At 70.3% G+C, this 44,396-nt stretch carries 37 protein-coding genes and 1 tRNA gene (1 of these 38 only partly in view); 24 read left to right on the plus strand and 14 right to left on the minus strand.

Annotated elements, in window-relative coordinates:
* Together HW837_RS38480 and HW837_RS38485 are read right to left on the minus strand one after the other, a co-directional pair.
* On the minus strand, nucleotides 1-1,145 hold the 5' portion of the coding sequence (locus tag HW837_RS38480; protein ID WP_045557796.1) for an acyl-CoA dehydrogenase family protein. It extends 13 nt beyond the left edge of the window; only the first 1,145 of its 1,158 coding nucleotides appear in the window; the start codon lies at nucleotides 1,143-1,145; the stop codon falls past the left edge of the window.
* Nucleotides 1,146-1,574: 429 nt separating this feature from the next.
* Nucleotides 1,575-2,174 carry an SACE_7040 family transcriptional regulator gene (locus tag HW837_RS38485; RefSeq protein WP_193381052.1) on the minus strand — a complete coding sequence of 200 codons (600 nt, stop codon included), beginning with the start codon at nucleotides 2,172-2,174 and terminating at the stop codon, nucleotides 1,575-1,577.
* An 86-nt stretch (nucleotides 2,175-2,260) separates the two neighbouring features.
* On the opposite strand from HW837_RS38485, the gene HW837_RS38490 reads away from it, so the two are divergent.
* The 10 genes from HW837_RS38490 (at nucleotide 2,261) to HW837_RS38535 (ending at nucleotide 15,684) form a co-directional block, all read left to right on the plus strand.
* The gene (locus HW837_RS38490) at nucleotides 2,261-3,877 is read left to right on the plus strand and encodes a carboxyl transferase domain-containing protein (protein ID WP_045557699.1); all 1,617 of its coding nucleotides are present in this window, start codon (nucleotides 2,261-2,263) and stop codon (nucleotides 3,875-3,877) included.
* A gap of 19 nt (nucleotides 3,878-3,896) precedes the next feature.
* Nucleotides 3,897-5,834 carry an acetyl/propionyl/methylcrotonyl-CoA carboxylase subunit alpha gene (locus tag HW837_RS38495; RefSeq protein ID WP_093791026.1) on the plus strand — a complete coding sequence of 646 codons (1,938 nt, stop codon included), beginning with the start codon at nucleotides 3,897-3,899 and terminating at the stop codon, nucleotides 5,832-5,834.
* Nucleotides 5,831-6,796, plus strand: coding sequence for a hydroxymethylglutaryl-CoA lyase (locus tag HW837_RS38500; protein WP_045557700.1), 966 nt, complete (start codon nucleotides 5,831-5,833; stop codon nucleotides 6,794-6,796). The genes HW837_RS38495 and HW837_RS38500 overlap by 4 nt, the downstream gene beginning before the upstream one ends.
* Nucleotides 6,793-7,953 carry an acyl-CoA dehydrogenase family protein gene (locus tag HW837_RS38505; RefSeq protein ID WP_045557701.1) on the plus strand — a complete coding sequence of 387 codons (1,161 nt, stop codon included), beginning with the start codon at nucleotides 6,793-6,795 and terminating at the stop codon, nucleotides 7,951-7,953. The genes HW837_RS38500 and HW837_RS38505 overlap by 4 nt, the downstream gene beginning before the upstream one ends.
* A 366-nt stretch (nucleotides 7,954-8,319) precedes the next feature.
* Nucleotides 8,320-9,372 carry an ABC transporter substrate-binding protein gene (locus HW837_RS38510; RefSeq protein ID WP_045557702.1) on the plus strand — a complete coding sequence of 351 codons (1,053 nt, stop codon included), beginning with the start codon at nucleotides 8,320-8,322 and terminating at the stop codon, nucleotides 9,370-9,372.
* 218 nt (nucleotides 9,373-9,590) lie between these two features.
* On the plus strand, nucleotides 9,591-10,448 hold the full coding sequence (locus tag HW837_RS38515; RefSeq protein ID WP_193381051.1) for a siderophore-interacting protein: 858 nt from the start codon (nucleotides 9,591-9,593) through the stop codon (nucleotides 10,446-10,448).
* Between the two features lie 173 nt (nucleotides 10,449-10,621).
* A complete protein-coding gene (gene desA, locus HW837_RS38520; protein WP_045557704.1) occupies nucleotides 10,622-12,067 on the plus strand; it encodes a lysine decarboxylase DesA in 1,446 nt (481 codons plus the stop codon).
* A 25-nt stretch (nucleotides 12,068-12,092) separates the two neighbouring features.
* The gene (locus HW837_RS38525; RefSeq protein ID WP_234442513.1) at nucleotides 12,093-13,355 is read left to right on the plus strand and encodes a lysine N(6)-hydroxylase/L-ornithine N(5)-oxygenase family protein; all 1,263 of its coding nucleotides are present in this window, start codon (nucleotides 12,093-12,095) and stop codon (nucleotides 13,353-13,355) included.
* On the plus strand, nucleotides 13,352-13,915 hold the full coding sequence (locus HW837_RS38530) for a GNAT family N-acetyltransferase (protein ID WP_193381050.1): 564 nt from the start codon (nucleotides 13,352-13,354) through the stop codon (nucleotides 13,913-13,915). The genes HW837_RS38525 and HW837_RS38530 overlap by 4 nt, the downstream gene beginning before the upstream one ends.
* Nucleotides 13,912-15,684, plus strand: a complete 1,773-nt coding sequence (locus HW837_RS38535) for an IucA/IucC family protein (RefSeq protein ID WP_193381049.1) — start codon at nucleotides 13,912-13,914, stop codon at nucleotides 15,682-15,684. Before HW837_RS38530 ends, HW837_RS38535 begins: the two co-directional genes overlap by 4 nt.
* A 95-nt stretch (nucleotides 15,685-15,779) precedes the next feature.
* Here HW837_RS38535 and HW837_RS49160 read toward each other — a convergent pair whose 3' ends face one another.
* Both HW837_RS49160 and HW837_RS38545 read right to left on the minus strand, forming a co-directional pair.
* Nucleotides 15,780-17,534, minus strand: a complete 1,755-nt coding sequence (locus HW837_RS49160; RefSeq protein ID WP_052682861.1) for a CHAP domain-containing protein — start codon at nucleotides 17,532-17,534, stop codon at nucleotides 15,780-15,782.
* Between the two features lie 221 nt (nucleotides 17,535-17,755).
* Nucleotides 17,756-19,375 carry a beta-N-acetylhexosaminidase gene (locus HW837_RS38545; RefSeq protein ID WP_237310202.1) on the minus strand — a complete coding sequence of 540 codons (1,620 nt, stop codon included), beginning with the start codon at nucleotides 19,373-19,375 and terminating at the stop codon, nucleotides 17,756-17,758.
* 105 nt (nucleotides 19,376-19,480) lie between these two features.
* On the opposite strand from HW837_RS38545, the gene HW837_RS38550 reads away from it, so the two are divergent.
* Entirely contained in the window at nucleotides 19,481-20,356 is an 876-nt protein-coding gene (locus HW837_RS38550) for a DUF4429 domain-containing protein (protein ID WP_093791010.1), read from the plus strand.
* Nucleotides 20,357-20,411: 55 nt separating this feature from the next.
* On the opposite strand, the gene HW837_RS38555 is transcribed toward HW837_RS38550, so the two are convergent.
* Nucleotides 20,412-22,013, minus strand: a complete 1,602-nt coding sequence (locus tag HW837_RS38555; protein ID WP_193381046.1) for a purple acid phosphatase family protein — start codon at nucleotides 22,011-22,013, stop codon at nucleotides 20,412-20,414.
* 186 nt (nucleotides 22,014-22,199) lie between these two features.
* Between HW837_RS38555 and HW837_RS38560 the strand changes: the two genes are divergently transcribed.
* Together HW837_RS38560 and glmS are read left to right on the plus strand one after the other, a co-directional pair.
* Nucleotides 22,200-22,457, plus strand: a complete 258-nt coding sequence (locus tag HW837_RS38560) for a hypothetical protein (protein WP_045557710.1) — start codon at nucleotides 22,200-22,202, stop codon at nucleotides 22,455-22,457.
* A gap of 16 nt (nucleotides 22,458-22,473) precedes the next feature.
* Nucleotides 22,474-24,291: a glutamine--fructose-6-phosphate transaminase (isomerizing) gene (glmS, locus tag HW837_RS38565; protein WP_045557711.1), complete on the plus strand. Its 1,818-nt coding sequence runs from the start codon at nucleotides 22,474-22,476 to the stop codon at nucleotides 24,289-24,291.
* Between the two features lie 250 nt (nucleotides 24,292-24,541).
* Here glmS and HW837_RS38570 read toward each other — a convergent pair whose 3' ends face one another.
* Nucleotides 24,542-25,072, minus strand: coding sequence for a universal stress protein (locus HW837_RS38570; protein WP_045557712.1), 531 nt, complete (start codon nucleotides 25,070-25,072; stop codon nucleotides 24,542-24,544).
* Nucleotides 25,073-25,589: 517 nt separating this feature from the next.
* Here HW837_RS38570 and HW837_RS38575 point away from each other — a divergent pair.
* The 4 genes from HW837_RS38575 (at nucleotide 25,590) to HW837_RS38590 (ending at nucleotide 28,392) form a co-directional block, all read left to right on the plus strand.
* Nucleotides 25,590-25,877: a hypothetical protein gene (locus HW837_RS38575; protein ID WP_086784109.1), complete on the plus strand. Its 288-nt coding sequence runs from the start codon at nucleotides 25,590-25,592 to the stop codon at nucleotides 25,875-25,877.
* Between the two features lie 378 nt (nucleotides 25,878-26,255).
* A complete protein-coding gene (locus HW837_RS38580; RefSeq protein WP_045557714.1) occupies nucleotides 26,256-27,482 on the plus strand; it encodes a helix-turn-helix domain-containing protein in 1,227 nt (408 codons plus the stop codon).
* A 106-nt stretch (nucleotides 27,483-27,588) separates the two neighbouring features.
* A complete protein-coding gene (gene orn, locus HW837_RS38585) occupies nucleotides 27,589-28,191 on the plus strand; it encodes an oligoribonuclease (protein ID WP_045557715.1) in 603 nt (200 codons plus the stop codon).
* 128 nt (nucleotides 28,192-28,319) lie between these two features.
* Nucleotides 28,320-28,392, plus strand: a tRNA-His gene (locus HW837_RS38590).
* Between the two features lie 51 nt (nucleotides 28,393-28,443).
* On the opposite strand, the gene HW837_RS38595 is transcribed toward HW837_RS38590, so the two are convergent.
* The gene (locus tag HW837_RS38595) at nucleotides 28,444-28,746 is read right to left on the minus strand and encodes a hypothetical protein (RefSeq protein WP_143110753.1); all 303 of its coding nucleotides are present in this window, start codon (nucleotides 28,744-28,746) and stop codon (nucleotides 28,444-28,446) included.
* Nucleotides 28,747-28,851: 105 nt separating this feature from the next.
* Here HW837_RS38595 and HW837_RS38600 point away from each other — a divergent pair, with 105 nt between their 5' ends.
* Nucleotides 28,852-30,642, plus strand: a complete 1,791-nt coding sequence (locus tag HW837_RS38600; RefSeq protein WP_143110754.1) for a tetratricopeptide repeat-containing protein — start codon at nucleotides 28,852-28,854, stop codon at nucleotides 30,640-30,642.
* A gap of 95 nt (nucleotides 30,643-30,737) precedes the next feature.
* Here HW837_RS38600 and HW837_RS38605 read toward each other — a convergent pair whose 3' ends face one another.
* Nucleotides 30,738-31,223 (minus strand): hypothetical protein, encoded by a 486-nt coding sequence (locus HW837_RS38605; RefSeq protein ID WP_093791013.1) that lies wholly within the window; start codon nucleotides 31,221-31,223, stop codon nucleotides 30,738-30,740.
* Between the two features lie 140 nt (nucleotides 31,224-31,363).
* On the opposite strand from HW837_RS38605, the gene HW837_RS38610 reads away from it, so the two are divergent.
* A complete protein-coding gene (locus HW837_RS38610) occupies nucleotides 31,364-31,783 on the plus strand; it encodes a pyridoxamine 5'-phosphate oxidase family protein (protein ID WP_371271554.1) in 420 nt (139 codons plus the stop codon).
* Here HW837_RS38610 and HW837_RS38615 read toward each other — a convergent pair.
* Together HW837_RS38615 and HW837_RS38620 are read right to left on the minus strand one after the other, a co-directional pair.
* A complete protein-coding gene (locus HW837_RS38615; protein ID WP_093791015.1) occupies nucleotides 31,758-32,594 on the minus strand; it encodes a serine/threonine protein kinase in 837 nt (278 codons plus the stop codon). The genes HW837_RS38610 and HW837_RS38615 overlap by 26 nt on opposite strands.
* Before the next feature lie 167 nt (nucleotides 32,595-32,761).
* The gene (locus HW837_RS38620) at nucleotides 32,762-33,817 is read right to left on the minus strand and encodes a LacI family DNA-binding transcriptional regulator (RefSeq protein ID WP_045557800.1); all 1,056 of its coding nucleotides are present in this window, start codon (nucleotides 33,815-33,817) and stop codon (nucleotides 32,762-32,764) included.
* Between the two features lie 651 nt (nucleotides 33,818-34,468).
* Between HW837_RS38620 and HW837_RS38625 the strand changes: the two genes are divergently transcribed.
* The 4 genes from HW837_RS38625 to HW837_RS38640 all read left to right on the plus strand — a co-directional run bounded on the left by HW837_RS38625 (nucleotide 34,469) and on the right by HW837_RS38640 (nucleotide 39,293).
* The gene (locus HW837_RS38625) at nucleotides 34,469-35,791 is read left to right on the plus strand and encodes an ABC transporter substrate-binding protein (RefSeq protein WP_193381044.1); all 1,323 of its coding nucleotides are present in this window, start codon (nucleotides 34,469-34,471) and stop codon (nucleotides 35,789-35,791) included.
* The gene (locus HW837_RS38630; protein WP_045557722.1) at nucleotides 35,788-36,816 is read left to right on the plus strand and encodes a carbohydrate ABC transporter permease; all 1,029 of its coding nucleotides are present in this window, start codon (nucleotides 35,788-35,790) and stop codon (nucleotides 36,814-36,816) included. Before HW837_RS38625 ends, HW837_RS38630 begins: the two co-directional genes overlap by 4 nt.
* Nucleotides 36,813-37,721 (plus strand): carbohydrate ABC transporter permease, encoded by a 909-nt coding sequence (locus HW837_RS38635; RefSeq protein ID WP_079158260.1) that lies wholly within the window; start codon nucleotides 36,813-36,815, stop codon nucleotides 37,719-37,721. Before HW837_RS38630 ends, HW837_RS38635 begins: the two co-directional genes overlap by 4 nt.
* Before the next feature lie 129 nt (nucleotides 37,722-37,850).
* The gene (locus HW837_RS38640) at nucleotides 37,851-39,293 is read left to right on the plus strand and encodes a GH1 family beta-glucosidase (RefSeq protein ID WP_093791016.1); all 1,443 of its coding nucleotides are present in this window, start codon (nucleotides 37,851-37,853) and stop codon (nucleotides 39,291-39,293) included.
* 110 nt (nucleotides 39,294-39,403) lie between these two features.
* Here the strand turns inward: HW837_RS38640 and HW837_RS38645 are convergent, their stop codons facing one another.
* Nucleotides 39,404-39,889 (minus strand): GNAT family N-acetyltransferase, encoded by a 486-nt coding sequence (locus tag HW837_RS38645; protein WP_193381043.1) that lies wholly within the window; start codon nucleotides 39,887-39,889, stop codon nucleotides 39,404-39,406.
* 124 nt (nucleotides 39,890-40,013) lie between these two features.
* Between HW837_RS38645 and HW837_RS38650 the strand changes: the two genes are divergently transcribed.
* Nucleotides 40,014-40,493, plus strand: coding sequence for an NUDIX domain-containing protein (locus HW837_RS38650; RefSeq protein ID WP_193381042.1), 480 nt, complete (start codon nucleotides 40,014-40,016; stop codon nucleotides 40,491-40,493).
* A gap of 78 nt (nucleotides 40,494-40,571) precedes the next feature.
* Here HW837_RS38650 and HW837_RS38655 read toward each other — a convergent pair whose 3' ends face one another.
* From HW837_RS38655 to HW837_RS38665, 3 genes are all read right to left on the minus strand, one after another.
* The gene (locus HW837_RS38655; RefSeq protein ID WP_193381041.1) at nucleotides 40,572-42,590 is read right to left on the minus strand and encodes a beta-galactosidase; all 2,019 of its coding nucleotides are present in this window, start codon (nucleotides 42,588-42,590) and stop codon (nucleotides 40,572-40,574) included.
* Nucleotides 42,587-43,909 carry a glycoside hydrolase family 36 protein gene (locus HW837_RS38660; RefSeq protein WP_045557727.1) on the minus strand — a complete coding sequence of 441 codons (1,323 nt, stop codon included), beginning with the start codon at nucleotides 43,907-43,909 and terminating at the stop codon, nucleotides 42,587-42,589. Before HW837_RS38660 ends, HW837_RS38655 begins: the two co-directional genes overlap by 4 nt.
* A gap of 27 nt (nucleotides 43,910-43,936) precedes the next feature.
* A partial coding sequence (locus HW837_RS38665; RefSeq protein WP_193382434.1) for a carbohydrate ABC transporter permease occupies nucleotides 43,937-44,396 on the minus strand: 460 nt, incomplete at its 5' end.

The following is a 44,396-nucleotide window of genomic DNA, read 5'->3' on the forward strand; positions in this document are numbered from 1 at the left end:
TCCTTGGCGATGATCGTCTTCATGATCTCGCTGGTGCCGCCGTAGATGCGGTTGACGCGGTTGTCCGCGTACAGGCGGGCGATCGGGTACTCGTTCATGAAGCCGTAGCCGCCGTGCAGCTGGAGGCAGCGGTCGATGACGCGGTGGGCGACCTCGGTGGTGAACAGCTTGGCGGAGGCGGCCTCGGCGGCGGTCAGCTCGCCCGCGTCCAGGGCCTCGGTGGCGCGGTCCACGACGGCCTCGGCGGCGTCGACCTCGGCCTGGCAGGCGGCCAGTTCGAACTTGGTGTTCTGGAAGGCGGCGACGGGCTGGCCGAAGACGACGCGCTCCTGCACGTACTGCTTGGCGAACCGGATGGCGGCCTTGGCCTGCGCGTAGGCGCCGTAGGCGATGCCCCAGCGCTCGGAGGCGAGGTTGTGGCCGAGGTAGTAGAAGCCCTTGTTCTCCTCGCCGAGGAGGTCCTCGACGGGCACCTTGACGTCGACGAACGCCAGCTCGGCGGTGTCGGAGGTCTTCAGGCCGAGCTTGTCGAGCTTGCGGCCGACCGAGTAGCCCTCGGCCTTGGTGTCCACGACGAAGAGGGAGATGCCGTGGCGGCGGTCCTCCTTGGTCGAGGGGGCGGTGCGGGCGCAGACGATCATGCGGTCGGCGTGGACGCCGCCGGTGATGAAGGTCTTGGCGCCGTTGAGGACGTAGTGCGTGCCGTCCTCGGAGAGCTTGGCGGTGGTGCGCATGCCGGCGAGGTCGGAGCCGGTGCCCGGCTCGGTCATCGCGATGGCCCACATCTCCTCGCCGGAGCAGAACTTCGGCAGGAAGCGCTTCTTCTGCTCGTCGGTGGCGAGCAGCTTGACGTAGGGCAGGCCGAGCAGCACGTGCACGCCGGAGCCGCCGAAGGTGATGCCCGCGCGGGCGGTCTCCTCGTACAGGACGGCCTCGAACTTGTAGGAGTCGATGCCGGCGCCGCCGTACTCCTCGTCGACGCGGATGCCGAAGACACCCAGCTCGGCGAGCTTGTAGTAGAACTCGCGCGGCGCCTGGCCCGCGGCGAGCCACTCGTCGTAGACCGGCACGACCTCGGCCTCGATGAAGGCACGGAGGGTCTCCCGGAACGCCTCGTGATCCTCGTTGAACACCGTACGGCGCACCGCCGCCACCCTTCTTGCGCCTGGACCGGCGCCGCTCTCGCGTACCTGGTTGCTCGCCGTCGGGGTCCCTCAAGGGATGGTTGCGGTTCCATCGACCTGATGGTGCGGAACCACCGGCACGGCTAAGCGCTCGCTCAGGCAACCGTACCGGCGGGTAGCGAAGCCCGTCCAGACCCCTCCCCCCGTAACGCTCGTCACTCCTGCGCAGCAGCGGCCCCGACCTCGGCCGGACCGGCCGGTTCCCGGGCGCCGGGGCCGGCCGGTGGCCGCGGGTCCGCCGAGCTCCTCGATCAGCAACGGCCGGCCCCGCCCACCCCTCGACGGCGCCGGCCCGGAGCCCGTCCCCGCCCGATCGGCCGAGACGCGGCGGACGGCACCGCCTCCGCTCCCCGCCCCCGCGGACAGCCGCTCCACCCGGGCAGAAGGCGGTCAGTCGGCGGAGGCGGCCGCCCCGAAGGCCCCCCGCGCCATCCTGTGCAGGAGGGCTGCCGTGGCCGTCCGGCCCGGGAGGGGGCCGGGGCGGCCCAGGTGCGGGGTGGAGTTCAGCAGGCCGAAGACCGAGTGGACGGCGGAGCGGGCGGCGGGCTCCGTGAGGCCCGGGTGGACCTCGCGCAGCACCTGCACCCACAGCTCGACGTACTGACGCTGGAGCTGGCGCACCAGCTTGCGGTCGCTGTCGCGGAGGCGGTCCAGCTCACGGTCGTGCAGGGTGATCAGGGGGCGGTCGTCCAGGGCGAAGTCGATGTGCCCCTCGATGAGCGAGTCGAGGACCGCCTCGGCCGGACCCCCGTCGGCCTCCGCCAGCCGCCGCTTGGCGCCCGTCAGGAGCTGCCCGCTGATGCCGACCAGCAGCTCGGCGAGCATCGCGTCCTTGCCGGCGAAGTGCCGGTAGAGACCGGGGCCGCTGATCCCCACGGCGGCGCCTATCTCGTCGACACCGACGCCGTGGAAGCCGCGCTCGGCGAAGAGCCGCGCGGCCTCCTTGAGGATCTGCTCGCGACGGGTGGGGGCGTCGGTTCTGGTGGTCATGAGAGCAATTCTAGACAGGGAGGTTAGCGGTCGTTAACCTGGAGGAAATGCGTTAACGCTCATTAACAAGGTGAGGGGTTCGCAGGATGCACGAGGCACCGGAGCTTCACAGCGCGGCCGACCCCGCGTCGGAAGCCTGGCGGGCCAACGAGGAGGCCCACCGCGCGCTGGTGGACGAGCTGCGCGGCAAGCTCGCCGCCGCCCGGCTCGGCGGCGGCGAGAAGGCGCGCGCCCGGCACACCGCGCGCGGCAAGCTGCTGCCGCGCGACCGGGTCGACACCCTCCTCGACCCCGGCTCCCCCTTCCTGGAGCTGGCCCCGCTGGCGGCCGACGGGATGTACGAGGGGCAGGCCCCGGCGGCGGGGGTGATCGCCGGGATCGGCCGGGTCGGCGGGCGCGAGTGCGTCGTCGTCGCCAACGACGCCACCGTCAAGGGCGGCACCTACTACCCGATGACGGTGAAGAAGCACCTGCGCGCCCAGGAGGTGGCCCTGGAGAACCGGCTGCCCTGTCTCTACCTCGTCGACTCCGGCGGCGCCTTCCTGCCGATGCAGGACGAGGTCTTCCCCGACCGTGAGCACTTCGGCCGGATCTTCTACAACCAGGCGCGGATGTCGGGGGCCGGCATCCCGCAGATCGCCGCCGTGCTCGGCTCGTGCACGGCGGGCGGCGCGTACGTCCCCGCCATGAGCGACGAGGCCGTGATCGTCCGGGGGCAGGGCACCATCTTCCTGGGCGGCCCGCCGCTGGTGAAGGCCGCCACCGGTGAGGTCGTCACCGCCGAGGAACTGGGCGGCGGCGAGGTGCACTCCCGGATCTCGGGCGTCACCGACCACCTCGCCGAGAGCGACGCCCACGCCCTGCGCATCGTGCGGACCATCGTCTCCACCCTGCCCGCCCGGGGCCCGCTGCCCTGGTCGGTCGAGCCGGCCGTCGAGCCCAAGGTCGACCCGTACACGCTGTACGGCGCGGTGCCGGTCGACTCCCGCACCCCGTACGACGTGCGGGAGGTCATCGCGCGCGTGGTCGACGGCTCGCGGTTCGCCGAGTTCAAGGCGGAGTTCGGGCAGACCCTCGTCACCGGCTTCGCCCGGATCCACGGGCACCCGGTCGGGATCGTCGCCAACAACGGCATCCTGTTCTCCGAGTCCGCGCAGAAGGGCGCCCACTTCATCGAGCTGTGCGACCAGCGCGGCATCCCGCTGGTCTTCCTCCAGAACATCTCCGGCTTCATGGTCGGCCGGGACTACGAGGCCGGGGGCATCGCCAAGCACGGCGCCAAGATGGTGACGGCCGTGGCCTGCACCCGCGTCCCCAAGCTGACGGTCGTCGTCGGCGGCTCGTACGGCGCGGGCAACTACTCGATGTGCGGCCGGGCGTACTCGCCGCGCTTCCTGTGGATGTGGCCGAACGCCAAGATCTCGGTCATGGGCGGCGAGCAGGCCGCGTCCGTCCTCGCGACCGTGAAGCGGGACCAGCTGGAGGCACGCGGCGAGGAGTGGCCGGCGGCGGACGAGGAGTCCTTCAAGGATCCGATCCGCGCCCAGTACGAGCGCCAGGGCAACGCGTACTACGCCACCGCCCGGCTCTGGGACGACGGGGTCATCGACCCCCTCGACACCCGGCAGGTCCTGGGCCTGGCCCTGACCGCCTGTGCCAACGCGCCGCTGGGGGACCCCCAGTTCGGCGTCTTCCGGATGTGAGGGGGAGCTGACCATGAGCATGTTCGACACGGTTCTCGTGGCCAACCGGGGCGAGATCGCCGTCCGCGTCATCCGTACGCTGCGGTCGCTGGGCGTCCGCTCCGTCGCCGTGTACTCCGACGCGGACGCCGACGCCCGGCACGTCCGGGAGGCCGACACGGCGGTACGGATCGGCCCGGCGCCGGCGGCGGAGAGCTATCTGTCGGCGGAGCGGCTACTGGAGGCCGCCGCCCGCACCGGCGCCCGGGCCGTGCACCCCGGGTACGGCTTCCTCGCGGAGAACGCCGGCTTCGCGCGGGCGTGCGCCGACGCGGGCCTGGTCTTCATCGGCCCGCCCGCCGACGCCATCTCCCTGATGGGCGACAAGATCCGCGCCAAGGAGACGGTACGGGCGGCCGGGGTGCCGGTGGTGCCGGGCTCCAGCGGCAGCGGGCTGACGGACGGCCAACTGGCCGACGCCGCACGGGAGATCGGCATGCCGGTGCTGCTGAAGCCCAGCGCGGGCGGCGGCGGCAAGGGCATGCGGCTGGTCCGGGACGCGGCCGTGCTGGCCGACGAGATCGCCGCCGCCCGGCGCGAGGCCCGCGCCTCCTTCGGCGACGACACCCTCCTCGTGGAGCGGTGGATCGACCGCCCCCGGCACATCGAGATCCAGGTCCTCGCCGACGGCCACGGCCATGTGGTCCACCTCGGCGAGCGCGAGTGCTCCCTCCAGCGCCGCCACCAGAAGATCATCGAGGAGGCGCCGAGCGTCCTGCTCGACGAGGCGACCCGGGCGGCGATGGGCGAGGCGGCCGTCCAGGCGGCCCGCTCCTGCGGCTACTCCGGCGCGGGCACGGTCGAGTTCATCGTCCCCGGCGGCGACCCGTCCTCGTACTACTTCATGGAGATGAACACCCGCCTCCAGGTCGAGCACCCGGTGACCGAACTGGTCACCGGTGTCGACCTGGTGGAGTGGCAGCTGCGGGTCGCGGCGGGCGAGCGGCTGGCGTTCGGGCAGGAGGACGTGCGGCTGACGGGGCACGCGGTGGAGGCCCGCCTCTGCGCCGAGGACCCCGCGCGCGGCTTCCTCCCCTCCGGCGGCACGATCCTGCGGCTGCGCGAGCCCCAGGGCGACGGCGTCCGCACCGACTCCGGCCTCAGCGAGGGCACGGAGGTCGGCTCGCTGTACGACCCGATGCTCTCCAAGGTCATCGCGTACGGCCCCGACCGCGCCACCGCCCTGCGCCGGCTCCGGGCGGCCCTCGCGGAGACGGTCACCCTCGGCGTCCAGACGAACGCCGGGTTCCTGCGCCGGCTGCTGGCCCACCCGGCGGTGGTGGCGGGCGAGCTGGACACGGGGCTGGTGGAGCGCGAGGTGGACGGGCTGGTCGCCGGGGAGGTGCCGGAGGAGGTCTACGAGGCGGCCGCGGCCGTACGGCTGCACGGGCTGAAGCCCGACGGCGACGGCTGGACCGACCCCTTCTCCGTGCCGAGCGGCTGGCGCCTGGGCGGCACCCCCCTCACGCCCGCGTTCGACCTCCGGGCAACAGGACTCGAACCCGTCTCGCACCGCCTCAGGGGCACCCACACGGTCACCGACGGCCAGGTGTCCGTGGCCCTGGACGGTGTCCGTCACACCTTCCACCGCGCCGCCGACTGGCTGGGCCGTGACGGTGACGCCTGGCACGTGCGCGACCACGACCCCGTGGCGGCCTCGCTGAGCCGGTCCGCGCACGCCGGCGCCGACTCGCTCACCGCCCCCATGCCGGGCACCGTCACCGTGGTGAAGGTGGCCGTCGGGGACGAGGTGACCGCCGGGCAGAGCCTGCTGGTGGTGGAGGCGATGAAGATGGAGCACGTCGTCTCCGCGCCGCACGCCGGGACGGTCGCCGAGCTGGACGTCACCCCGGGCACGACCGTCGCCATGGACCAGGTGCTGGCCGTGATCGCACCCCACGAGGAGGTGGCGCAGTGAGCCTGCCCATGACGGTCCCCGAGCCCGGCCTCCCCACCCGCGTCCGCATCCACGAGGTCGGCGCCCGTGACGGCCTCCAGAACGAGAAGTCGACCGTGCCGACGCAGGTCAAGGCGGAGTTCGTCCGCCGCCTCGCCGACGCGGGCCTGACGACGATCGAGGCCACCAGCTTCGTCCACCCGAAGTGGGTGCCCCAACTGGCGGACGCGGAGGACCTGTTCCCGCTCGTGAGCGACCTGCCGGTGGCCCTCCCCGTCCTCGTCCCCAACGAGCGCGGCCTCGACCGCGCCCTCGCCCTCGGCGCCCGCCGGATCGCCGTCTTCGCCAGCGCCACGGAGTCCTTCGCCAAGGCCAACCTCAACCGCACGGTCGACGAGGCGCTGGCGATGTTCGCACCGGTCGTCGACCGGGCGAAGGCCGAGGGCGCGCACGTCCGCGGCTACCTCTCCATGTGCTTCGGCGACCCCTGGGAGGGCCCCGTCCCGATCCCGCAGGTCACCAAGGTGTGCCGTGCCCTTCTCGACATGGGCTGCGACGAACTCAGCCTCGGCGACACGATCGGCGTGGCGACCCCGGGGCACGTCCGGGCGCTGCTGACCGCACTCACCGAGGACGTCCCCGTCGAGAAGCTCGGCGTGCACTTCCACGACACGTACGGTCAGGCCCTCGCCAACACCTACGCGGCCCTCCAGCACGGCGTCACCACCGTGGACGCCTCCGCGGGCGGCCTCGGCGGCTGCCCGTACGCGAAGTCCGCCACCGGAAACCTCGCCACCGAAGACCTCGTGTGGATGCTGCGCGGACTCGGCATCGACACCGGCGTCGACCTCGGCCGTCTCGTCGCCACCAGCGCGTGGATGGCCGGCCACTTGGGCCGACCCAGCCCGTCCCGCACCGTACGCGCCCTGTCCCACGAGGACGACGAGGGCCACGAGGACCCAAGGAGCAGTGACCTCCCATGAACCACCGCCTCTCCCCCGAGCTGGAAGAACTCCGCCGTACGGTCGAGGAGTTCGCGCACGAGGTCGTCGCGCCCAAGATCGGCGACCTCTACGAGCGGCACGAGTTCCCGTACGAGATCGTGCGTGAGATGGGCCGCATGGGGCTGTTCGGACTGCCGTTCCCCGAGGAGTACGGCGGCATGGGCGGCGACTATCTGGCGCTGGGCATCGCGCTGGAGGAGCTGGCCCGGGTGGACTCGTCCGTGGCGATCACCCTGGAGGCCGGGGTCTCGCTGGGCGCGATGCCGATCCATCTCTTCGGCACCCCGGCGCAGAAGGAGGAGTGGCTGCCGCGGCTGTGCTCCGGCGAGATGCTGGGCGCGTTCGGCCTCACCGAGCCCGACGGCGGCTCGGACGCGGGCGCGACCCGGACGACGGCCCGCCTCGACGAGTCGACGAACGAGTGGGTCATCAACGGCAGCAAGTGCTTCATCACCAACTCGGGAACCGACATCACGGGGTTGGTCACCGTCACGGCGGTCACCGGCCGCACCCCGGAGGGCAAGCCGCTGATCTCCTCGATCATCGTCCCGTCCGGCACGCCGGGCTTCACGGTGGCCGCCCCGTACTCCAAGGTCGGCTGGAACGCCTCCGACACCCGCGAGCTGTCCTTCGCGGACGTCCGGGTCCCGGCGGAGAACCTCCTCGGCGAACAGGGCCGGGGTTACGCCCAGTTCCTGCGCATCCTCGACGAGGGCCGGATCGCGATCTCGGCGCTGGCCACGGGCCTCGCGCAGGGGTGTGTGGACGAGTCGGTGAAGTACGCCAAGGAGCGGCACGCCTTCGGCCGGCCGATCGGCGCCAACCAGGCGATCCAGTTCAAGATCGCCGACATGGAGATGAAGGCCCACACGGCCCGGCTCTCCTGGCGCGACGCCGCCTACCGCCTCGTCGCCGGCGAACCCTTCAAGAAGGAGGCGGCGCTGGCGAAGCTGTACTCCTCCACCGTCGCCGTCGACAACGCCCGCGACGCCACCCAGATCCACGGCGGCTACGGCTTCATGAACGAGTACCCGGTCGCCCGTATGTGGCGCGACTCCAAGATCCTGGAGATCGGCGAGGGCACGAGCGAGGTGCAACGCATGCTGATCGCGCGGGAGTTGGGGCTGGTCGGCTGATCGCCGTCGATCGACAGCTCACGTTCGAATGATGGCCGGATCCAGGCGATGACAGCTCGGCTCCGGCACCCTCCCACCCGGCTCGCCGCCCGCGAGCCGGGTGCCGCTTTGCCCCATATGAGGGTCTCGCGAGACCACTTGGAGCCCCCTGCGCATTGGTGACGCGGCCCACTGATTTAGATCTCAACTACGCCCCTGGCGGCCAACTGGCCTTCGATTCACAGGGAAGTCAAAGATTAGGGCAGAGGTGGAGGTGGGCATTCCACTACCCGGGACCACTCGCTGGACAATCGGTGAGGTTAGGCTAACCTACCTTCGAACTCACCCTCGGGCGGCACTCCGCCCCGTTCGAAAGTAGCCATACACATGTCCAACGCCAGAGCCGCTCACCTCACCCGCCGTGGCATCCTCGCCGCCGGTGGCGCACTCGGCCTCGGTGCCGTGCTCGCCGCCTGCGGGGACGAGAACTCGACGGGCGGCAGCACTGGTTCCGACAAGGAGACGGCTGCCGCCAAGTCCGGCCCCTGGTCGTTCAAGGACGACCGCGGCGTGACCGCCAAGACCGACAAGGCCCCCTCGAACATCGTCGCCTTCGTGGGTGTCGCCGCCGCGCTCCACGACTACGGCGTCGGCGTCAAGGGCGTCTTCGGCCCCACCAAGACGGCCGACGGCAAGGCCGACGTCCAGGCCGGCGACCTCGACGTCAGCAAGGTCACCGTCCTCGGCAACGTCTGGGACGAGTTCAACGTCGAGAAGTACGCCGCCCTCGCCCCCGACGTCCTCATCACCACGATGTTCGACGACGCCGGCACCCTCTGGTACGTCCCCGAGGCCTCCAAGGACAAGATCGCCAAGCTCGCGCCGAGCGTCGGCATCTCCGTCTACGACCGTCAGCTGACCGAGCCGCTGCAGCGCGTGCTGGAGCTGGCCAAGTCCCTCGGCGCGGACACGGAGTCCGAGAAGGTCACCGCCGCCAAGAAGCGGTTCGAGGACGCGGCCGCCCGGCTGCGCGCGGCCACCAAGGCCAAGCCCGACATCAAGGTGCTCGCCGGCTCCGCCAGCCAGGACATCTTCTACGTGTCCGGCTCGAACCTCTCCATCGACCTGGAGTACTTCAAGGCCCTCGGCGTGAACTTCGTCGAGCCGAGCGCCGCCGCGCTGAAGGCCAGCGGCGGCTGGTTCGAGAACCTCAGCTGGGAGAACGTCGACAAGTACGACGCGGACGTCATCATCATGGACAACCGCACCTCCGCGATCCAGCCGGACGCGATCGAGGAGGCGACGTGGAAGAAGCTGCCCGCGGTGAAGGCCGGCCAGGTCATCGGGCGCAACCCCGAGCCGATCCTGTCCTACGACAAGTGCGCGCCGCTCCTGGAGGAGCTGGCCGAGGCGATCGAGAAGGCGAAGAAGGTCAGCTAGGGCTGAAGCCGTGGGTCGACTGCGGCTCCGGTGGGGCTTCTCGCGCAGTTCCCCGCGCCCCTAAAGGCAACGGCCCCTGCGGGCCGTTGAAAAAGCACGGGGCGCAGCCCCTGCTTTTTCAGGGGCGCGGGGAACTGCGCGACCAGCCCCCACCGGACCCGCACCCGCCCACGAACCCGCAACCCCACACGCTCCCGCCCCCTATCCAGGAGCCCCCCATGACGACGGCCGTAGCCGCCCCCTTCCGTTTCTTCTCTCTTCAGGTCGTGCGGACGGAGCGGCTCGGCCCGTCGTACGTGCGCGTCACGTTCGCGGGGGACGACCTCAGGCTCTTCCTCTCCGACGGCCGGGACCAGTCGCTGTCGCTGTTCCTGCCGCACCCCGGGCAGGAAGTCCCGACCGTGCCCTACGAGTTGGGCGACGGCTGGTGGCAGGCGTGGCGGGAACTGCCGGACGACGTACGGGCGGTGATGCGCTCGTACACCCTGCGGGGGCTGCGCCGCGACCCGCACGGCGACACCGTCGAGATCGACATCGACTTCGTGCTGCACGGGGTGGAGCCCGGGGCCGCCGTGCCCGCCGGGCCCGCCTCGCGGTGGGCGTCCCAGGCCGCTCCCGGCGACCGGGTGGTGCTGCTCGGGCCCGCGATCGCCGACAACCGGGCGATCCGGTTCCGGCCGCCGACGGACACCGGCCCGGTGCTGATCTGGGCCGACGACACGGCACTGCCGGCCGCCTCCGCGATCCTCCAGTCGCTGCCGGCCGGCACCCCGGCCCGGGTCTGGCTGGAGGTCCACCACCCCGGGGACATCCAGGACCTGGCGACCGAGGCCGACGCCGAGATCACCTGGCTGGTGCGGACCGAGGGGGCGCCGACCGCACTCGACACCATCCGCGCCGCCCACCTCCCGCCCGGTGAGCCGACGTCCGCCTGGATCGCCGGTGAGTCCGGCCGCGTGAAGGAGCTGCGCCGTCATCTCGTGCGGGAGCGCGGGATCGACAAGCGGCACGTCACCTTCGTCGGGTACTGGCGTGAGGGCCTGACGGAGGAGCAGTTGCGGGAGCGCGGCGAGTAGTCGGGCGTCGACAGGCACCGAAACCGGAGTCAGTGAAGTGACCACAGTCACGGACGGGTCAGGGTTTCCCAGAAGTTAGTTAGGTTAGGCTTACCTAAGTTGGACGACGTGATGTCACCCCCCCCACTCACCTCTCCGTCCCACCCGGACCGCCCCGCTCGGAGGACCTCCCCATGCGCTCGCACCTGCTCAATGACACGACCGCGGAGCGGTACCGCCGCACCGTGACCGAAGGCGTGGAGCGGGTGGCGGCCAAACTCGCCACCACCGAACGACCGTTCACCGGTGTCACCGTCGACGCCCTCGCCCCCCGCATCGAGGAGATCGACCTCGACCGGCCGCTGCACGACACGGCCGCCGTCCTCGACGAGCTGGAGGACGTCTATCTGCGGGACGCGGTCTACTTCCACCACCCGCGCTACCTCGCCCACCTCAACTGCCCGGTCGTCATCCCGGCCGTGCTCGGCGAGGCCGTCCTCTCCGCCGTCAACTCCTCCCTGGACACCTGGGACCAGTCGGCCGGCGGCACCCTGATCGAGCGCAAACTGATCGACTGGACCAACGAGCGCATCGGGTTCGGTCCCGCCGCCGACGGCGTGTTCACCTCCGGCGGCTCGCAGTCCAACCTCCAGGCCCTGCTCCTCGCCCGGGAGGAGGCCAAGACCGACAGCACCGCCAAACTGCGGATCTTCGCCTCCGAGGTCAGCCACTTCAGCGTGAAGAAGTCGGCGAAACTGCTGGGCCTGGACCAGGACGCCGTCGTCTCCATCCCGGTCGACGGCGACAAGCGCATGCAGACCATGGCGCTCGCCCGTGAGCTGGAGCGCTGCAAGAGCGACGGTCTGGTCCCCATGGCCGTCGTCGCCACCTCCGGCACCACCGACTTCGGTTCCATAGACCCGCTGCCCGAGATAGCCGAGCTGTGCGCCCAGTACGACACCTGGATGCACGTCGACGCGGCCTACGGCTGCGGTCTGCTCGTCTCCCGCAAGCGCCGCGACCTGCTGAACGGCATCGAGCGCGCCGACTCCGTGACCGTGGACTACCACAAGTCCTTCTTCCAGCCGGTGAGTTCGTCCGCCGTGCTCGTCCGGGACGCGGCCACGCTGCGCCACGCGACCTACCACGCGGAGTACCTCAACCCGCGACGCATGGTCACCGAGCGCATCCCCAACCAGGTCGACAAGTCCCTCCAGACCACCCGCCGCTTCGACGCGCTCAAACTGTGGATGACCCTGCGCACCATGGGCGCCGACGGCATCGGTCAGCTCTTCGACGAGGTCTGCGACCTGGCGGAGGAGGGCTGGAAACTGCTCGCCGCCGACCCGCGCTACGACGTCGTCGTGGAGCCCCAGCTCTCCACGCTGGTCTACCGCTACATCCCCGAGGCCGTCACCGACCCGGCGGAGATCGACCGCGCCAACCTCTACGCCCGTAAGGCCCTGTTCGCCTCCGGCGACGCCGTGGTCGCCGGCACCAAGGTCGGCGGTCGCCACTACCTGAAGTTCACCCTGCTCAACCCCGAGACCACGGCCGAGGACATCGCCGTCGTGCTCGACCTGATCGCCGGCCATGCCGAGCAGTACCTGGGAGAATCCCTTGACCGCGTCGCTTCCTGAACCCGCTGAGTACGCGGAATCCGCCGTGAAAACCCACGACTTCATCGGCATCGGACTGGGCCCCTTCAACCTCGGCCTCGCCTGCCTCACCGAGCCCATCGCCGAACTCGACGGGATCTTCCTGGACTCGAAGCCGCACTTCGAGTGGCACTCGGGGATGTTCCTCGACGGCGCCCACCTCCAGACCCCGTTCATGTCGGACCTGGTGACCCTCGCCGACCCGACCTCCCCGTACTCCTTCCTGAACTACCTGAAGGACTCGGGACGGCTGTACTCGTTCTACATCCGCGAGAACTTCTACCCGCTGCGGGTCGAGTACGACGACTACTGCCGCTGGGCCGCGGGCCGACTGAGCAACGTCCGGTTCAACACCACGGTCACCGAGGTGACGTACGAGGACGACGTCTACGCCGTACGCACGGCCGACGGCGACGTCCTGCGCGCCCGGCGCCTCGTCCTCGGCACCGGCACCGTCCCGTACATCCCCGAGGCCTGCCAGGACCTGGGCGGCGACTTCTTCCACAACGCGCAGTACATGCACCGCAAGGAGGAGCTGCGGTCGAAGAAGTCGATCACGATCGTCGGCAGCGGCCAGAGCGCCGCGGAGATCTACCACGAACTCCTCTCCGAGATCGACGTCCACGGCTACCAGCTCAACTGGGTCACCCGCTCCCCGCGGTTCTTCCCCCTCGAATACACCAAGCTGACGCTGGAGATGACGTCCCCGGACTACATCGACTACTTCCGCGCGCTGCCCGAGGAGACCCGCTACCGGCTGGAGAAGCAGCAGAAGGGCCTCTTCAAGGGCATCAACGGGGATCTGATCGACTCGATCTTCGACCTGCTCTACCAGAAGGACGTCACCGCCGGCGGCCGTCCGGTCCCGACCCGTCTGCTCACCAACTCCTCGCTCAACAGCGCCACCTACGAGGACGGGCGGTACACGCTCGGTCTGCGCCAGGACGAGCAGGGCAAGGACTTCGAGATCGAGACCGAGGGCCTGATCCTGGCCACCGGCTACCACTACCGGCCGCCGGCCTTCCTCTCCTCGATCAGCGACCGGCTGGTCTTCGACGGCCACGGCCGCTTCGACGTGGCCCGCAACTACTCCATCGACACCACCGGCCGCGGCGTCTTCCTGCAGAACGCGGGCGTCCACACCCACAGCATCACCTCGCCCGACCTGGGCATGGGCGCGTACCGCAACGCGTACATCATCCGCGAGCTGCTCGGCACCGAGTACTACCCGGTGGAGAAGACGATCGCCTTCCAGGAGTTCGCCGTATGAGCGGCCCGAACGGTACGGACTTCACCTTCCGCCCCCTGGACCCGCTGACCGACGCCGAGCTGCTGCACGGCTGGGTCACGCACCCCAAGGCGGCGTACTGGATGATGCAGGACGCCCGGCTGGAGGACGTCGAGCGGGCGTACATGGAGATCGCGGCCGACCCGCACCACCACGCCCTGCTGGGGCTGCGCGACGGCGAACCCGTCTTCCTCATGGAGAAGTACGACCCGGCCCACCGCGAACTCGTCGGCCTGTACGAGCCCGAGCCGGGTGACGTCGGCATGCACTTCCTGGTGCCGCCGACCGACACCCCCGTGCACGGCTACACCCGGTCCGTGATCACCGCCGTGATGGCCCACCTCTTCGAGGACCCGGCCACCCACCGGGTCGTCGTCGAGCCGGACGTGGCCAACAAGGCCGTCCACGCCCTCAACGAAGTCGTCGGTTTCGTCCCCCACGCCGAGATCGACAAGCCGGAGAAGCGCGCGCTGCTGAGCTTCTGCACCCGCGAGCAGTTCTTTCGCAGCCAGAGCCTGGCTGCCCGAGGAGTAGCCGTATGACCCTGTCCGATGCCGTCGCGCATCTGTCCCCCCACCACTGGGCACGGGCCAACCGCCTGCTCATCCGCAAGGCCCTCGCCGAGTTCGCCCACGAGCGGCTCATCACGCCGGAGGCCACCGCCGACGGCCGCTTCGAGGTCCGCGGCGACGACGGTGCGACCCGCTACGGGTTCACCGCCGTCCGCCGCGCCCTCGACCACTGGCAGGTCGACGCCGACTCGATCACCCGTCAACGAGACGGCGTCGACCTCCCTCTGGCCGCCCTGGACTTCTTCATCGAGCTGAAGGGGTCCCTCGGCCTGAGCGACGAGATCCTCCCGGTCTACCTGGAGGAGATCTCCTCCACCCTGTCCGGCACCTGCTACAAGCTCACCAAGCCGCAGACGACCGTCGCAGAGCTGGTGGACGCCGGCTTCCAGGCCATCGAGACGGGGATGACCGAGGGCCACCCCTGCTTCGTCGCCAACAACGGCCGCCTCGGCTTCGGCGTCCACGAGTACCGGGCGTACGCCCCCGAGACGGCGAGCCCCGTCCGCCTGGTCTGGCTGGCCGCGCACCGCTCCCGGGCCGCGTTCACGGCGGGCGTCGGCATCGAGTACGAGGCCTTCCTGCGGGACGAGCTGGGCGCGGAGACGGTCGCCCGCTTCAACTCCGTACTCACCTCACAGGAGTTGGACCCGGCCGACTACCTCTTCATCCCGGTCCACCCCTGGCAGTGGTGGAACAAGCTCTCCGTCACCTTCGCCGCCGAGGTCGCCCAGCGGCACCTTGTCTGCCTCGGCGAGGGCGACGACGAGTACCTGGCCCAGCAGTCGATCCGGACGTTCTTCAACAGCTCCGCCCCCGAGAAGCACTACGTCAAGACGGCCCTGTCCGTCCTCAACATGGGCTTCATGCGCGGTCTGTCGGCGGCGTACATGGAGGCTACCCCGGCCATCAACGACTGGCTGGCCGGCCTCATCGACAACGACCCGGTGCTGAAGTCCACGGGCCTGTCGATCATCCGCGAGCGCGCGGCCGTCGGCTACCGGCACCTGGAGTACGAGGCCGCCACCGACAAGTTCTCCCCGTACCGCAAGATGCTGGCCGCGCTGTGGCGCGAGAGCCCGGTGCCGTCCCTCCAGGAGGGCGAGTCCCTGGCGACGATGGCCTCCCTGGTCCACGTCGACCACGAGGGCAACGGCTTCGCGGCGGCCCTGATCGAGCGCTCGGGCCTGACGCCGACCGAGTGGCTGCGCCGCTACCTGAAGGCGTACCTCACCCCGCTCCTGCACAGCTTCTACGCCTACGACCTGGTCTTCATGCCGCACGGCGAGAACGTGATCCTGGTGCTGAAGGACGGCGTGGTCGAGCGGGCGATCTACAAGGACATCGCCGAGGAGATCGCGGTCATGGACCCGGACGCGGTCCTCCCCCCGACGGTCGAACGCCTTCGTGTCGACGTCCCCGAGGACAAGAAGCTCCTGTCGATCTTCACGGACGTCTTCGACTGCTTCTTCCGCTTCCTGGCCGCGAACCTCGCCGAGGAAGGCGTCCTGGACGAGGAGGACTTCTGGCGCACGGTCGCCGAGTCCGTCCGCGACTACCAGCACGCGATGCCCGAACTCGCCGACAAGTTCGCCCAGTACGACATGTTCGCCCCCGAGTTCGCCCTCTCCTGCCTCAACCGCCTCCAGCTCCGCAACAACAAGCAGATGGTCGACCTCGCGGACCCGGCGGGCGCGCTCCAGCTGGTGGGCAACCTGAAGAACCCCATCGCGGGCCTGTAGCCCCCGGCCCCCTGAACAGACGGGCACCTCGGAGTACGGTCCTCCGAGGTGCCCGTCGTGTTCCGTCACTCGTCGTACGGGCCCGGCCCTCGCCGTCAGTACCAGTGAGGGTCCCTGTTGGGGTCGAACTGCTGGACCCTCCTGGCGAGATTGGACCCGTCGGCGGTGACGCCGTACCGGCTGCGGACGTACCGCATCGCGGCGGCGATGCACGCCACCGGGTCGTAGATGTTCACCGAGGTACCGGGGGCGTGACGCTCGGCAAATGTCTGCGGGATGCACTGCACGATGCCACGGGAGCACTGGAAGTGCGTGAGCGCGCCGTTCCGCCGCACGATCCGCCCATCGGCGTGGTAGCCGTCCCCGTAGTCCTTGACCTTGCTGAAGCCGGCAGGTGTTATCGCGTTGGAGTCCCACAGATTGCAGGCGTTGGCGTTGCCCGACGACTCACGCGCGATGGCCGTCAGGAAGCCCTTCACCCAGTAGCGGCTCGGCTGGACTCCCGCCGCCGTGGCGGCCTGCTCGATCCACTCCTCGGGCGTCCCCTCGCCCGTGAACCGGTGGAACGTCACCTGTTTCGGGTCGATCTGCCCCTGGGCCCCTATCCCGTCACCGCCCGTCGGCCCGCCCGACGGGAACCCGTCACGGACCCGGAACAGTCCGGCGCGCTGCCCGAGTTCCGTCAGCGACTGCATGCCCGGGGTCCCGGTGGCGTCGGCGCCGGAGTAGTGCAGCACCGTCCGGCGGAACTCGTCGTAGAGGGCCTGCGTGGCGTCCTCGAAGATCCCGCGTTCGTCGATCGCCTGCGTGTGCATGACCTTCTCCAGCCCGTCCTGCACCAGAGTCACATCGGCCTTCGGACTGGCCGCCCCGCCCGGCTGCGCCCGTTCCTCCTCGGCGCTGTGCGTCGAGGCCCAGACCACCTGGTTCAGGCTGACCCAGGGCTGTTCCGCGGCCGGGGAGGAGCCCGCCCGGACGTTGAACAGGTCCGACCGCCTGCCCAGTTCGACCAGTTCCGCGGGCCGGGGAACGCCGTGGCCGTCCGCCTCGTGATGCCCCAGCTTCTCCGCGCGGAACCGCTCGAAGAGTTCCTGGGTCTCCGCCTCGAACACGGCGTGCGGGTCGTCCGGGGCGACGCCCATGACCTTCTCCAGCGCGTCCTGGACGAGAGCGACATCGTCCGCCGTCGTGCCGTGGCCGTTGCCCTCGATCTGGTCCTCGGCCGTGGGGTGCGTGGCCGCCCAGGTGATCTGGTTCGCGGACACCCAGGGCAGCGCCTCCTCGGCCTCCGCCGCGAGCAGGCCGTCGGACTCACGGGAGACGGCAGTGGCCATGTACGTGAATCCGGGCTTGTTCTTCAGCCCCGGATCGGCCGTGACCACTCCCTCCTCGAACTGCGGCAGCCCGTATCCATAGAGATAGGCGTCCCGGCGGGCGCGCTTTTTCAAATACACCCCATTGCCCTCGGCCGAACCGTTGGCGTTGGTGTTCCCCTCGATGGTGTACGTGTAGTCCGCGTCGTACTTGTGGACGAGTCCGACGTGCGACCCTCCCGAAGGGCCGAAGAACACCATCGCCCCGACCGCGGGATAGTACGAGAATCTGCCGCGGCTCTTGTACCAGTTGACCGCCGCGAGGCACGAGGCGGTCACCGGAGCCAGGCCCTTCACACCGGCCTGCTGGAAGGCCCAGGACTGGAAGGTCTGGCACCAGGCCATGTTCTGCGACCATTCCAGGCCGGGAACCGCGGGGGAAAACTTCTGACGGTTGTTGTAATGCCCGTTCGAGAAACCTTCGCGGTATCCCACTTCGGTCTTCTCGATGGCGATGAGAGTGTCCGTCTGACCCATCGCGCCCCATCTCCTTTTCCGGGGTGCGCGGGCCCAGGGAACGGTGCGGCACGAAGGTGTGCGAAGAAGACGAGGAACGCGAGGAACGCGAGGAAACGTCGCGGCAATTCCGCGTTCGGCCACCGGTCACTGGGCTCGCGCGGCCATTTCGTTCATGCTAGCTCCGGGGCCATCACGCCGCATCTCACCCGTTCGGCGCATGGGACACGCGCCCCCGAGCCCTAACGCGCGGGCCACGGCACCTGGGGTGCCCGGAAGTACCCGATCCCGAGCGCCTCCCACCGCGGCCCCTGCGCGGCGAGCCGCCCCCGGTACCCCTCCCAGTCGAGCGCGGACGCGGGCGCCCACCCCAACTCGGCGACCCCCGGCAGCCTGGGGAACACCATGAGGTCCATGTCGGCCGGCGTCACGATCGTCTCGGTCCACAGCGGCGCCTCGACCCCCCGGATCGCGGCACCGGGCACCCCCGCCAGATAGGCCCCCGGATCCCAGTCGTACGCCCGGCGCACATCCACGTATCCCGCCCAGTCGAGCCCGAGCGGCGTGTCCTTGTCGTACTTCATGTCGAGGTAGATCCGGTCGGCGGGCGAGAGCACGATCCCCGTCCCGTTCCGCGCGGCGGCGGCCACCCGCTCCCGCTCCTCCGCGTCCGTGCTGTCCAGCCCCCAGTACTGCGCGAGGGCGCCCCGCGCCGGCGTCGCCCCGGTCAGCTGGTGCCAGCCGACCACGGTCTTGCCGTACCGCTCGACGACCGGCTGCACCCGGTCCATGAACTTCACGTAGTCGTCATGGCTGGTGGAGTGCGCCTCGTCGCCGCCGATGTGCAGATACCGCCCGGGCGTGAGCGCGGCCAGTTCCCGTACGACGTCGTCCACGAAGTCGTACGTCACGTCCTTGTCGACGCACAGGGAGCTGAAGCCGACCTCGGTGCCGGTGTAGAGCGGCGGGGCGACCCCGTCGCAGTTCAGCTCGGCGTAGGAGGCGAGTGCCGCGTTGGTGTGGCCCGGCATGTCGATCTCGGGGACGACCTCCAGGTGGCGTGCGGCCGCGTACCGGACGATCTCCCGGTAGTCGGCCTTGCTGTAGTGGCCGCCGGGGCCGCCGCCGACCTGCGTGGAGCCGCCGTGGGAGGCGAGGCGCGGCCAGGAGTCGATCGCGATGCGCCAGCCCTGGTCGTCGGAGAGGTGCAGATGCAGCTTGTTGAACTTGTAGAGCGCCAACTGGTCGACGTAGCGCTTGACCTGGTCGACGGTGAAGAAGTGGCGGGAGACGTCCAGCATCGCGCCGCGCCAGCCGTAGCGCGGGGTGTCCCTGATGGTGCCGCCCGCGATCAGCCAGGGGCCCGGCTGGGCGGATTCCTTCTCGACGGCGGCGGGCAGCAGTTGGCGCAGGGTCTGGACGGCGTGGAAGAGCCCGGCGGGCGCGCGGGCGGTGAGGGTGACACCGGAACGGCCGCTCTCCAGCCGGTAGCCCTCCTGGCCGAGATCCGTCTCCCCGGGGGCCAACCGCAGGCGGATTCCGGCCTCCTGACGCTCCGTCACGGGCAGCGGGAACCCCGTCGAGGGCCGCAGGATCCCGGCGAGGTACTCCCCCACCCGTCGGGCCTCGGGCCCGCCGGCCACGACGACGCGTGTGCCGCTCGTCAGCCGGTACGGTGCTCCGCCGGCCCGGACCGAGGCGGGGGCCGGGATCACCTGCCCGAGCGGGACGGTGGCGGCGTGGGCGGGGGCGTCGGCAGGGGTGTTGTCGGACACGGGTGCGGCTCCCACGGCGAAGATCCCGGCCGCCACAACCAGCAGCAGCGAACCGAGAAGGCGGGTCGATCCGTGGTGCGGTCTCACGAGGAGCTCCCTCCACTCATCGAACGGTGCGCTCCCCACCATCGCCCCTCCACCCCCTTCAGGTCTAGACCATCTCTCCCTTCGGCCGGTGGAACAATCCCCCTCATGGCGGAAATCCTCCAGCGGGACGGCACGTGGACCTTCGACGGCGACACACTGCGGCTGACCCCCGGCCGCGACAAGAGCGTGAGCCTGCTCCGCAAGACCTTGGGTGAACTCTCCGTCCCGCTGGGCGCGTTGGCGGGCATCTCCTTCGAGCAGGGCAGGAGGTCGGGACGGCTGCGGCTGCGCCTGCGCGACGGCTCCGACCCCCTCCTCCAGGCGACCGGCGGCCGGCTCACCGACGCCGACGATCCGTACCAGCTGAGCGTCGACGCCGACCGGTTCGGCGTCGCCGAGTACGTCGTGGACGAGATCCGGGGCGCGCTGCTGCTGGACGAGGTGCCGACCGACGCGGTCGACGCCTATCTCCTCGCCGGCCCGGCCGTCCCGCTCTCCGTCTCCGCCGGGGACGGCACCGTGAGCTTCGACGGCGACCGCGTACGGCTGGAGTGGAACTGGAAGACGGAGGACGCGAAGGCCGCGGCCGGGGCGCGGACGCTGGCCCTGACGGACATAGCGGGCGTCGAGTGGCAGCCCTCGGTCGGCCTGGAGAACGGCTACCTCCGCTTCACCGTACGGAACGCGCCGACCAAGGCCCCGCCCAAGTACGACCCCAACTCCGTCGAGCTGTGGGGCTTCAAGAAGGACCCGCTGATGGCCCTGGTCGCGGCGGCCGTACAGGCCCGGCTCCCGCACCCCGCGGCCCCGGCGCCGAAACAGCTCATACCGTCCGCCTCGCCCCAGGACCGGCCCGCCCCCGAGGAGGACCACGACGCCCTGCTGCGCCGTCTGCGCGAGCTGGGCGACCTCCACCGGTCCGGGGTGCTCACGGACGAGGAGTTCACCCTGGCCAAGCAGGCGGTCCTCAAGCGCCTGTGACAGGCGTTCGAGGACCGCCACGAGGTCACCCGGGGTAAGTGACGGCGACCGGCGGTCACTTGGCCCGGCGTGCCACCGTGAAGTGGTCGATCCGCGCGCCCGTCTCGGCGATGCCGCTCACGGTGAGCGTGGTGTGGTGCCCCTTCGGCGCGGGCTTCACGTCCACCCGGAGGAAGGAGTAGTCGAGGTAGCGCACCCGCGACCAGGCGACCGTCTCGTTCTGCTTGCCCTCCTTCACGTTGACGAAGGAGGCCACCGACTCGACCTCGTCCTCGTGCCCCTCGTACGACTGCGCGGCACTGAACGCGTACAGACTGCGGCCGGCCGCGCCCGCCGTGACGTACACCACGCCCTCGGTCTCCGGGTAGACCGTGCCGCCGATCGGCAGCTTCTTGGCGACCGCGCCGCCCTTGATGACGTCGGTGCGCTCGTACTGGTGGTTGTGCCCGTTGATGACCAGGTCCACCGAGTACTTCTCGAACAGCGGCACCCACTCCTGTCGCACGCCGCCTTCCGAGGCGTGCGCCGTGGATGTGCAGTACGCGCAGTGGTGGAAGAAGACGACGACGAAGTCGATGTCGCGGGAGGCCCGGAACTTCTTCAGCTGCGCCTGGAGCCACGTCGTCTGGGTGCCGCCGGAGATGCCGAGGTTGGCCGGGATCTCGAAGGAGATGTCGTTGGCGTCGAGGGAGATGACGGCCGTGTTGCCGTAGACGAAGGAGTAGACGCCCGGCAGGTTCTTCCGGTCGGGGCCGTTGTCGGGGAGGTTCCAGCGGGCCTCCTCGCCTCCGTAGCCGTTGGGCGAGTACCAGGCCTCCATGTCGTGGTTGCCGTACGCGGGCATCCACGGCACGGACTTGGCGACGGACTCGGTCTGGGCCAGGAACTGGTCCCACACCCGGGAGTCGAAGCCGGTGTCGGCGGTCTTGCCCTGTCCCGCCGGGTCGGCGTAGGCGATGTCGCCGGCGTGCAGGTGGAAGGCCGGGTTCTGGCCGAGCAGCAGGCTGTTGTTGGCGAGGCCGTGGTAGCCGACGCCCTCGTCGCCGAAGGCGGTGAAGGTGAAGGGCTCCTTGTCGGCGGGGGCGGGGGCGGTGGTGAAGGTGCCGAGGGTGCCCAGCAGGTGCGGTTCGGCCGGGTCGAAGCCGGTGTGGCCGACGCCGTAGTAGTAGGTGCGGCCGGGCTTGAGGTGGGTGAGCTTCGCGTGCACGTAGTACTGCGTGTGGTCGCCGCTCGCGCCGACGCCGGCCGGGGTGAAGAGGGTGCGGACCTCGGCGTCGATGCGACGGGAGAGGTCCTGGGGGTGGGCGCCGATCCGGATGAACGGCTTCCGGACGGCGACCGGGACCTGCCACGAGACGGTGACCTCGGTGCGGGGGTCGTTGCCGAAGGCGAGATGGCGGCCGAAGGGGGCGACGAGAGAGCCGTCGACGCGCTCGGTGCCGGTACCGGCCAGGGTCGGGACGGAGGTGGTCCGGAGGGCGGCCGGGCCGGTCGGGGCGGCGGCCCGGGCCGTGGCCGGGACGAACACGCCACCGGTGACGGCGCCGAGGGTGACCGCGCCGCCTCTGATCATCGAGCGTCGGGAGAACGTGGAGCGCAGGTACTCGTGCTGCTCGGCCATGCTCATGCGCTCGGCCAGCCGCTCGGGTACGCCCATGCGAGGAATGTCCATGGCGTCCGAAAGTCGTCGCCTCAGGCGACGGGCTGCCGGACGCCGGGTGGACAGCGCACGAACAGGTCCTCATGACAGATCCAATGTTCTCCCAAAGAGATTCAACACACCCCTGCCCGATTTCGGGCAGATTTCTTGCACATCACTCTGTGGTGCCCCAGGATCTACCGAGTGCACGACGAACTCGTTGATCACCTGACGCGATCCTCGCCCCTCAACCGGGGCGAGGCGCTGCGTGTGATCCAGGACGTGCTCGCCTACTTCGACGAGACGACTGAGGACTTCGTCCGTCGCCGCCACCGCGAGCTCCAGGCCCAGGGCCTGGTCAACGCGACGATCTTCGAACAGATCGAGGCGGACCTGAAATACCGGGCGGTCGCACCACCGGAGCTCACGCTCAGGCAGCTGCGCCGCATCGTCTACGGCTGAAACGGGATACGTATATATGTGCGGGATTGTCGGTTACATCGGCAAGCGCGATGTGGCGCCGCTGCTCCTGGAGGGCCTGCAGCGCCTGGAGTACCGGGGCTACGACTCGGCGGGCATCGTCGTCACCTCGCCCAAGACGGCCGGCCTGAAGATGGTCAAGGCCAAGGGCCGGGTCCGTGACCTGGAGGCCAAGGTCCCCGCGCGCTTCAAGGGCACCACCGGCATCGCCCACACCCGCTGGGCCACCCACGGCGCCCCGTCCGACGTGAACGCCCACCCGCACATGTCGGGCGACAACAAGGTCGCCGTCGTCCACAACGGCATCATCGACAACGCCTCCGACCTGCGCAGGAAGCTGGAGGCGGACGGCGTCGAGTTCCTCTCCGAGACCGACACCGAGGTCCTCACCCACCTCATCGCGCGCTCCCAGGCCACCACCCTGGAGGAGAAGGTCCGCCAGGCGCTGCGGATCGTCGAGGGCACCTACGGCATCGCCGTCATGCACGCCGACTTCAACGACCGTATCGTCGTCGCCCGCAACGGCTCCCCCGTCGTGCTCGGCATCGGCGAGAAGGAGATGTTCGTCGCCTCGGACATAGCCGCTCTGGTCGCCCACACCCGCCAGATCGTCACCCTCGACGACGGCGAGATGGCCACTCTCAAGGCCGACGACTTCCGCACCTACACCACGGAGGGCACCCGCACCACGGCCGAGCCCACCACCGTGGAGTGGGAGGCCGCCTCGTACGACATGGGCGGCCACGACACCTACATGCACAAGGAGATCCACGAGCAGGCCGACGCCGTGGACCGCGTGCTGCGCGGCCGTATCGACGACCGCTTCTCCACCGTCCACCTCGGCGGCCTCAACCTGGACGCCCGCGAGGCGCGCCAGATCCGCCGCGTGAAGATCCTCGGCTGCGGCACCTCGTACCACGCGGGCATGATCGGCGCCCAGATGATCGAGGAGCTGGCCCGCATCCCCGCGGACGCCGAGCCGGCGTCGGAGTTCCGCTACCGCAACGCGGTCGTCGACCCCGACACCCTCTACATCGCCGTCTCCCAGTCCGGCGAGACCTACGACGTGCTGGCGGCCGTCCAGGAGCTGAAGCGCAAGGGCGCCCGGGTCCTGGGTGTGGTGAACGTGGTCGGTTCGGCGATCGCCCGCGAGGCGGACGGCGGCATCTACGTGCACGCGGGCCCCGAGGTCTGCGTCGTCTCCACGAAGTGCTTCACCAACACCACCGTCGCCTTCGCCCTGTTGGCGCTGCACCTGGGCCGCACCCGTGACCTCTCCGTCCGCGACGGCAAGCGGATCATCGAGGGCCTGCGCAAGCTCCCCGGTCAGATCTCCGAGATGCTGGAGCAGGAGGAGGAGATCAAGAAGCTGGCCGAGAGTTACGCCGAGGCCCGCTCGATGCTCTTCATCGGCCGCGTCCGGGGCTACCCGGTGGCCCGCGAGGCCTCCCTGAAGCTCAAGGAGGTCTCCTACATCCACGCCGAGGCCTACCCCGCCTCCGAGCTCAAGCACGGCCCGCTGGCCCTCATCGAGCCCGCCCTGCCGACGGTCGCGATCGTCCCGAACGACGACCTGCTGGAGAAGAACCGCGCCGCCCTGGAGGAGATCAAGGCCCGCAGCGGCAAGATCCTCGCCGTCGCCCACCAGGAGCAGGAGAAGGCCGACCAGACGATCGTCGTCCCGAAGAACGAGGACGAGCTGGACCCGATCCTCATGGGCATCCCCCTCCAACTCCTCGCCTACCACACGGCGTTGGCCCTGGGCCGGGACATCGACAAGCCCCGGAACCTGGCGAAGTCGGTGACGGTGGAGTAGAGCGCCTCCCTCAGGAGAACGAAGACGGACCCCCACGTGATGCCACCCATCACAAGGGGGTCCGTTCGATGACGCCGGGGTCGCCCAATACATCCCGGCGCCGCTGCCAACTACCGTGGCCGTCACACCACTCGGTCCGGCATCACGCGGGTTATGCCCTTCACAAGGACACAAACACCCCTACGCGCCAGTAGACTTGGGCGTTTCCCGAACGTCGTTCCGAACGTCGTTCCGAAGGTCGTTCCGAACGTCAGGGAATCACGATGACCGGCCGCTGCGCCCGCTTGGCGAGCCGGCCCGCGACGGACCCGAAGATCCGCCCGACGATCCCGTGCGTCGACCCGACGACGATCGCGTCGGCCTCGTACTCCCGCCCCACCTCTTCGAGTTCGTGGCAGATGTCGCCACCGCGCTCGACGAGGATCCAGGGCACCTCGACGAGATAGTCGGCGCAGGCCAGCTCCAGCCCGAGCACCTCGGTGCGGTGATCGGGGACGTCGACGAAGACGGGCGGCTCGCAGCCGGCCCACACGGTCGTGGGCAGCCGGTTGGCGACGTGCACGATGATCAGGCCCGAACCGGAGCGGCGGGCCATGCCGATGGCGTACGCGAGGGCACGCTCACTGGACGTCGAACCGTCGAAACCGACGACGACGCCGTGCTTGAAGGCGGGATCGCAGGAGGGGCGCGCCTCTTCCGCCGCCAGGGGCTCTGCCGCCGCGTGATCGGCGACGGGCCGCCGCTCGCGGTCCGCGGAGTCGAAGAATTCGTGACCGGCCATGGGTGTCTCGGCGTTCGGATCCTCGTGGATGGGACGACGTGGATGGGACGTCGGTGCGCGGCGGAGCCGTGTCCGGGAAACATCTTCCCAACCCCATACCCCCAAGGGTACGTCCGCACGCCTCCTCCGCCCAGATCCCGCACCGGCTGCGCGGGGTTCCAGGGAGCATGCACGAGCACGGCCCCGTAACGCAATGGTTGCTGCCACGTACAGCCGGTTTACGCGGGTAGGTGAACGCCGACCCCAAGCCGCGCGACAACCCGATCGAGCGGCACAGTGACCGACGGGTCGAACACGCGTTGAACCCCCGTAAGCCGATCCCGAGGGAGCCAGGAGGGAGCCCGCAGTGCCCGCCCACCGCACAGCGCACCGGACCGCGTCGCGCCCCGCGCCCCAGCCCGTCCCCGCCCCCGCGGCGGCCCCCGCCTCCGAAGCCGGGTCCGCCGCCCCGCCCCCGGCCACCACCCCGGCGCCGGCCCCGGCCGCGCCTCCCACGCCCGCCGACACCGCCACCGACGTGGTGCGCTGGGCGGCGTTCAGCTGCGTCCTCGTCCCGGTCGTCCTCGTCTGGTACGGCACCTCGCTCGCCGGCGCGACGGGCGCGGCCCTCGGCCTCGCCGCGGTCACCGGCGTCTGCCGCGTCCTGCTGCGCCAGTCCGAGCGCGGTGCGGCCCGCGCGGCCCGCGCCGGCGCCACCCGTTCGATGGCCGAAGATCGCGCCTCCTCGCGCGGCCGACGCGGACGCCCGGCCTCCGGGGCGCACGGGGGCGGACGGAACTCCGGCGCGAGTACGCCGGTCGACTGACCGGTTTCCGCGCACACCCCCGTATCTTTTCAGCCAACTTCGGCCACCTGCGCATCCCTTGGTCGAACACCCCTCCACCCCCCGTTCGACCTGCACTGAAAGGGGTCCAGGGCCCGCGCGCACCCTACGTGGACCGGCCACGGGGACGAGGCGCACTTCCCTGCACGGCCTACGAGTGCAACGCTTCGTGATCGAATGCTTTACGCCAAGTTGCCATGTCGACAATGTGCCGGTTGGCGATCTGGTCACGCCGGCACCACGGGACACAGTAGATTCGATCATGACTGTCTTACGGCGGGGGACTCGTGCAGGACCAAGGGGAAACGTGCAGGAGCGACACAACCGAGGAGCCGCGACCACCGAGGGGGGCTTAGCAGTATGAGCCACGACTCCACCGCCGCGCCGGAAGCCGCGGCCCGGAAACTGTCCGGGCGACGCCGCAAGGAGATCGTCGCGGTGCTGCTGTTCAGCGGCGGCCCCATCTTCGAGAGTTCCATACCACTGTCGGTGTTCGGGATCGACCGCCAGGACGCCGGCGTACCGCGCTACCGCCTGCTGGTGTGCGCGGGCGAGGAAGGCCCGCTGCGGACCACGGGGGGCCTGGAACTCACCGCACCGAACGGCCTGGAGGCGATCTCGCGGGCGGGCACGGTGGTCGTGCCCGCATGGCGTTCGATCACCTCACCGCCACCGGAGGAAGCGCTCGACGCACTGCGCCGAGCGCACGAAGAGGGTGCCCGCATCGTCGGCCTGTGCACCGGCGCATTCGTGCTGGCCGCCGCCGGCCTGCTGGACGGCAGGCCCGCGACGACGCACTGGATGTACGCGCCGACACTGGCCAAGCGCTATCCGTCCGTCCACGTCGATCCACGCGAGCTGTTCGTGGACGACGGGGACGTACTCACCTCGGCCGGTACCGCGGCCGGAATCGATCTCTGTCTGCACATCGTGCGGACGGACCACGGGAACGAGGCGGCAGGGGCCCTGGCCCGCCGTCTGGTGGTCCCACCACGCCGATCGGGCGGCCAGGAGCGCTACCTCGATCGATCTTTACCCGAGGAGATCGGCGCCGACCCGCTGGCCGAGGTCGTCGCCTGGGCACTGGAGCACCTCCACGAGCAGTTCGACGTGGAGACGCTCGCGGCGCGCGCGTACATGAGCCGTCGTACGTTCGACCGCCGGTTCCGCTCGCTCACCGGGAGCGCTCCCCTGCAGTGGCTGATCACTCAGCGCGTACTGCAGGCGCAGCGGCTGCTGGAGACGTCGGACTACTCGGTGGACGAGGTCGCGGGGCGGTGCGGCTTCCGTTCGCCGGTGGCGCTGCGCGGGCACTTCCGGCGGCAGCTGGGTTCGTCGCCGGCGGCGTACCGGGCCGCGTACCGGGCCCGGCGGCCGCAGGGCGAGAAGGCCGGCGACCACCACGACGGCCCGCACGGCGTCCCGGGGCCGCCCCCGATGGCGCCGGAGCACGCGCCGGTGCCGCTCCAGGCCCGGCGCACGGCCGCGGCGAGCGCCCTGGCGCCGTCGGCGTCCCTCTCCACGGAGGGCGCCAAGCCGGAGCTGTATGCGACGGGCCGCCTGCCGGGCCAGCGCAGCGCGCCGTAGCCCGCACGGCTGTATGACGTACGGCCCGGTCCCGCACCGATCACCCTGTGATCACCCTGGTGCAGGACCGGGCCGTACGGCTGTCACGGGCCGTAAGGTGAGACACATGAACGATCGCATGGTGTGGATCGACTGCGAGATGACCGGCCTCTCGCTGTCGGACGACGCGCTCATCGAGGTGGCCGCCCTCGTCACCGACTCCGAGCTGAACGTGCTCGGCGACGGAGTCGACATCGTCGTCCGCCCGCCGGACTCGGCGCTGGAGACGATGCCGGAGGTGGTGCGCGAGATGCACACCGCGTCCGGCCTGCTGGACGCCCTGGCCGGCGGCACGACGCTCGACGACGCCGAGGAGCAGGTCCTCACGTACGTACGGGAGCACGTGAAGGAACCGCGCAAGGCCCCGCTGTGCGGCAACTCGGTGGGCACGGACCGGGGATTCCTCCTGCGGGACATGCCGACGCTGGAGGAGTACCTCCACTACCGCATCGTGGACGTCTCCTCGATCAAGGAGCTGGCCCGCCGCTGGTACCCGCGGGCGTACTTCAACAGCCCCGAGAAGAACGGCAACCACCGGGCCCTCGCGGACATCCGCGAGTCCATCGCCGAGCTCCGCTACTACCGCGAGGCGATCTTCGTCCCGCAGCCCGGCCCCGACTCGGACACGGCCCGCACGATCGCCGCGAAGCACGTCCTGCCCGGGCGGTAGCCCCGCCGCCGGGGCCCCACGGGGCCCCGACCGCCCCCCACCCGAAACGTGTGCGCGGGCACCCCTGAACACCCTGTACACTTTTTCTCGGCCGGTCGGTGAAACCTTCGGATGAACCGCCGGTCATGGTGGGTGTAGCTCAGCTGGTAGAGCACCTGGTTGTGGTCCAGGATGCCGCGGGTTCGAGTCCCGTCACTCACCCTGAAGAATCGGCCCCGGTTCGCGCAAGCGGATCGGGGCCGATTCGTTCCATCAGGTCTGTCGGCGATGGCCTCGCCAGGCCGCGAAAAGGCCCGTGCCCACGGACGTGACAGCCGCGAAGGCCTCGGGACCGGCCAGCAGGAACACCGCGGCGACCACCGCGAGCAGGCCCACGAGGGCAATGAGATCAAGGGTGCGCTCGACGAGAGCCGTGTGAGCCGTCTCAGGCGCTCCATGCACCGTCGGACGCTTCGTGCGATGTGTTTTCTTCGGCATGCGACCAGTGAAGCCGGGCACGGTGGGAATGCTCAGATAGTCGAACGGTCCCGCAGCACACCGGATGTGGCGGATCACGGCCGGACGTTCCCGAACGCCGTCGGACGGCCGGAAGTTCACTCGCTCCACGACACCGAACCGCTGCCCGAGGACGCATGCCGGACGGAATCGGAGGGGGACCACGTGGACGTCCAGCAAGGGCTCGCCGAACTGGCCGCGGACTTGAGGGCACTGCAGATCCAGCACGGCAACCCGGCCCTGCGCGAGATCGAACGGCATGCCCCGGCCGAGCGCCCCCTGCCCCCGTCGACCGTCAGCGAGGTACTCAACGGCAAACGTCTCCCCCGACTCGACCTGCTCCTCTCGCTCGTCCAGACACTGCTCGGCTTCACCGACGGCGGCCACCACCGCCCGGTTCCCTCGCGCGACCCCCGGATCGAGAGTTGGCGCGATCGTTGGAGCGCTCTGCAACTCCTTCAGAGGTCGGCCAAGCAGACCGTGGCGGCGACCGAGGCGTCTCAGCCGCAACCGCGCACGCAGGCGTCGCCGCCCTCGCCGGGCCCCGACGACACGGCCCGGGTGTCCCCGTTCGACGAGCCGCCGGCTGTGCGCATCTTCGTGGCGATGCCCGGCAGCTCGATGGGCGAAGAAGCCCGATGGACGAACATCCCGGAGATCCGACGACGACTGCTGGACCCCGTGGCCACGCGCGTCGGCAGAGCGTTGGGGTGTGAGACGGATCTGGTCATCGAGAAGGAGAAGACGTTCATGGGAACCATTCACCGCTCGATGTTCCGGGAGGCCATGGAGGCCGATGTCTACATTGCCGACCTGAGCGGCGCCAACCCCAATGTGTACTTGGAGCTCGGGGTGCGCTGGGCGCTGCGGGACGCGGTGACCGTGCTGATCGCCCAGGACGTACGGGAGGTTCGGTTCAACGCCGCGGCAAGTCGAGTGATCGGCTACGGCCCCATGCCGGAGGAACTCGAGGAGGCCCAGCGGCAGATCGCCGAGGCAGTGGTCGGCGGAGTGCGCCGGCGTGAGCATGTGGACAGCCCCGTACGCGAAGGATCCGCCTACGTGACGGTGCCGCGTGCCCACTACGAAGGCTTGGCCACGGAGATCGCGGGCCTGCGGGCACAGCAGGGCGAGGATCTCATCGACGCGGCCCTCGCCCTGAGCCGGGACGACCAGAGCCGGAGCATCGAGTTGCTGCACGAGGCGGTCGCCCGCAATCCGTCCAGCCTGCGCGGGCACCACGAGCTGGGTGTCGCGCTGCGCCGGGAGAACCGCCATGCCGAGGCGGAGGCGATGCTGCGGATCTGTGTGCGGCTGCGGCCCGACCACGCCCCCAGCTGGCGTGAGCTGGGCACTACGCGCAGCAAACGAGGTGCGCTCCAGGAGGCAGCGGACGCGTTCGCCCGCGCGGTCGAACTCGACGACTCCGACGGGGAGACCTGGGCCACCCTGGGTGGTTTGCACCGGCGGCTGGCTCGCCGGGACCCTCCCGAGCGGTTCGACGCCGACGAACTGGAGCGGGCCCTCGGCTGCTATCGACGAGCGGTCGCGCTGAGTGGCAACGACACCTATCCGCGGCTCAACGAGGCCAGGGTGGAACTGCTGCTCCACGGGGTCCACGGAACCGACCCCTCGCCTGTCCTGGACAGATTCCGCCGACTGGAGCACCTGGCACGGTTCGCCGCGGAGGACACGGCGGGAGCGGACCCCTGGCCCGTCTTCGACCTCGCGGACACCCTGCTGCTGACGGGCCGCGAGGAGGAGGGCCTCATCGAGCTGCGGAAGGCGATCGGCCTGGTACGGCCGCACGAGACCGAGTCCGTGCTCTCGTCCGTCGTGGCGCCGCTGCAAGACTTCCTGATCTACGGCCAGTTGTTGACCGCGCCCGCCAGAAGCGCCGTGGACGCGGCGGTCGCCGAGTGCCTACGTCATCTGCCGCCCCACACCCCGAGCTGACAACCGACCACCGCAGGCACCCCCACATGTCACAGATCAGCCCTACCGCCGGCCCGACCGTCACCCCGTACGGTCGGGCCTTCCGGGCATGGCCATCAGCAGGAGTCGTAGCGCCAGACCCCGGCCTCGCGCACCCACGGCTCCTGCTTCTGGTCGAACTTGGGGATGCCGACGCCGTACGAGACGCGCGCCTCGTCGCCGGAGATCTCGTCGACCTCGAACCGCTTCACGTCCTTCGGCTCGGAGTCGCCGATGGCCTGCTCGGTCTGTTCGGCCCGTTCGGTCAGTACGGCCATGCCGGCGGGCGTGATCTGCTTCCGGCAGCGTGCGGACAGCATGCTGTGGGCGCTGTCGGGGTCGTTAGCGAAGTACGCGGCGTTGTAGGCGCGGACCGCCGCTTCGAGGCCGGCGGTGTCGGCGGCAGAGATCGCCGGCCGGCTGGGCGCGGCGCTCGGCTGCCTCGCAGCGGCGGACGGCTTGCCGTCAGCGTCGCCGGGCTTGTCGGCGGGCTCGTCGTCGGACGTGCACGCGGTGAGCGCGACGACCGCCGCGACGAGTAAGGCGGTGACACGGGTGCGCATGGTTCCCCCTGAGAGCTGTGAGTCGAGAGAGCATCGTGGCACGCGCCCCTTCGCCACACGCCGAGACCTAGGTCGAAGGTCGCTGGGCGGGAACCGTTCGGTGTCGGAGGATGAGAGCCGTGGACTCTCCTGACTTCGACGTGGACGACTTCCTGCGGCGGCCCCTCACCGCTCGCCTCGCGACCAACGGCCCCACGGTGCGCCCTGTCTGGTTCCTCTGGGAGGACGGGGCCTTCTGGGTGCTGACGGGGCCGTGGGCCCGCTTGTTCGACCGGGTGAAGGAGGACCCCCGCCTCGCCCTCGTGGTGGACGAGTGCGACATCGCGACGGGTCGGGTCCAGCAGGTGATCGCGCGGGGGCGCGCTGAACTGGTGCCCTTCGACGTGCCGAGGGGACGCCGCAAACTGACCCGCTATCTGGGAGCCGACGAGGCCACCTGGGACACCCGCTTCGTGCACTACCTGCACGACGACCCGGCCGAACGAGGCACGATGTGGCTCCGCCTGACCCCCACCTCCCTCACGGCGACGGACCTCAGCTACTCAGCCAGGCTGCCCTGAACTCCCTTACCCCGGCGAAGCGTTCACCGGGATGGGGGTGCGTGGCCCGCTCCAGGACGGCGAGTTGAGCGGCCGTACCACGCCAGGCACGCTCCTCGTCCCCCGCGTCGAGCAGCAGCCGTGCGGTGCGTCCCAGCGCGTGGACCGTGGTGCGGTTGTCGATCGTCGCGCCGCGCTCGAACTCTTCCGGGGCCATGAAACGAGTCGACCCCGGCAGCCGCTCGGCATCCAGCACGAAGGGGCCCGGCCGGTACTCGTCCAGGTCGATCAGCCGCATCTCCGCCGCCGCGAAGTCGTACAGCAGGGCGCCGTCGTAGAAATCCACGGCGACGTACCCGGCGTCCTCGACGGCGAGGTGAGCGTCGAGGACGCGGGCGAAGGCCGCCTCGACCCGGTCGACGGGGAGCGAACGGAAGCGGGCCATAGGACTGCCGGGGTTCGTACGGTCTCCCCTGCCGCGCTCCGCCGGGTCGTACAGCACCTCGCCGTCCAGCCAGGGCATGACCACCGCCGCCCCGTCCCGCGACGCGATCCGATGCGACTGCGGGACGATCACCGGATGCCGCACGGCCCGGTGAAAATCCGATGCCCGCTCCAGCGACCGCAGCCCCCTCCCGTCGAGGGCCGTCTTCACGAACCACCGCTCATCGCGGTCCGGCAGATGAACGCCATAGGCCATGCACCCCGAGTCCTGCTTCCCGAACACCCGGAAGACGTCGCCGGTGCGGGCCAGGTACTCCCCTATGGGGCCTTCGACACCGTCGACGCCCAGCAGCGGGTGCTCACCCGCGCTTTCCCCCACTACCGCCAAGCCTCTCCATGAACGCCAGGCTGCCGGCAGCACGCCCCGGCCGCACCGGGGCGGTCTCGCACGGTGTCGCCGACGATCACCGGCGGCGGTCCCGGTCGACGGGAGGGTTCGCAGGTACTCATCACGCCACCGCCTTCGCCACCGTGCCGATCACATGCCGGCGTGCTTCAGGAAGAAGCCCGTGCCACCAGTTCCGTCGGCAGCATTACCTGGCGTCGTTCCAAGCCCCTCGACACCGCCGGGCGGCGGTCCGCGATCTCGTCGAGGAGGAGGTCGATCATGGCTCGGCCCATTTCCTCTATGGGCTGGCGGACGCTGGTCAGAGGGGGATCCATGTGGCGGGCGATCGCCGAGTCGTCGTAGCCGACGAGGGCGACGTCGTCGGGTATGCGGCGGCCCGCCTCGCGCAGCACCTGGCGGGCGCCCGCCGCCATCACGTCGGACTCGACGAAGACCGCGTCGAGGTCGGGGCAGCAGGACAGCAGTTCCCTCATCGCCCGGCGGCCGCCCTCCTCCGTGAAGTCGCCGGGGACGATCAGGCGCTCGTCGACCTCGCGGCCGGCGTCGACGAGGGCCTCGCGGTAGCCGACGACCCGGCGCTGGGCACCGTAGACGTCCAGCCGGCCGGTGATCGTAGCGATGCGGGCGCGGCCCCGTTCGATCAGGTGCTCGACCGCTGAACGGCCGCCGCCGTAGTTGTCGGAGTCGACGGAGGGAAGCGTCTCGTGCTCCGAGCGGGGGCCGCTGATCACCGCCGGGATCTCCAGTTGTGACAGCAGATCCGGGAGCGGGTCGTCGGCGTGGACCGAGACCAGGAGGACCCCGTCGACACGGTGCGCGGCCAGGTACTGGGCCAGCCGGCGGCGCTCCCGGTCGCTGCCCGCGAAAATCAGCAGGAGCTGCATCTCCGTGTCGGACAGCTGGGCGCCCACACCCTTGAGGATGTCGGAGAAGTACGGTTCCGCGAAGAAGCGGGTCTCGGGCTCCGGCACGACCATCGCGATCGCGTCCGTGCGGTTCGCCGCGAGCGCGCGGGCCGCCGTGTTCGGGACATAGCCGAGCTCCGCGACGGCCGCCTCGACCGCCGCGCGGGTCGCGTCACTGACCCGGGGCGAACCGTTGATCACCCGGGACACCGTCCCCCGGCCGACACCGGCCCGTGCGGCGACCTCTTCCAACGTCGGCCGCCCACCGCTCCGGCCCCGTGCTCCGTGGCCTGCCACCATGGTCGCCTCCCGTTCACACCGCGCTGGCGTGGAATCTAACAGTCCTGATCCTCGTACGACGTCCGGGAAGTGCCCACCCGGGTTTCGGTGCCGTCGGTGGCGCCGGCCCGCACCCGTCCCGGCGCTCCGATGTCATCCCGTCCGGGACGACTGATTACACGAGTCAAACAGTGGCCCGCGTACGGCCGACACCCGCCCGTGCGCCACCGCCACCTGTCCTGAGCACCACCGACCACCTGTCCGTGCACCACCGACCACCTGTCCGTGCACCGCCGGCATCCGGCCCGAGCACCACCGACGCCCAGGAGCGAGCACCGTCGGCGCCCGACACCGGCCCGTCGCCGCCGCCCCGCGCCGCCGACCTCCGCCACCCCGCAGGGCCGCGCACCCGACCGTTTTCGGGCATGGCCGACCATCGACCCCGGGATTAGTTAACAGCCCGATAACCGAAGACATCTCTCCGCGCTCGCTCCCTTGACACCCCCGCACGAACCGACGACTCTTCAACACATCACTCGTGGGAGCGCTCCCACAGTACCTGGCACTTACACAACCCGCACGTTCCCCACCCGAGCCGCAGCATCAACACACGGGCCCAGCAACGCCATTGGCCGGGGGGTCGGCACGTCAGGGCATCAGGAGGACGCAATGCGAGCACGTACCCGAACCGCCCGCAAGACGGTGGTCCTGGCAGCCGTCGCCGCCCTGGGCGCGGGGCTGCTGGCCGGCTGTGCCGAGGACTCGGACGGCGGCTCGTCGAACAAGGGCGACGGCAACACCGAGGGCAAGACCACGCTGACGGTCGGCACCTTCGGAGTCTTCGGCTACAAGCAGGCCGGCCTGTACGACGAGTACATGAAGCAGAACCCGGACATCGTCATCAAGGAGAACGTCACCACCAAGACCTCGGTCTACTGGCCCAAGACGCTCACCCGGCTGCAGGCCGGCTCCGGCACCGACGACATCCAGGCGATCGAGATCGGCAACGTCACCGAGGCCGTGCAGACGCAGGGCGACAAGTTCGTCGACCTGGGCAAGGAGGTCGACAAGTCGCAGTGGCTGGACTGGAAGAACCAGCAGGCCACGACCAAGGACGGCAAGCTCATCGGGCTCGGCACCGACATCGGTCCGATGGCGATCTGCTACCGCAAGGACCTGTTCGAGAAGGCCGGCCTCGAGACCGACCGCACCAAGCTCGCCGAGCAGTGGAAGGGCGACTGGAGCAAGTACGTCGACCTCGGCAAGGAGTACATGAAGAAGGCGCCGAAGGGCACCAAGTACGTGGACTCGGCGTCCTCCGTCTACAACGCCGCCCTCGGTGGCGCGACCGAGCGCTACTACGACAAGGACGGCAACGCCATCTGGGAGAAGTCCACGGGTGTGAAGGACTCCTGGGACGCGGCCATGTCCGTGGCGACCAGCGACATGTCGGCGAAGCTGAAGCAGTTCGAGGCGCCCTGGGACCAGGGGTACGCCAAGGGCAGCTTCGCCACGGTGGCCTGCCCGGCGTGGATGATCGGCTACATCCAGGAGAAGTCCGGTGACGCCGGCAAGGGCAAGTGGGACGTGGCGGCGGCGCCGACCGCGGCCAACTGGGGCGGCGCGTTCATCGGTGTGCCTACGGCGAGCAAGCACCAGAAGGAGGCCATCGCGCTGGCGAAGTGGCTGACCGCTCCCGAGCAGCAGGCCAAGGTCTTCGCCAAGCAGGCCAGCTTCCCGTCGACCCCGTCGGCGTACCCGACCCTCAAGCCGAGCCCCGACACCACCTCGTACTTCTCCGACGCGCCGCTGACGCAGATCTTCTCCGACTCGGCGAAGACGATCCCGGTGCAGCACTTCGGCACCAAGGACCAGCCGATCGGCACCGCGATCGCCGACATCGGCATCGTGCAGGTCGAGCAGAAGGGCAAGAGCCCTGAGGAGGGCTGGGAGGCCGCCAGCAAGGAGATCAAGGACGTGCTCGGCCAGTGACCAGCTCCAAAGAGGCACTCGCGCATTCCGCGGCGAGCGCCGAGACCGCGCCCGGCGATGAGCCGGGCGCGGTCCGGGGCGCTCAGGGTCGCGGTACGCCGCCGGCCGGCACCGACTCGTGGCGCAGCCGGCTGTACCGCTGGGACATGAAGGCGTCCCCGTACGTCTTCATCTCCCCCTTCTTCCTGATCTTCGGGGCGTTCTCGCTCGTCCCGCTGCTGTACACGGGCTGGTACTCGCTGCACAACGTGCAGCTGTCCGACCTGGACAACCAGACCTGGGTGGGCCTGGACAACTACCAGAACCTGCTGTCCTCGGACTTCTTCTGGAACTCCCTCTGGGTCACCTTCTCCATCGGCGTGATCGCGACCGTGCCGCAGCTGCTGGTGGCGATCGGCATCGCGCACCTGCTCAACTACCGGCTGCGCGGCTCGACGGTGTGGCGGGTCATCATGCTCACCCCGTACGCCACGTCGGTGGCGGCCGCGACGCTGGTGTTCGTGCTGCTGTTCTCCTGGGACGGCGGCATGGTGAACTGGCTGCTGGACTTCATCGGGATCGACCCCGTCAACTGGCGTGAGTCCAACTGGGGTTCGAAGTTCGCGGTCTCCACGATCGTGATCTGGCGGTGGACGGGCTACAACGCGCTGATCTACCTCGCGGCGATGCAGGCGATCCCCGGCGATCTGTACGAGTCGGCGTCCCTCGACGGCGCGAACCGCTGGCAGCAGTTCATCCATGTGACGATCCCGCAGCTGCGGCCGACGATCCTGTTCACGGCGGTCGTCTCCACGATCGGCGCGACCCAACTGTTCGGTGAGCCCCTGCTGTTCGGCGGGGCCGACGGCTCCAAGGGCGGCTCCGAGCACCAGTACCAGACGCTCGGCCTGTACATGTACGACCAGGGCTTCATGATCGGCAACCTCGGCAAGGCGTCCGCCATCGCCTGGACGATGTTCCTGATCCTGCTGATCGTGGCCGCGATCAACCTGCTGCTCACCCGACGGCTGAGGAAGACCCCATGACCACGAGCGAACTGACCCGCCCCCGGGAGCCGCAGCGGGCGCCGGAGCCGAAGGCCCCCCGCCGCCGCCGGGTGATGGGCGCGGGCAAGCAGATGCACGCGGGGCCGCTCACCTATGTCGTCCTGACCGTCTTCGCCGTGGGCTCTCTGGCGCCCCTGCTGTGGACGGCGATCGCGGCCTCGCGCACCAGCCAGCGGCTCGCCGAGGCGCCGCCGCCGCTGTGGTTCGGCGGCAACCTGTTCAAGAACCTGGAGACCGCCTGGGAGCAGGCCGGGCTCGGCACCGCGATGCTCAACACGACGCTCGTGGCCGGGACGATCACCATCGGTACGGTGCTGTTCTCCACGCTCGCCGGGTTCGCCTTCGCCAAGCTGCGGTTCCGGTTCTCCAGCGTTCTGCTGCTGCTGACCATCGGCACGATGATGATCCCGCCGCAGCTGGCCGTCGTCCCGCTGTATCTGTGGATGAGCGACCTGAACTGGTCCAACCAGCTGCAGACGGTCATCCTGCCCACGCTGGTCAGTGCGTTCGGCACGTTCTTCATGCGGCAGTACCTGATCCAGGCGCTGCCCTCCGAGCTGATCGAGGCGGCCCGCGTCGACGGCGCGAGCAGTCTGCGGATCGTGTGGCACGTCGTCTTCCCGGCGGCGCGGCCGGCGATGGCGGTGCTCGGGCTGCTGACCTTCGTGATGGCCTGGAACGACTTCCTGTGGCCCATCCTCGCGCTGAACCAGCAGAACCCGACGGTCCAGGTGGCCCTCAACGCCCTCGGCACCGGCTACATCCCCGACCAGTCGGTGATCATGGCGGGTGCGCTGCTCGGCACGCTGCCGCTGCTGATCGCCTTCCTCCTGTTCGGCAAGCAGATCGTCGGCGGCATCATGCAGGGCGCGATCAAGGGGTGACCCGGCCCGCCGCCGGGCACGCACCGCAGAACCCCCTCGGGGGCTGGGCCATCGCCGCCCCGGCCCCCCGTACGTCCGTCCCCCCACCCACCACTGTCGGTCTGTGACGACCACTATGGGAGCGCTTCCATGCCTGAACCCGTGAACCCGGTCACCCCGGTGACGTTTCCTTCCGCCTTCCTCTGGGGCGCGGCCACCTCCGCCTACCAGATCGAGGGAGCGGTGCGGGAGGACGGCCGTACGCCCTCCATCTGGGACACCTTCAGCCACACCCCCGGCAAGACCGCCGGTGGCGAGACCGGTGACATCGCTGTCGACCACTACCACCGCTACCGCGACGACGTGGCGATGATGGCCGACCTCGGCCTCAACTCGTACCGCTTCTCCATCTCCTGGTCGCGGGTGCAGCCGACCGGCCGGGGCCCCGCCGTCCAGAAGGGCCTGGACTTCTACCGCCGGCTGGTCGACGAGCTGCTGGACAAGGGCATCAAGCCAGCCGTCACCCTCTACCACTGGGACCTCCCGCAGGAGTTGGAGGACGCGGGCGGCTGGCCCGAGCGGGACATCGTGCACCGCTTCGCCGAGTACGCGCGGATCGTGGGCGAGGCGCTGGGCGACCGGGTCGAGCAGTGGATCACCCTCAACGAGCCGTGGTGCACCGCGTTCCTCGGCTACGGCTCCGGGGTGCACGCGCCGGGCCGTACGGACCCGGTGGCGTCCCTGCGCGCGGCCCACCATCTGAACGTGGCGCACGGGCTGGGCGTCGCGGCGCTCCGCTCGGTGATGCCCGCCCGCAACGCGATCGCGGTGAGCCTGAACTCCTCGGTGGTGCGGCCGATCACGAACTCCCCCGAGGACGTGGCGGCGGCGAAGAAGATCGACGACCTGGCCAACGGTGTCTTCCACGGCCCGATGCTGCACGGCGCCTACCCGGAGAGCCTGTTCGCGGCCACCTCGTCGCTGACGGACTGGTCGTTCGTGCAGGACGGTGACGTGACGACGGCCAACCAGCCGCTGGACGCGCTGGGGCTGAACTACTACACCCCGACGCTGGTGGGCGCGGCGGACGCCGACATGAAGGGCCCCCGGGCCGACGGCCACGGGGCGAGCAACCACTCGCCGTGGCCGGGCGCGGACGACGTCCTGTTCCACCAGACGCCGGGCGAGCGCACGGAGATGGGCTGGACCATCGACCCGACGGGCCTGCACGAGCTGATCATGCGGTACGCGCGGGAGACTCCGGGGCTGCCGATGTACGTGACGGAGAACGGCGCCGCGTACGACGACAAGATGGACTCCGACGGCCGCGTCCACGACCCCGAGCGCATCGCCTACCTCCACGGCCACCTGCGCGCGGTCCGCCGCGCGATCGCCGAGGGGGCGGACGTCCGCGGCTACTACCTCTGGTCGCTCATGGACAACTTCGAGTGGGCGTACGGGTACGGGAAGCGGTTCGGTGCCGTGTACGTCGACTACGCGACCCTCACCCGTACGCCGAAGTCGAGCGCGTACTGGTACAGCCAGGCGGCCAAGACGGGTGCCCTGCCGCCGCTGGTGACGACCTCGGCGTAGCGGCCACAGGACCGGGGGCAGGGGAAGCCCCCCGGGGGAACGGGGGAACGGGGAGCGGGGGACCGGGGCGCGGCGCGCATAGGGGAGCGCCGCGCCTCGGACGTCGGCGGTCAGAGCCGGCGGTAGTAGTGCACCGTGGGGAACAGGGCGCAGCCGAGGCTCTCGTAGAGGGCGCGGGCGGGGGCATGGAAGGCGTCGCCGCCGGTGCCGATCTCGACGAGCTTCGTGCCGCGTCCGCGCAGGTCGGCGAAGGCGTGCTCGCACAGGGCGGTGGCCGTGCCCCCGCCGCGGTGCCGCTCGTCCACGGCGAGCAGGGTGATCTCGCCGTGGTGCCGGGCGAGGTCGGCCTGCCAGGCGACGTACCCGGCGATCACGCCGTCGGCGGACTCGGCCACCGCGACGTACTTGTGCTCGGCCGGGTCGTGCAGGGTGGGGACAAGGGCACGGTAGTCGTCACGCCAGTCGGCGTGCAGCGTGGTGAGGACGAGCCCGTCGAGGACCGTGCCGACGGAGTCCTCGAAGAACGGGCGGAACGTGCCGATGGTGAGTTCGGTCAGTCGTGCCAGGTCGTCCCCGGCGTATGCGCGAATGAGCATGGAGTGGACCTCTCGGAACCTGAGGGAGGAAAGGGACACCTCTGGCCCGCCGATCACACGAGACGTGTCGGGGGGCCGACCTCAGTGGCGGGTACGCCAGGACGCGAAGCACTCCATACGCGTCATGCTAGGGCCTGCCGAACAGGAAAGGGGCGTGCCCGTGACGCTGTTGGTCGCCGCCGTCATCGTCCACGACCGGGCCGCGGGCCGGGTCCTCCTCCTTCAGCGGGGTGAGCACGCCAGGTTCGCCCGGGGGAGGTGGGATCTGCCCGTCGGGAAGAGCGAGCCCGGAGAACCCGTCACCGGGACCGCCGTGCGGGAGCTGTACGAGGAGACCGGGCTGACCGTGAAGCCGGAGGCGCTGGAGGTCGTGCACCTCATCCACGCGGCCCGCGGCGTCGAGGCCCCGGACGGCTATCTCACCGTCGTGTTCGTCGCCCACGAGTGGACGGGCGAGCCCGAGAACCGGGAACCGCACAAGCACTCGCAGGTCCGCTGGTTCGCCACCGACTCCCTCCCCGAGGACTTCGTGGAGGGCAACGCCGGCGCGTTGCGCGGCTACCTCGCCGACGGCCCCCGGATGTCCCTGTACGGCTGGGCGTGACGTGGCGCATGGGCACCTTCTGCACGCCACAGGGCCGCGCCCCCGGAGGAGCCGCGGCCCTGTGGTGTCGTGAGCGGGTCAGCGGGGTTCGCGGACGACCACCACGTCACCGGCCGGGACCAGCACGGTCGCCGGGGCGTCGGCCGTGGTGACGGACTTGCCCGTCAGCAGGTCGACGGAACCGGCGGCGACCTCGACCTCGGCGTCGGCGTCGCCGTGGTTGATCAGGAAGAGGTAGTCCGCCTCCGGGCCCCGGCGCAGGGCCGCCTCCACACCCTCGGGGGTCGGGCGCACCGACGTCACCCCCGCCTCCTCGCGGATACGGTCCAGGAGGGAGGCGAGGGTCGTCGGGTCCGGGCGGGTGGCGACGTACCAGGCCGTGCCCGAGCCGTGGGTGTGCCGGGTGACCGCCGGGATTCCGGTCAGGGGGCCGGAGGTGTACGACGTCACCGCCTCCGCGCCCGCCAGGGCGACCCGCTCCGACCACAGGGACGCCGTGCCGCCGTCACTGAGGCCCACCGACTCACCCGGCAGGAGGGGGAAGAGTTCGTCCGTGCGGACGCCCAGCGCCTCGCGGAACGCGCCCGGGTAGCCGCCGAGCCGGATGTGGCAGTTCTCGTCCACCGCGCCGCTGTGGAAGCCGACGGCGAGGGAGCCGCCGGTCTGCGCGTAGCCGGTGAGGTTCGCCGCGCCCTCGTCGTCCACCAGGTAGAGGCTGGGGGCCAGCACCAGCTTGTAGGCGGAGAGGTCGGCGTCGGGGCGGACGAAGTCCACCGCCACACCGGCCCGCCACAGCGGCTCGTACCAGGCGCGGATCAGGTCCTGGTAGCGGACCTCTTCGCTGGGCTGGGAGGGGAGTTCCAGCGCCCACCAGGCGTTCCAGTCCCAGACGATCGCGACCTCGGCCACGCCCCCGCTGCCCCGGACCTCCGCCAACGACCGCAGATCCGCGCCCAGTCGGACCACGTCGCGCCAGATCTGGCTGTCGGTGCCGGCGTGCGGGAGCATCGCGGAGTGCCACTGCTCGGCGCCCGCCTTGGCGGCGCGCCACTGGAAGTAGGCGATGCCGTCGGCGCCGCGGGCCACGTGGGCGAGGGCGTTGCGGCGCATCTCGCCGGCGGTCTTGGCGCGGTTGACGGGCTGCCAGTTGACCGCGCCGGTGGAGTGTTCCATCAGCAGCCACGGGCTGCCGCCGGCCAGGGAGCGCACCAGGTCGCCGCTGAGGGCGATGTCGATCTGCGACTCGGGGTCCGCCGACTGGAGGTAGTGGTCGTTGGAGACGATGTCCAGCTCCGGCGCCCAGCGCCAGTAGTCCAGCCTGTCGAAGTTGAACATCACCATGAAGTTGGTGGTGGCGGGGGTGGTGGGGGCCGCCTCCAGCAGCACCTCCCGCTCCGCCTTGCACAGCGACAGCAGCGCGTCGGAGCAGAAGCGGCGCCAGTCCAGCTGGTGTGTCGGGTTCGGCACCGCGCCCGTCGCACGCGGCGGGATGATCTCGTCCCAGTCGTAGTACCACTGGCTCCAGAACGTCGTGCCCCAGGCGTCGTTGAGCGCCGCCAGGTCGTCGTCGTACTTCTCCCGCAGCCAGACGCGGAACGCCGCCGCGCTGGTGTCGCAGTGGCACTCGCCGTTGTGGCAGCCGTACTCGTTGTGGACGTGCCACATCACGACGGCCGGGTGGTCGGCGTACCGCTCGCCCAGCACCCGGGCGATCCGCAGGGCGGCCTCGCGGTAGGCGGGGCTGGAGGGGCAGAAGGTCTGGCGGCTGCCGTACGAGAGGGTGCGGCCGTCCTTGTCGACCGGCAGGGCGTCCGGGTGCTGGACGAAGAACCAGGCCGGCGGGGCCGCCGTCGGGGTCGCCAGGTCGGCGGCGATGCCGTTCTCGTGGAGCAGCGCGAGGATCTTGTCGAGGCGGGTGAAGTCGTACTCGCCCTCGCGCGGCTCGAGGAGCGCCCAGGAGAAGATGTTGACGCTGACCATGTTCACGCCCGCCTCCCGCATGAGGCGTACGTCCTCGGCCCAGACCTCCTCGGGCCACTGCTCGGGGTTGTAGTCGCCGCCGTAGGCGAGGCCGGGGACGTTCAGTTCGCGCTTCATTCGGAGGCCTCCGGGCCCTTCGTCAGCAGTCGGCGGGTCGTTTCCACGCCCCAGGGGTCCAGGGAGAGCAGGCGGTCGCTGGAGGCCATCAGGCCTCCGGTGGCCTCGACGTGCGCCGCCCAGCGCTCGCGCGTCTCCACGGCGGGGCGAGCCATCAGGCAGTCGGGGTCGTTCACCCAGAGGCGGCCGTGCTGCCACTGGCGGCCGACGCCGGTGAACTCGGCGGGGTCCTGGCCGGGCTGGCTGTGGTCGTCGGCCTCGGGGCGGCGGTGCGGAGCCGTGTCGGGGCTGACCCGCATCGCGTCGAACAGGCCGATGGACGGCAGGATCGGCGCGCCGCAGCCCAGGAGGTAGGCCTCGGGGCCGATGGCGGCGCGGATCAGTTCGATGCCCTGGCGGTACGCCGTGAGGGCGTCCACGGAGGCGTGGCGTACGCCGTCCAGCGCGCCCGCGTACAGGAAGTCGACCTTGAAGTAGTCGTAGCCCTCGGCGCGCAGGGTGGTGAAGACCTCGGTGAGGTACGCCGCGGCCTCGGGGTGGGTGGTGTCGAGGACGTACAGGTCGTGGCCCCAGTTGTGGCCGGCGTGCAGCTGCCGGCCCGCTGAGTCCCTGACCAGCCACTCCGAGTGCTCGGCGGCCAGGGTGCTCGACGGGTCGACGAGGAAGGGGGCCGTCCAGATGCCGGCGCGGCGGCCCCGGGCCCGGATGGTGTCGGCGATGCCCGCGCGGGAGCGGAAGCGGCCGGAGAGGGTGAGCCAGTCGCCGAGGGCCTTCTGGTAGCCGTCGTCGATCTGCACGACGTCGATGGGGAGGTCGAGGGTGTCCATCGCACGGATGTTCTCGTGGATGTCGTCCTCGGTGACGGAGGTGAAGTACTCGTACCAGGAGCACCAGACGGTGGGGGCCGGGCGGGGGGCCGCGAGGCCAAGGCTCGCCGCCCACTCGCCCAGCACCGCCTGGACGTCCGTGCCGGTCCACTCCTTCACCGGGCCGTCGGCGCTGACCTCGGCGATCCCGTCCCGTACCACGAGGCGGACGGACGGGACCTCGTGCACGGGGTCGGCGGCGGCCCACAGCCGGACCGGTGTGCCGTCGCCCGGGTCGAGGGCCAGCAGGCCCTCGCCCTGGAAGGTGCCGGCGGGCACGGTGACCCCTGGGCGGTAGCAGACCGTGGCCCAGTTGTCGCTGGTCGGACGGTACGGGGTCGCGTCGAGGGCGTAGGAGCCGCTGGGGCTCCAGGACTGCCAGCCCTCCTCATGGACCCGTGCCGTACTGGTGTCCACGGGCACGGAGGCCACGTGGGTGAAGGGGTGGTGCACGAAGGGTTCTCTCTCAGAAGTGGCCGGTCAGCCCTTGTTGGCGCCGAGGGTCAGGCCGCTGACGAACTGCCGCTGGAGTGCGAAGTACACGATCAGCGTGGGGATGGCGGTGAGCAGGGCGCCGGCGGCGACGAGGTTGGGGTCGGTGAAGTACTGGCCGGAGAGGTTGTTCAGCGCCGAGGTGATCGGCATGTTCTCGCCGGTGGAGATCAGCACCAGGGCCCAGAAGAAGTCGTTGTAGATCCAGATGGACAGCAACGTCGCCAGGGCGGCCATCGCGGGCTTGCACAGCGGCAGCACGATCTGCCAGTACAGGCGCCACACCGACGCACCGTCGACGAGGGCCGCCTCGGTCAGTTCGTGCGGCAGGGAGCGCATGTAGTTGCTGAGCACGAAGGCGCAGAAGCCGGACTGGAAGGCCACGTGGATGAGGACCAGGCCGAGCGCGGAGTCGTACAGCTTGCCGGACATGGTGATGCCGGGCAGG

This window comes from Streptomyces caniscabiei, from assembly GCF_014930365.1.
Classification (GTDB): domain Bacteria; phylum Actinomycetota; class Actinomycetes; order Streptomycetales; family Streptomycetaceae; genus Streptomyces; species Streptomyces caniscabiei.

Excerpts from the sequence above, each read along its gene's own strand:
- HW837_RS38485 (WP_193381052.1), bottom strand. The coding sequence starts at position 2,174 with ATGACCACCAGAACCGACGCCCCCACCCGTCGCGAGCAGATCCTCAAG.
- HW837_RS38490 (WP_045557699.1), top strand. The coding sequence starts at position 2,261 with ATGCACGAGGCACCGGAGCTTCACAGCGCGGCCGACCCCGCGTCGGAA.
- HW837_RS38495 (WP_093791026.1), top strand. The coding sequence starts at position 3,897 with ATGTTCGACACGGTTCTCGTGGCCAACCGGGGCGAGATCGCCGTCCGC.
- HW837_RS38505 (WP_045557701.1), top strand. The coding sequence starts at position 6,793 with ATGAACCACCGCCTCTCCCCCGAGCTGGAAGAACTCCGCCGTACGGTC.
- HW837_RS38510 (WP_045557702.1), top strand. The coding sequence starts at position 8,320 with ATGTCCAACGCCAGAGCCGCTCACCTCACCCGCCGTGGCATCCTCGCC.
- HW837_RS38515 (WP_193381051.1), top strand. The coding sequence starts at position 9,591 with ATGACGACGGCCGTAGCCGCCCCCTTCCGTTTCTTCTCTCTTCAGGTC.
- desA (WP_045557704.1), top strand. The coding sequence starts at position 10,622 with ATGCGCTCGCACCTGCTCAATGACACGACCGCGGAGCGGTACCGCCGC.
- HW837_RS38530 (WP_193381050.1), top strand. The coding sequence starts at position 13,352 with ATGAGCGGCCCGAACGGTACGGACTTCACCTTCCGCCCCCTGGACCCG.
- HW837_RS38535 (WP_193381049.1), top strand. The coding sequence starts at position 13,912 with ATGACCCTGTCCGATGCCGTCGCGCATCTGTCCCCCCACCACTGGGCA.
- HW837_RS49160 (WP_052682861.1), bottom strand. The coding sequence starts at position 17,534 with ATGGGTCAGACGGACACTCTCATCGCCATCGAGAAGACCGAAGTGGGA.
- HW837_RS38550 (WP_093791010.1), top strand. The coding sequence starts at position 19,481 with ATGGCGGAAATCCTCCAGCGGGACGGCACGTGGACCTTCGACGGCGAC.
- HW837_RS38555 (WP_193381046.1), bottom strand. The coding sequence starts at position 22,013 with ATGGGCGTACCCGAGCGGCTGGCCGAGCGCATGAGCATGGCCGAGCAG.
- glmS (WP_045557711.1), top strand. The coding sequence starts at position 22,474 with ATGTGCGGGATTGTCGGTTACATCGGCAAGCGCGATGTGGCGCCGCTG.
- HW837_RS38570 (WP_045557712.1), bottom strand. The coding sequence starts at position 25,072 with ATGGCCGGTCACGAATTCTTCGACTCCGCGGACCGCGAGCGGCGGCCC.
- HW837_RS38580 (WP_045557714.1), top strand. The coding sequence starts at position 26,256 with ATGAGCCACGACTCCACCGCCGCGCCGGAAGCCGCGGCCCGGAAACTG.
- orn (WP_045557715.1), top strand. The coding sequence starts at position 27,589 with ATGAACGATCGCATGGTGTGGATCGACTGCGAGATGACCGGCCTCTCG.
- HW837_RS38605 (WP_093791013.1), bottom strand. The coding sequence starts at position 31,223 with ATGCGCACCCGTGTCACCGCCTTACTCGTCGCGGCGGTCGTCGCGCTC.
- HW837_RS38625 (WP_193381044.1), top strand. The coding sequence starts at position 34,469 with ATGCGAGCACGTACCCGAACCGCCCGCAAGACGGTGGTCCTGGCAGCC.
- HW837_RS38635 (WP_079158260.1), top strand. The coding sequence starts at position 36,813 with ATGACCACGAGCGAACTGACCCGCCCCCGGGAGCCGCAGCGGGCGCCG.
- HW837_RS38640 (WP_093791016.1), top strand. The coding sequence starts at position 37,851 with ATGCCTGAACCCGTGAACCCGGTCACCCCGGTGACGTTTCCTTCCGCC.
- HW837_RS38645 (WP_193381043.1), bottom strand. The coding sequence starts at position 39,889 with ATGCTCATTCGCGCATACGCCGGGGACGACCTGGCACGACTGACCGAA.
- HW837_RS38650 (WP_193381042.1), top strand. The coding sequence starts at position 40,014 with ATGCTAGGGCCTGCCGAACAGGAAAGGGGCGTGCCCGTGACGCTGTTG.
- HW837_RS38655 (WP_193381041.1), bottom strand. The coding sequence starts at position 42,590 with ATGAAGCGCGAACTGAACGTCCCCGGCCTCGCCTACGGCGGCGACTAC.